The 57,455-nt window shown below is 57.3% G+C and carries 52 protein-coding genes (1 of these 52 running past the window's edge); 31 read left to right on the top strand and 21 right to left on the bottom strand.

Annotated elements, in window-relative coordinates:
* Both QZ517_RS04600 and QZ517_RS04595 read left to right on the top strand, forming a co-directional pair.
* On the top strand, positions 1-2,412 hold the 3' portion of the coding sequence (locus tag QZ517_RS04600; protein WP_294222837.1) for an efflux RND transporter permease subunit. The gene continues 651 nt to the left of window position 1, outside the view; the window shows 2,412 of its 3,063 coding nt (coding positions 652-3,063); the start codon falls outside the window, past its left edge; it ends in the stop codon at positions 2,410-2,412.
* 216 nt (positions 2,413-2,628) lie between these two features.
* Entirely contained in the window at positions 2,629-3,222 is a 594-nt protein-coding gene (locus tag QZ517_RS04595; RefSeq protein WP_294222834.1) for a 3'-5' exonuclease, read from the top strand.
* Positions 3,223-3,234: 12 nt separating this feature from the next.
* Here the strand turns inward: QZ517_RS04595 and QZ517_RS04590 are convergent, their stop codons facing one another.
* The 6 genes from QZ517_RS04590 to pobA are packed head-to-tail and all read right to left on the bottom strand — an operon-like array spanning position 3,235 to position 8,147.
* Complete coding sequence (locus tag QZ517_RS04590; RefSeq protein ID WP_294222831.1) at positions 3,235-4,302, bottom strand: 3-carboxy-cis,cis-muconate cycloisomerase; 1,068 nt, start codon at positions 4,300-4,302, stop codon at positions 3,235-3,237.
* A gap of 12 nt (positions 4,303-4,314) precedes the next feature.
* Complete coding sequence (locus tag QZ517_RS04585; RefSeq protein WP_294222826.1) at positions 4,315-5,148, bottom strand: 3-keto-5-aminohexanoate cleavage protein; 834 nt, start codon at positions 5,146-5,148, stop codon at positions 4,315-4,317.
* Between the two features lie 45 nt (positions 5,149-5,193).
* Complete coding sequence (gene pcaG / locus QZ517_RS04580) at positions 5,194-5,814, bottom strand: protocatechuate 3,4-dioxygenase subunit alpha (RefSeq protein ID WP_294222822.1); 621 nt, start codon at positions 5,812-5,814, stop codon at positions 5,194-5,196.
* 2 nt (positions 5,815-5,816) lie between these two features.
* Positions 5,817-6,545 carry a protocatechuate 3,4-dioxygenase subunit beta gene (gene pcaH / locus QZ517_RS04575; RefSeq protein ID WP_294222819.1) on the bottom strand — a complete coding sequence of 243 codons (729 nt, stop codon included), beginning with the start codon at positions 6,543-6,545 and terminating at the stop codon, positions 5,817-5,819.
* Positions 6,546-6,581: 36 nt separating this feature from the next.
* Positions 6,582-6,953: a 4-carboxymuconolactone decarboxylase gene (gene pcaC / locus QZ517_RS04570; protein WP_294222818.1), complete on the bottom strand. Its 372-nt coding sequence runs from the start codon at positions 6,951-6,953 to the stop codon at positions 6,582-6,584.
* 24 nt (positions 6,954-6,977) lie between these two features.
* Positions 6,978-8,147 carry a 4-hydroxybenzoate 3-monooxygenase gene (pobA, locus tag QZ517_RS04565; protein ID WP_294222815.1) on the bottom strand — a complete coding sequence of 390 codons (1,170 nt, stop codon included), beginning with the start codon at positions 8,145-8,147 and terminating at the stop codon, positions 6,978-6,980.
* A gap of 89 nt (positions 8,148-8,236) precedes the next feature.
* Here pobA and pcaQ point away from each other — a divergent pair, with 89 nt between their 5' ends.
* A complete protein-coding gene (pcaQ, locus tag QZ517_RS04560) occupies positions 8,237-9,148 on the top strand; it encodes a pca operon transcription factor PcaQ (protein WP_294222812.1) in 912 nt (303 codons plus the stop codon).
* Positions 9,149-9,257: 109 nt separating this feature from the next.
* Complete coding sequence (locus tag QZ517_RS04555) at positions 9,258-9,485, top strand: glycine zipper 2TM domain-containing protein (RefSeq protein WP_294222809.1); 228 nt, start codon at positions 9,258-9,260, stop codon at positions 9,483-9,485.
* Positions 9,486-9,567: 82 nt separating this feature from the next.
* Here QZ517_RS04555 and gyrB read toward each other — a convergent pair whose 3' ends face one another.
* The 4 genes from gyrB to dnaA all read right to left on the bottom strand — a co-directional run bounded on the left by gyrB (position 9,568) and on the right by dnaA (position 15,916).
* Positions 9,568-11,985, bottom strand: coding sequence for a DNA topoisomerase (ATP-hydrolyzing) subunit B (gene gyrB, locus QZ517_RS04550; protein ID WP_294222806.1), 2,418 nt, complete (start codon positions 11,983-11,985; stop codon positions 9,568-9,570).
* 94 nt (positions 11,986-12,079) lie between these two features.
* On the bottom strand, positions 12,080-13,210 hold the full coding sequence (gene recF, locus QZ517_RS04545; RefSeq protein WP_294222800.1) for a DNA replication/repair protein RecF: 1,131 nt from the start codon (positions 13,208-13,210) through the stop codon (positions 12,080-12,082).
* Between the two features lie 32 nt (positions 13,211-13,242).
* Entirely contained in the window at positions 13,243-14,361 is a 1,119-nt protein-coding gene (dnaN, locus tag QZ517_RS04540) for a DNA polymerase III subunit beta (protein ID WP_294222797.1), read from the bottom strand.
* Positions 14,362-14,533: 172 nt separating this feature from the next.
* Positions 14,534-15,916, bottom strand: coding sequence for a chromosomal replication initiator protein DnaA (gene dnaA, locus QZ517_RS04535; RefSeq protein ID WP_294222792.1), 1,383 nt, complete (start codon positions 15,914-15,916; stop codon positions 14,534-14,536).
* A gap of 731 nt (positions 15,917-16,647) precedes the next feature.
* Here dnaA and nth point away from each other — a divergent pair.
* Both nth and QZ517_RS04525 read left to right on the top strand, forming a co-directional pair.
* Complete coding sequence (gene nth / locus QZ517_RS04530; protein WP_294222789.1) at positions 16,648-17,292, top strand: endonuclease III; 645 nt, start codon at positions 16,648-16,650, stop codon at positions 17,290-17,292.
* On the top strand, positions 17,289-18,275 hold the full coding sequence (locus tag QZ517_RS04525) for an adenosine kinase (protein ID WP_294222787.1): 987 nt from the start codon (positions 17,289-17,291) through the stop codon (positions 18,273-18,275). Before nth ends, QZ517_RS04525 begins: the two co-directional genes overlap by 4 nt.
* A gap of 282 nt (positions 18,276-18,557) precedes the next feature.
* Here QZ517_RS04525 and QZ517_RS04520 read toward each other — a convergent pair whose 3' ends face one another.
* Entirely contained in the window at positions 18,558-19,154 is a 597-nt protein-coding gene (locus QZ517_RS04520) for a TetR/AcrR family transcriptional regulator (protein WP_294222873.1), read from the bottom strand.
* 165 nt (positions 19,155-19,319) lie between these two features.
* Here QZ517_RS04520 and QZ517_RS04515 point away from each other — a divergent pair, with 165 nt between their 5' ends.
* The 9 genes from QZ517_RS04515 to QZ517_RS04475 all read left to right on the top strand — a co-directional run bounded on the left by QZ517_RS04515 (position 19,320) and on the right by QZ517_RS04475 (position 29,222).
* Positions 19,320-20,498, top strand: a complete 1,179-nt coding sequence (locus QZ517_RS04515) for an acyl-CoA dehydrogenase family protein (RefSeq protein WP_294222784.1) — start codon at positions 19,320-19,322, stop codon at positions 20,496-20,498.
* 7 nt (positions 20,499-20,505) lie between these two features.
* Positions 20,506-21,615, top strand: coding sequence for an acyl-CoA dehydrogenase family protein (locus tag QZ517_RS04510; RefSeq protein WP_294222781.1), 1,110 nt, complete (start codon positions 20,506-20,508; stop codon positions 21,613-21,615).
* Between the two features lie 158 nt (positions 21,616-21,773).
* Positions 21,774-22,649, top strand: a complete 876-nt coding sequence (locus tag QZ517_RS04505) for a branched-chain amino acid ABC transporter permease (RefSeq protein WP_294222778.1) — start codon at positions 21,774-21,776, stop codon at positions 22,647-22,649.
* Positions 22,650-22,653: 4 nt separating this feature from the next.
* Entirely contained in the window at positions 22,654-23,739 is a 1,086-nt protein-coding gene (locus QZ517_RS04500) for a branched-chain amino acid ABC transporter permease (protein ID WP_294222774.1), read from the top strand.
* Positions 23,736-24,506 (top strand): ABC transporter ATP-binding protein, encoded by a 771-nt coding sequence (locus tag QZ517_RS04495; protein WP_294222771.1) that lies wholly within the window; start codon positions 23,736-23,738, stop codon positions 24,504-24,506. Before QZ517_RS04500 ends, QZ517_RS04495 begins: the two co-directional genes overlap by 4 nt.
* Positions 24,506-25,279: an ABC transporter ATP-binding protein gene (locus tag QZ517_RS04490; RefSeq protein WP_294222768.1), complete on the top strand. Its 774-nt coding sequence runs from the start codon at positions 24,506-24,508 to the stop codon at positions 25,277-25,279. Before QZ517_RS04495 ends, QZ517_RS04490 begins: the two co-directional genes overlap by 1 nt.
* Positions 25,280-25,287: 8 nt before the next feature.
* Entirely contained in the window at positions 25,288-27,186 is a 1,899-nt protein-coding gene (locus QZ517_RS04485; protein WP_294222766.1) for a long-chain fatty acid--CoA ligase, read from the top strand.
* Positions 27,187-27,232: 46 nt separating this feature from the next.
* Positions 27,233-28,387, top strand: coding sequence for an ABC transporter substrate-binding protein (locus QZ517_RS04480; protein WP_294222764.1), 1,155 nt, complete (start codon positions 27,233-27,235; stop codon positions 28,385-28,387).
* A 169-nt stretch (positions 28,388-28,556) separates the two neighbouring features.
* Positions 28,557-29,222, top strand: a complete 666-nt coding sequence (locus QZ517_RS04475; protein ID WP_294222762.1) for a DUF1629 domain-containing protein — start codon at positions 28,557-28,559, stop codon at positions 29,220-29,222.
* Positions 29,223-29,553: 331 nt separating this feature from the next.
* Here QZ517_RS04475 and QZ517_RS04470 read toward each other — a convergent pair whose 3' ends face one another.
* Together QZ517_RS04470 and QZ517_RS04465 are read right to left on the bottom strand one after the other, a co-directional pair.
* The gene (locus tag QZ517_RS04470; protein ID WP_294222759.1) at positions 29,554-30,258 is read right to left on the bottom strand and encodes a response regulator transcription factor; all 705 of its coding nucleotides are present in this window, start codon (positions 30,256-30,258) and stop codon (positions 29,554-29,556) included.
* An 8-nt stretch (positions 30,259-30,266) separates the two neighbouring features.
* Positions 30,267-32,180, bottom strand: a complete 1,914-nt coding sequence (locus QZ517_RS04465) for a PAS-domain containing protein (protein ID WP_294222756.1) — start codon at positions 32,178-32,180, stop codon at positions 30,267-30,269.
* A gap of 195 nt (positions 32,181-32,375) precedes the next feature.
* Between QZ517_RS04465 and QZ517_RS04460 the strand changes: the two genes are divergently transcribed.
* The 8 genes from QZ517_RS04460 (at position 32,376) to QZ517_RS04425 (ending at position 41,385) form a co-directional block, all read left to right on the top strand.
* A complete protein-coding gene (locus QZ517_RS04460) occupies positions 32,376-34,532 on the top strand; it encodes an AMP-binding protein (RefSeq protein WP_294222753.1) in 2,157 nt (718 codons plus the stop codon).
* Entirely contained in the window at positions 34,529-35,350 is an 822-nt protein-coding gene (locus QZ517_RS04455) for an ABC transporter ATP-binding protein (protein ID WP_294222750.1), read from the top strand. Before QZ517_RS04460 ends, QZ517_RS04455 begins: the two co-directional genes overlap by 4 nt.
* Before the next feature lie 41 nt (positions 35,351-35,391).
* Positions 35,392-36,420 (top strand): branched-chain amino acid ABC transporter permease, encoded by a 1,029-nt coding sequence (locus QZ517_RS04450; protein ID WP_294222747.1) that lies wholly within the window; start codon positions 35,392-35,394, stop codon positions 36,418-36,420.
* A gap of 3 nt (positions 36,421-36,423) precedes the next feature.
* Positions 36,424-36,681 (top strand): hypothetical protein, encoded by a 258-nt coding sequence (locus QZ517_RS04445; protein WP_294222744.1) that lies wholly within the window; start codon positions 36,424-36,426, stop codon positions 36,679-36,681.
* On the top strand, positions 36,681-37,757 hold the full coding sequence (locus tag QZ517_RS04440; RefSeq protein WP_294222742.1) for a branched-chain amino acid ABC transporter permease: 1,077 nt from the start codon (positions 36,681-36,683) through the stop codon (positions 37,755-37,757). Before QZ517_RS04445 ends, QZ517_RS04440 begins: the two co-directional genes overlap by 1 nt.
* A gap of 80 nt (positions 37,758-37,837) precedes the next feature.
* Complete coding sequence (locus QZ517_RS04435) at positions 37,838-39,121, top strand: ABC transporter substrate-binding protein (protein WP_294222737.1); 1,284 nt, start codon at positions 37,838-37,840, stop codon at positions 39,119-39,121.
* A gap of 75 nt (positions 39,122-39,196) precedes the next feature.
* A complete protein-coding gene (locus QZ517_RS04430; RefSeq protein ID WP_283424719.1) occupies positions 39,197-40,015 on the top strand; it encodes an ABC transporter ATP-binding protein in 819 nt (272 codons plus the stop codon).
* A 149-nt stretch (positions 40,016-40,164) separates the two neighbouring features.
* Positions 40,165-41,385 carry an AMP-binding protein gene (locus QZ517_RS04425; RefSeq protein WP_294222733.1) on the top strand — a complete coding sequence of 407 codons (1,221 nt, stop codon included), beginning with the start codon at positions 40,165-40,167 and terminating at the stop codon, positions 41,383-41,385.
* Positions 41,386-41,559: 174 nt separating this feature from the next.
* On the opposite strand, the gene QZ517_RS04420 is transcribed toward QZ517_RS04425, so the two are convergent.
* Positions 41,560-42,042, bottom strand: coding sequence for a TetR/AcrR family transcriptional regulator (locus QZ517_RS04420; protein ID WP_294222730.1), 483 nt, complete (start codon positions 42,040-42,042; stop codon positions 41,560-41,562).
* A 220-nt stretch (positions 42,043-42,262) separates the two neighbouring features.
* On the opposite strand from QZ517_RS04420, the gene QZ517_RS04415 reads away from it, so the two are divergent.
* Positions 42,263-42,946 carry a DUF1295 domain-containing protein gene (locus QZ517_RS04415; protein WP_294222728.1) on the top strand — a complete coding sequence of 228 codons (684 nt, stop codon included), beginning with the start codon at positions 42,263-42,265 and terminating at the stop codon, positions 42,944-42,946.
* A gap of 62 nt (positions 42,947-43,008) precedes the next feature.
* Positions 43,009-43,953, top strand: coding sequence for a cation transporter (locus QZ517_RS04410; protein ID WP_294222725.1), 945 nt, complete (start codon positions 43,009-43,011; stop codon positions 43,951-43,953).
* Here the strand turns inward: QZ517_RS04410 and QZ517_RS04405 are convergent.
* A complete protein-coding gene (locus QZ517_RS04405; protein WP_294222722.1) occupies positions 43,950-45,203 on the bottom strand; it encodes a DNA polymerase IV in 1,254 nt (417 codons plus the stop codon). The genes QZ517_RS04410 and QZ517_RS04405 overlap by 4 nt on opposite strands.
* Before the next feature lie 25 nt (positions 45,204-45,228).
* Between QZ517_RS04405 and QZ517_RS04400 the strand changes: the two genes are divergently transcribed.
* On the top strand, positions 45,229-45,708 hold the full coding sequence (locus tag QZ517_RS04400; protein WP_294222720.1) for an NUDIX hydrolase: 480 nt from the start codon (positions 45,229-45,231) through the stop codon (positions 45,706-45,708).
* Here the strand turns inward: QZ517_RS04400 and pyrF are convergent.
* The 3 genes from pyrF to QZ517_RS04385 all read right to left on the bottom strand — a co-directional run bounded on the left by pyrF (position 45,705) and on the right by QZ517_RS04385 (position 47,476).
* On the bottom strand, positions 45,705-46,403 hold the full coding sequence (gene pyrF, locus QZ517_RS04395; RefSeq protein WP_294222715.1) for an orotidine-5'-phosphate decarboxylase: 699 nt from the start codon (positions 46,401-46,403) through the stop codon (positions 45,705-45,707). The two genes, QZ517_RS04400 and pyrF, sit on opposite strands and share 4 nt — an antisense overlap.
* A gap of 74 nt (positions 46,404-46,477) precedes the next feature.
* Positions 46,478-47,179: a methyltransferase gene (locus QZ517_RS04390; RefSeq protein WP_294222712.1), complete on the bottom strand. Its 702-nt coding sequence runs from the start codon at positions 47,177-47,179 to the stop codon at positions 46,478-46,480.
* Positions 47,180-47,215: 36 nt separating this feature from the next.
* Positions 47,216-47,476, bottom strand: coding sequence for a hypothetical protein (locus tag QZ517_RS04385; RefSeq protein WP_294222711.1), 261 nt, complete (start codon positions 47,474-47,476; stop codon positions 47,216-47,218).
* 255 nt (positions 47,477-47,731) lie between these two features.
* Between QZ517_RS04385 and clpB the strand changes: the two genes are divergently transcribed.
* Entirely contained in the window at positions 47,732-50,347 is a 2,616-nt protein-coding gene (clpB, locus tag QZ517_RS04380; RefSeq protein WP_294222708.1) for an ATP-dependent chaperone ClpB, read from the top strand.
* Between the two features lie 56 nt (positions 50,348-50,403).
* Here clpB and QZ517_RS04375 read toward each other — a convergent pair whose 3' ends face one another.
* Positions 50,404-51,027, bottom strand: a complete 624-nt coding sequence (locus tag QZ517_RS04375; protein WP_294222706.1) for a sulfotransferase family 2 domain-containing protein — start codon at positions 51,025-51,027, stop codon at positions 50,404-50,406.
* Positions 51,028-51,035: 8 nt separating this feature from the next.
* Positions 51,036-51,965 carry a hypothetical protein gene (locus QZ517_RS04370; protein WP_294222704.1) on the bottom strand — a complete coding sequence of 310 codons (930 nt, stop codon included), beginning with the start codon at positions 51,963-51,965 and terminating at the stop codon, positions 51,036-51,038.
* 325 nt (positions 51,966-52,290) lie between these two features.
* Between QZ517_RS04370 and QZ517_RS04365 the strand changes: the two genes are divergently transcribed.
* The 4 genes from QZ517_RS04365 (at position 52,291) to msrQ (ending at position 55,627) form a co-directional block, all read left to right on the top strand.
* Complete coding sequence (locus tag QZ517_RS04365) at positions 52,291-53,706, top strand: FMN-binding glutamate synthase family protein (protein ID WP_294222870.1); 1,416 nt, start codon at positions 52,291-52,293, stop codon at positions 53,704-53,706.
* Positions 53,707-53,884: 178 nt separating this feature from the next.
* The gene (msrP, locus tag QZ517_RS04360) at positions 53,885-54,787 is read left to right on the top strand and encodes a protein-methionine-sulfoxide reductase catalytic subunit MsrP (RefSeq protein ID WP_294222701.1); all 903 of its coding nucleotides are present in this window, start codon (positions 53,885-53,887) and stop codon (positions 54,785-54,787) included.
* Between the two features lie 4 nt (positions 54,788-54,791).
* Positions 54,792-55,010 carry a GDCCVxC domain-containing (seleno)protein gene (locus QZ517_RS04355; RefSeq protein WP_294222697.1) on the top strand — a complete coding sequence of 73 codons (219 nt, stop codon included), beginning with the start codon at positions 54,792-54,794 and terminating at the stop codon, positions 55,008-55,010.
* Positions 55,007-55,627: a protein-methionine-sulfoxide reductase heme-binding subunit MsrQ gene (gene msrQ, locus QZ517_RS04350; RefSeq protein WP_294222695.1), complete on the top strand. Its 621-nt coding sequence runs from the start codon at positions 55,007-55,009 to the stop codon at positions 55,625-55,627. The genes QZ517_RS04355 and msrQ overlap by 4 nt, the downstream gene beginning before the upstream one ends.
* A gap of 12 nt (positions 55,628-55,639) precedes the next feature.
* Here the strand turns inward: msrQ and QZ517_RS04345 are convergent, their stop codons facing one another.
* Positions 55,640-57,304: an alpha/beta-hydrolase family protein gene (locus QZ517_RS04345; RefSeq protein ID WP_294222692.1), complete on the bottom strand. Its 1,665-nt coding sequence runs from the start codon at positions 57,302-57,304 to the stop codon at positions 55,640-55,642.
* Positions 57,305-57,455 lie beyond the last annotated feature (151 nt).

Below are 57,455 nucleotides of genomic sequence, written 5' to 3'. Positions count from 1 at the left end.
GCCGGGACGGTGACCACCGGCGCGGCGCGGACACGGATCATGCGGCCAGATGGCTCGGACACGGTGTCAGAAATCGCAGGGCTGTCCTTGGGCCAAGACGGCAAGGTGGTGAACCTTGTCGACACGAGCCGTGTGTTCCGCGATCGCGTCGACAATCCGCGCCAGATCATTCGCTACAATGGCGAAGAGGCCTTCACCTTGGGTGTGGCCGGTATTGCTACGGAAAACATCGTGGTGGTTGGCAAGCGCGTGGATGAGAAGCTCGCACAAATGGCCGGGGATATCCCTGCCGGTGTTGAGCTGCATCCAATCTATCAACAGCACATGGTGGTGGAAAAAGCCTCCAACGATTTCCTGGTGAACCTCGCCATGTCGGTGGCCATTGTGGTTGCGGTGTTGGCGATCTTTATGGGCTGGCGCGCGGCTGTGGTGGTGGGGGTGACCCTGTTCCTGACGGTTGTGGGCACTTTCCTGTTTATGGGGTTCTTCTCGATCGAGATGGAACGGATTTCGCTGGGTGCTTTGATCATTGCGATGGGCATGCTGGTGGACAACGCCATTGTGGTCGCCGAGGGCATGCAGATTTCGATGTTGCAGGGCAAGAACAGCCGCGAAGCTGCGGATGAAGCCTCGGGAAAAACCCAGATTCCGCTGCTTGGCGCGACAATCATTGGCATCATGGCTTTTGCTGGCATTGGCCTCAGTCCCGATGCGACCGGGGAGTTCCTATTCTCGCTGTTTGCGGTGATTGGTATTTCGCTGTTGTTAAGCTGGGTTCTGGCGCTGACCGTGACACCCATGCTGGGCCACTACCTGTTCAAACAGGGCAAAGGCGATGAAGGTGATGCATATGGCGGGCTGATTTTCCGCATGTACGGCGCAAGCCTGCGTCTGGCGCTCAAAATGCGGTGGTTGGTGATTGTCGGGCTGATTGCGGTGACGGCGGTGTGCTACGCAGGCTTTGGTCTGATGAAGCAGCAGTTCTTCCCGGACAGCAACACGCCGCTGTTTTTTGTGCACTACAAACTGCCGCAGGGCACGCCAATTGCCACCACGTCTGCGCAGATGGAATTGCTTGAAGACTGGCTTGATGAGCGTGACGATGTTGTGAGCTACGCCACCTTTGTGGGACAGGGCGCGACGCGGTTTATGCTGACCTATGAGTCTGAGAAGGCCAACCCTAGCTACGGCCATATCATTGTGCGGGCGGAGAATTTGGAAGCCATTCCACCGCTGCAAAAGGACCTTGAGGCCTTTGGCGCCGGGGCTTTGCCAGAAGGTGAATTCCGCACCAAACGTCTGGTCTTTGGTCCCGGTGGGGGCGATCCAATTCAGGTGCGCTTCTCGGGCAGTGATCCGGTGGTGTTGCGCCAATTGGCAACACAGGCCGCGCAGGTGCTGACCGAAACCACTGAGAACATCACCAGCGTGCGCACCAACTGGCGGGAGCAGGAATTGGTGATCAAACCAATTTATGCCACCGAGCGGGCGCAAACGGCTGGTGTCGATCGGGAAGACATCGCCGATATGTTCCAGTTCTCCACCGACGGTCTGACCACTGGACAATTCCGCGAAAACGAACGTCTGATTCCGATCATTCTGCGGCGTCAACCGGACGGGGCTTTTGGGCTGGTTGACCAGGTGGTCTATTCGACAACGTCCAACAGCTTTGTGCCAGTGGAGCAGATGGTGGATGGCTTTGTGCATGAGACCCAAAACACCTTGCTGCACCGACGCGACCGCGTGGCGACCATCACGGTTGGGGCGGATATCCGCTCCGGCTTGACCGCCGCGCAGGTGCAGACCGAGGTCACGGCTGCAATCGAAGGCATGCACATCCCGGTTGGCTACAAAATGGAATGGGGCGGCGAGTTGGAGAACAGCTCGGAGGCACAGGAAAGCCTTGGCAAACAGCTGCCTATGAGCTTGCTGATCATGGTTTTGATTTCGGTGCTGTTGTTCAACGCCATCCGCCAGCCGATCATCATTTGGTTGTTGGTGCCGATGTCGGTGAATGGTGTGGTGATTGGCCTTTTGGGTACGGACATGCCGTTTACCTTCACTGCCTTGCTGGGTCTTTTGAGCCTGTCTGGGATGTTGATCAAAAACGGCATTGTGCTGGTCGAGGAGATCGACTTTGTGCGCGCCGAAGGATTGCCGATGCGCGAGGCGATTGTGAAAGCCAGCGTGTCACGTTTGCGGCCGGTGATGCTGGCGGCGGTCACAACTATCCTTGGCATGGCGCCACTTCTGACCGACGCGTTCTTTGTGTCGATGGCGATCACCATCATGGGTGGTCTGGCCTTTGCGACCATTCTGACGCTGATTGCCGCGCCGGTGTTCTATCTGGTGTTCTTTGGCAAAGAAGAACGGCGAGAGAAGAAAGCGGCGGCTCCAGCCGTGCCTGCGTAAGGTGTACTCATGAGACAGACAGAGAGGCCGCTCTACTTGGGCGGCCTTTTGCTTTGGGTGGTTTGCATGGGCAATAATCGTCGCGGGTTTCTTTTGTTTTCCACGATAAGCTGGCATAGGGGCGGTCCCGGCTTGCTTCGGTGGGAAAAGGCAAAGACAAAGATATGTATCGTGACGGTTTGATAGACATACCAACGACCACACTGGAGGCGCACCGTGTTTCTGCCTGATGCTGCTTTGCCTGATGGGGTGTACCGCTTCATTGCGTTGGATGTGGAAACCGCCAACCGCGATGCGGCTTCCATCAGCCAAATTGGTCTGGCCTGCGTGCGCCGTGACGGCGGGATTGAGACGTTTTCGACCTACATCAACCCGGACCAGGATTTTGCCGCGTTCAACACCGAGCTGACAGGCATTGATGCGGGCACTGTTCGGAACGCGCCGACTTTTGCTGAGGCGTGGCCGATGATGTTGCCGCTGTTATCCCGCAATTTGATGGTGCAGCACAGTAACTTTGACCAGACGGCGATCACAGCAGCCTGCCGTGCAGCTGGACTGAACGGGCCAAAGATGGAATGGGCAGACAGCGTGAAGATCGCCCGCAAAGCCTGGCCGGAGTTTCGTGGCAACGGTGGGCATGGGCTTGGGCATCTGAAAAAGGCGCTGGGGCTGGAGTTCCATCACCACGACGCAGGCGAAGACGCGCGGGCGGCAGCGGAGGTTGTGCTTTTGGCCGAAGAGCGGTTGAAGTGCCCTGTTGAGGACATCACCGGCAAGATCAAACACCTACAGCTGACGTTTGAATTTTGAGACAGGAAAGTCTTAGGGCGCAGATTGCCCCATGCTCTCAATGCTTTGGATAAGATTTCCGGCGTGGCGTAAGGCCGTGGCGGTGGCGGTGACCATTGCGGGCAGAACCATCCACTCCAAAGACCACATACTTCCGGACCGTTCTTGTTCGTGCACCAACGCGTGGTGCATCGCGGGAAGCTGTGTTGCGTTGTAGCGGGCAAGCGTGACCAACAATTCGGCCCGAACCGGGTTTTGTTTGTGCGGCATAGCAGAGCTGGTACCGCCGCCGGAGAACCTCGCCTCGTCCACGCCTTGTTGCGCCATCAGCGCGAGATCCTGTCCCATCTTGCCCAAGCTGCCGGTGACCATTGAGAGCCAATTGGTGTAGTCGGCTAGGGTTTCGCGCGTAGCGTGCCAAGCGCGGTCTGGGTTGGAGAGGTTGAGGGTCTTGGCAAGCGCAGTGGCGATGGCATCGCCGTGTGGCGCAAGGCTGGCGCGGTTGCCCACAGGCCCGCCAAATTGCAGCGCCTCAACTTGCGGGCGCAGCGTTTTCAGGCGGTCTGCGTGGGACGCCAGTGGGTTGCGCCATGTTGCGATGCGGTCTGACACGGAGATGGGCAAAGCGGCCTGCATGCGGGTGCGGCCCATGATTGCGGCCTCGCCCCATGTGTCATTGAGAGCTTCGAGCGCTGTCAGCAAGCCCGCAAGCTGCGCCTCAAACCGCATGTTGGCATCGCACAGGATCAGCGAGACGGCTGTATCGATCAGGTCTTGACTGGTGGTGCCGGTGTGGATGGCGGGCCGTGCGGAGGCCCGCGCATGGGCTTTGAGTTGGCGCACAAATTCCGGCACGGGCAGACCGTCCTGCACCACGTTTTCTGCGATCTTTGTAAGGTCGGGTTGGAAGCTGTTGATGTCTTCCACCGCCTCTGCCGCGACCGTGTGCTCGACCACGCCAGCCTCCGCGAGCGCCTTGGCCAAGGCCCGTTCAAATTGGACAAACCCGTCGACAAACCGCGCCGTGTCCCAAAGCGCCTCGCTCTCTGGATCAGAGAACAGTGGGCCAAACAGGTGGGCGGTGTGGGTCAACGGGTTCATGATGCGAGCCGATCAGGTTGCGGCACGCAGGCCAAGGATCTCGCGCGCCTGCACAGGTGTGGCCACGGGACGTTCGTATTTCTCACAGAGCTCTGCTGCACGTGCGATCAGAGCGGCGTTGGACGGTGCCAATGTGTTGCGGTCCAAGCGAATATTGTCTTCAAGCCCGGCGCGGGTGTGACCGCCAGCGGCAATCGCCCATTCGTTTACGGTGGCCTGCGCCGCACCAATGCCTGCGGCACACCATTCGGCGTTGGGCGCGCGCTCCTGCATGATCTTCACGTAGAACTCAAACACCTCGCGATCCACCGGCATGGCGTTTTTCACGCCCATGACAAACTGCACGTAAAGCTGGCCATAAAGCTTGCCTGCCTCATGGTGACGGATGGCTTGCAGGATGTGGCTCAGATCAAAAGCTTCAATTTCCGGCGTGATTTCGTGAGCTTGCATTTCGCTGGACAGCCAGGAGATCAGCTCTGGTGGGTTTTCATAGACCCGCGTCGGGAAATTATTGGACCCCACAGAGAGCGAGGCCATGTCTGGGCGCAGAGGCAGCATACCGCCGCGCGCCTGACCCGCGCCGGAACGTCCACCGGTGGAGAATTGGATGATCACGCCGGGGCAGTGTTTTTCCAGCCCCTCTTTGAGCAACGCAAATTTCTCCGGATCGCTGGACGGGGTTTCATCGTCGTTGCGCACATGGGCGTGGATGATCGACGCGCCCGCCTCCACAGCGGCGTGGCTGCTTTCGATCTGCTCGGTGACCGTGGTGGGTACGGCAGGGTTGTCCGCTTTGGTTGGCACGGACCCGGTGATGGCGCAGCACAGGATGCAGGGTTTGCTCATGGTGATCTCGTTTGCTTGGCCCCGTCCAAAAGACGAGGGCGGTCGTTAGATGTCAAAGAAAACGGTTTCATTTTCGCCCTGAAGCGTGATGTCGAACCGGTAGACGGGTGTGCTGTCGCGCATCTCCCGTTTGGCAATCAATGTGGCGCGGCGGTTTTCCCATTCGATGACGTTCAGCACCGGATCAGAGGCATTGGCCTCAGCTTCATCGTCGAAATACACGCGGGTATTCAGACCTAGGTTGATGCCACGTGCCACGATCCAAAGCGAGATATGTGGCGCCATCAGTTGGCCATTTCGGCCCATAACTTGCCCCGGTTTGATGGTGTCAAAGCCCCACTCGCCGGTGTCAAAATCGGTGATCACGCGACCCCAACCTTTAAAACCCTCTTCGGTCTCTCCGGCATGTTCTGGATGCGGGTAAATGCCCTCTGCATTGGCTTGCCAGGCTTCCAGCATCACGTCTTTCACTGGGCTGCCGGTGCCGTCGATCACCAGACCTTCAACCCGAATGCGCTCGCCTTTGGCGTTGGGCCCGGCGATGTCCCAGCCCAATTCACGCTCATAGATGTCAAATCCCGCCGCACCGGGGGCCAGCCCGATGTGCACATAGGGGCCAGCTGTCTGGGAGGGGGTTTCTTTGAGGTAGTTGAGTTTCTGCACCATGCTCAATTGCCCTCCATGCGGTTTTCAAACAGGGTAGAGCGCCGCCCGCGCAGCACGATGTCAAACTTATAGGCGATGCTGTCTAGTGGCACCGAGGCGTTCATATCGAGCGCGGCAATCAACTGCCCGCGTGCGGCCTGATCCGGGATGGTGTTCACAATTGGGCATTTGGCAATCAGCGGGTCGCCTTCAAAGTAGAGCTGCGTGATCAGGCGTTGGGCAAAAGCGGTGCCAAAGACGGACACGTGGATATGCGCTGGCCGCCAGTTGTTGACCCAGTTGCGCCACGGGTAGGCGCCGGGTTTTACGGTGCGGAAATAGTAGTAGCCGTTTTCGTCGGTGATGGTGCGGCCACAGCCGCCGAAGTTTGGGTCAATTGGCGCCAGATAGGCGTCTTTCTTATGGCGATAGCGGCCTCCTGCGTTGGCTTGCCAGATCTCCACCAAAGTGTTGGGCACAGGGCGGGCGTTTTCATCCAGCACACGGCCATGCACAATGATGCGCTCGCCAATCGCGCTTTCGCCCGGCTTGGCGTAGTTGTGCAGCAGGTCGCGGTCCATCTCACTCACGTCATCATGGCCAAAACGCGGGCCGGTGATCTCGCTGGTGGTTTGCTCCAGACTGATCAACGCGTTTTGCGGGGACCGCGCCACGGAGGTTTTGTAGTCCTGCGAGAAGGCAGGTGCGTGCCATTCCCGATCCCGTTGATAAAATTCGGCGGGTTTGCTCATAAAGTTGCTCCTCCCCTGCGCGCATAGAATGCGCGATCAGCTCATCTCTGCAAAGGTCTGTTTTGCCAGTTTGATGGCGTGGTTGGCCTTGGGCACACCACAGTAGATCGCCACGTGCTGAAACACCTCCATCACGTCTTCCTGGCTGGCCCCGGTGTTAGCGGTGGCACGGATGTGCATGGGAATTTCCTCAAAGTTGCCGGTGGCGGCCAACAAGGCCAGGGTCAGCATGGAGCGTTCGCGCAGGCTAATCGCGTCGCTGGCCCAAACTGTGCCCCAAGCACCTTCGGTGATCAGGGTTTGGAACGGTGTATCGAGCTCGGTTTTACCGGCCTCGGCGCGATCCACATGGGCATCACCCAGCACCTTGCGGCGGACCTCCATACCGGTGGCATATTTGTCAGACATAGCGTGTCTCCTTTGTCTGGCCCATCAGTAGGGCAGGCCCACGTAGTTTTGGGCAAACACGTTTTGCGCGGCGTCATTGCTGCGCAGGAAATCGATCTCGGCGCGTTGCATCTTCAGATCAAACTCAGTTTGATCCGGGTACCGGTGCAATAGGTTGGTGGTGGACCAGCTGAAGCGCTCTGCCTTCCAGACGCGGGCCAGCGCTTTTTGTGAATAGGCATCAAGGCCGGTAGTGACCTTGTCCCGATAGAATTGCACCAAGCCATGATAGAGGTAGTGGATGTCGGAGGCGGCAGTGTTCAAGCCTTTGGCCCCGGTGGGTGGCACGATATGGGCCGCATCGCCACAAAGGAACAAGCGGCCCCAGCGCATCGGTTCGGTCACAAAGCTGCGCAGCGGCGCGATGGATTTCTCGATTGAGGGGCCTGTGACCAGCGCCCCCGCATGGCGGCTGGGAATGCGGCGTTTGAGTTCGTCCCAAAAGGCGGCATCGGTCCAATCGTCAGGCGAGTCGCTGAGCGAACATTGGATGTAATAGCGGCTGAGGTTGGCGTTGCGCATCGAGCAGAGCGCAAAGCCGCGTTCTGACCAGCTGTAGATCAATTCGTCATGCACGGGGGGCGTTTCGGATAACACCCCGAGCCAGCCAAAGGGGTAGACCTTCTCATATTCGCGGCGCACCGAGGTTGGGATGGTCTGGCGGCTAACGCCATGGAAGCCATCACAGCCGGCGATGTAATCACAGTCGATCCGGTGCTCGGTGCCGTCCACATGGTAGGTGACATAGGGCGAGTCACTTTTGGCGTCATGGATCACCACGTCCTCGACATTGAACACCAGGTTGCCGCCTTCAGCCTCGCGCGCGTCATAGAGGTCGCGGGTCAGCTCGGTTTGGCCGTAAACCATGACATCTTTGCCGGTGTGATCATGGAAGGAGACGCCAAACTCTTCTTCGCCATAAGCAATTACTGTGCCGTTGTGGGTGAAGCCCTCTGCGTCCATGCGCGCGCCAACACCGGCCTCGCGCATCAGGTCAACAAAGCCGGTTTCCAGAATGCCCGCGCGGATGCGGCCCAACACGTAGTCGCGCGTCTTACGCTCCAACACGATGCTGTCGATGCCTTTGCGGTGCAGCAGCTGTGATAGCAAAAGCCCGGAGGGCCCGCCGCCAATGATGCAAACCTGTGTACGCATAACGATCCTCCTGATTGCAGTTTGACTTCGCAAAACTGAAAAGTAAAATGAGGTTTTGTGGCTTTTAGTTTCCAAAATGGATAATAGTTATGATCGACCGGCGCATCAAATTCCGCCATATCCAGTGTTTTGCCGAAATAGTGCGTCACAACAGTCTCAAGACGGCAGCACTGCACTTGCATCTGACGCAGCCAGCGATTTCCAAAACGCTCAAGGAGTTGGAGGAAATTGTGGGGTCCGACCTGCTCGTTCGTAATCGCGGCGGGGTCAGCCTGACCAAACCGGGGGAGGTGTTTTTGCACTTTGCCCAGATGAGTTTGGCGGCGTTGCAGCAGGGATTAAACGGCGTGGCGCAGCTGGAGACGGCAGGCAAAGTTAGCTTCTCGGTCGGCGCATTACCCAGCGTGGCAGCACGGTTGATGCCAGAGGTGGTGCAAGCCTTTGCAAAGCTGGCCCCAGATGTGACGCTGCACATTCATGATGGGCCGCACAGGTACTTGATTGATGAGCTGCGACAAGGGCGTCTGGATGTGGTGATCGGGCGCATGGGCGCGCCGGAGGTGATGAAGGGCATCGCCTTTACGCAGCTCTATGATGAACATGTCGAGTTTGTTGTGCGCAAAGGGCACCCTTTGCTGGCGCATCCGGACATTCACAGGCTCAGCGATTGGCCGGTGATCTTCCCGCCCAAAGCCTCGGCTATCCGTCCCTTGGTAGAACGGGCGCTGGTGGCGCAAGGCGTGGGCGAGATCGGGACAGTGGTGGAAAGCGTGTCCGGCGCCTTTGGTCGGAACTATGCGCTCTCTCATGACGCGATCTGGATCATTTCAAACGGCGTGGTGGCCAAAGAGTTGGAAAGCGGCGCGCTGGTGTCTCTGCAGTTTGACACGTCCCTGACAAAAGGTCCGGTGGGGTTGATGGCGCTCACAGAGGGGCAGGTGTCAGCCGCCGAGTCTCTGTTCCGGCACACCTTGGTTGATGTTGCAGAACGCTTGACCTAGCAGATGACTGTTGCTGTTGAGCAAGCGCTTTTTCGCCTGTGCTCCTTTGAAATTGGCGAAAAAAACCTCCATATTAACGGTGAAAACAAAAAACGAATGAGGTGCTTTCATGAAACTTATTTTGATCCCGGCCATGGTTGGTAGTCTTGCTGTTCTGTCCGCTTGTGCGGGTGGTATAACCGAGAAAGACGTTGGCTGTGCAGGGGCAACCGTGGTTGGTGCCGTGGTTGGCGGCGCGTTGGGCAACCAGCTTGGTGGCGGCACGGGCAAAGACATTCTGACAGCCGGTGGCGCTGTTGCTGGTGGTGCAGTCGCAAACAACGCGGCTGGCTGTTAAGTACGTCTGAAGCTGACAAGAGATACAAAAAAGGCTGGCGCTCATTGCAGAGGGCCAGCCTTTTCTTGTTTTATGGTTCGACTTAGAAGTCGAGGTTTTCCACGCTCAGCGCGTTTTTCTGAATGAACTCGCGGCGCGGTTCCACCACGTCACCCATCAGCTTGGTGAACAGATCATCCGCTTCGGCGATGTCCTCGACCTTGACCTGCAACAATGTGCGGGCATCCGGATCCAGCGTGGTTTCCCAAAGCTGATCCGGGTTCATTTCACCCAGTCCTTTGTAACGCTGGAGTGTCAGGCCTTTTTCGCCTTCCGCCAGAATGGCGTCCATCAAATCCAGCGGGCCGTTGATGATTTGGCTGCGGTCTTTGCGCACCAAAGATGCGGAGGTGTTGTAGACCTCTTGCAGGCTTTCGGTGAAGGTGCCTGATTTACGCGCTTCGCCAGAGCGCAGCATCGGTCCATCCAACGTGCGCACTTCTTCCACGCCCCGCAGGATACGCGCCAGTTTGATGCCGTGATCTTGCGTGATGCGCCCGGTCCAACCGCGCTCATATTCCAGTGCAATCAGGTCCAGACGCGCCGCAACCTTGTCCGCCACGCCTTGCAAATCGGCTTCCACCGCGCCGGGGACAAAGGCACCTGCAATCGCAGCTTGCTCCAGAATGTGGCGTGGGTAATGGGTTGGGAAGGCGTCCAGAACTTGCTTCAGCTGACGCGCTTCGGTCACAACACGGGCCAGATCGTGCCCGGACATTTCCGCCCCTGACCCCAGGCGCAACACAGCGCCGTCAATGCCCTGGTTCACAAGGTAGTCGTCAAGCGCGGCTTGGTCTTTTAGATAGACCTCAGACTTGCCACGCGCCACTTTGAACAGCGGTGGCTGAGCAATGTACAGGTGGCCCTTTTCAATCAGATCCGGCATTTGACGATAGAAGAAGGTCAACAGCAGCGTCCGAATGTGCGCCCCGTCGACGTCCGCATCGGTCATGATCACCACTTTGTGGTAGCGCAGCTTGTCGACATTAAACTCATCGCGGCCAATGCCGGTGCCAAGCGCCATCACCAGGTTGCCAATCTCCTGGCTGCCCAGCATCCGGTCAAAGCGCGCGCGCTCGACATTGAGGATTTTACCACGCAGCGGTAGGATCGCCTGTGTCTTCCGGTCACGGCCTGTTTGGGCAGACCCCCCAGCGGAGTCACCCTCCACCAGGAAGACTTCGGTTTTAGAGGGGTCTTTCTCGGAGCAATCTTTGAGTTTGCCAGCCAAGAAGTTCACATCCATCGCGGTCTTGCGGCGGGTCAGTTCGCGGGCCTTGCGGGCAGCCTCGCGGGCATGCGCCGCCTCGACGATTTTGGAGACAATCATCTTTGCGGTTTGCGGGTTTTCCCCAAACCACTCCGCCAGCTTCTCATTCATCAACCCTTCAACCGCTGGGCGGACTTCAGAGCTCACCAGCTTGTCTTTGGTTTGGGAGCTGAATTTTGGATCAGGCACTTTCACAGACAACACACAGGTCAGGCCTTCGCGGGCATCATCGCCGGTGAAGCTGACCTTCTCTCGCTTCGCGATGCCGCTTTCCTGGGCATATTTCTGCAACGTGCGGGTTAGCGCACCCCGGAAACCAGCAATGTGGGCACCGCCATCGCGCTGCGGGATGTTGTTGGTAAAGGGCAGCACGTTTTCGTGGTAGCTGTCGTTCCACCACATCGCAACTTCAACACCAATGTCGTCTTTCTCGCCTTTCACATAGATCGGCGCCTCCATCAGAGGTGTCTTGTGACGGTCAATGTACTTCACAAACTCGTTCACGCCGCCGTCGTAGTAAAGCTCGGTCTTGAGTGGCTCAACCGGACGCTCATCCTCCAGAAGGATGCGCACGCCAGAGTTCAAAAATGCCAGCTCTCGCAGACGTTTTTCCAGCGTGTCAAAGGAGTATTCGAGGTTGGAAAACGTGTCGGTGGATGCCATGAAGCGCACCTCGGTGCCTGTCTGGTCCCCACAGTCCGCCACTTCGCGCAGGTGCTCGGTACAGTCGCCGTGCTCAAACTTGGCGTAGTGCTCTTTGCCGTTGCGCCAGATGCGCAGTTCCAGCCAGACCGACAGCGCATTCACAACCGACACGCCAACGCCGTGCAGACCGCCGGAGACTTTGTAGGAGTTGCTGTCAAACTTACCGCCAGCGTGCAATTGGGTCATGATGACCTCGGCTGCGGACACGCCTTCTTCGGGGTGAATATCCACCGGAATCCCACGGCCGTTGTCAAATACGGAGACAGAGCTATCAGCGTGAATTTTCACCTTCACGATGTCGGCGTGGTTGGCCAGCGCTTCATCAATGCCGTTGTCCACAACCTCATACACCATGTGGTGCAGGCCGGAGCCGTCGTCGGTATCCCCAATATACATGCCTGGGCGTTTGCGTACCGCCTCCAAGCCTTTGAGAACTTTGATGGAATCCGCGCCATATTGCTCGGTATTTTGCGCGTTGTCAGACATACATGTCGCCCTTTTTCATTTCCGAAATTTATATCGGGTTTGGGCAGGGATGTCACGTAAATGACGTGTATTTTTGTGATCGCGTAAAGGGCCGTCAGCGCGCGCTCGACAGGCTGGAAATTCCCGCCTCATCGGTGACTTCCACATATTGCGCGCGGTCACCCAACGCCTCAAAAAGACCGGCTTCTGTGCCGGTCATCCAGGCCTGTGCCCCAAGCGCGCAGATCTCGTCATACAGCGCAGCGCGGCGGTCCGGATCAAGGTGCGCGGCAACCTCATCCAGCAGCAGGATGGGCGCTGCGCCGATATCCTCTTTGAGGGCCCGAGCGTTGGCTAGGATGAGTGAAACCAACAGCGCTTTTTGCTCGCCGGTGGAGCAGTCTTTGGCAGGCACAGCTTTTTCGCGGTAGGTGCCAATCATGTCGGTACGATGCGGACCCACGAGAGTGCGCCCGGCCGCAATGTCTCGGAACCGGCTCTCGGCGAGCGCGTCGCGCAGGTCAGCTTCCGTGTGAGGCATCGACCCTTCGGATTGGATCAATTCCAGCTCGGCCACGGGAAAGGCAGTCTGCGCCGCCGCCTGTGCATCCAACAGCCGCTCCACGCTGGCCTCGCGTGCTTGGTGCAGTCGCGCGCCCGCTTCGGCCATTTGACGTTCCAAGGCGACATACCAATGCGCATCGCTGATTTGGTCTTTGAGCAGGCGGTTGCGCTCTCGCATGGCCTTCTCATAGGCCAGCGAGGCATCGGCGTGTTCGGGGTAAAAACTGAGTGTCATACGGTCGAGAAACCGCCGACGCCCTTCGGCACCTTCGATCCACAGCCGGTCCATTGCGGGGATCAGCCAAAGAACTCGCGCCACGCGGCCCAGCTGCACCTGCGGCGCGGCTTTGCTGTCGATCTGTACTTGTCGTGCGCCGCCGTTTTCGGAGCGGACCTCAATTTCGTAGGTCTGGGTGCTGGCTTGCAACAGGCCGGAGAGCTTCCAGCCAATGGCCTCTGGTCGTCGCGTCATCTCTTCTGCGCTGGCGCGGCGAATGCCACGCCCGGGCGAAAACAGCGACACCGCTTCAAGAATGTTGGTTTTGCCCGCGCCATTGGGGCCAAACAACGCCACAGGACGCGCATCACAGCTCAGCGCGCCCTTTTTGTGGGATCGAAAATGAGACAGGCTCAGGGATTTTAGAAACAGCTCAGACACAGGCCCGGCTTTCTCTTTCTTCAAATACCTGCGCCGCAGGCATCCGCGTCAGCGGATTAAACCCGCATCGGCATCACAACGTAGACGGCAGAGGTGTCGCCACCTTCGCGCATCAGGGTTGGGTCGCCTGCGGAGTTGAACATGAACACGGCGTTTTCGCGGTCCACCTGGCTGGCGATCTCCAGCAGGTATTTGGCGTTAAAGCCAATTTCCAGACGCTCATCATTGTAAGCCACAACCAGCTCTTCTTCGGCTGCGCCACTGTCTGGGGAGTTCACCGAAAGCACCAGGCGATCTTCATCCAGCTGAAGTTTGACCGCGCGGGAGCGTTCAGAAGAAACGGTGGCCACACGGTCCACAGCTTTGGCAAACTCAGAGGCGTCCACTTCCAGCTTGCGGGTGTTGCCCTGAGGGATCACGCGTGTGTAGTCGGGGAAGGTGCCGTCAATCACTTTGGAGGTCAGGGTGATGCTGGGGGTGGCAAAGCGCACTTTGGTTTCTGACACAGATACGGCAATTTCCATATCGTCGTCGTCCAGAAGTTTGCGCAATTCACCCACTGTTTTGCGGGGCACAATCACACCAGGCATGTCCGCCGCGCTTTCCGGCAGATCGGTGTCGATGCGGGCCAGGCGGTGTCCGTCGGTGGCAACCGCACGCAGCACTTTGCCGTCTTCGCCATCTGATACGTGCAGGTAGACACCGTTCAGGTAGTAGCGGGTCTCTTCGGTGGAGATCGCAAACTTGGCTTTGTCAAACAGACGCCGCAGAGCTGGCGCCGGCGCGGAGAAGTTGGACGAATACTCAGAAGAGGCCATCACCGGGAAATCTTCACGCGGCAAGGTTGCCAGCGAGAAATTTGAGCGGCCCGCTTCTACCGTCAGACGGCCAGTGGCGCTGTCATCGGTGAGGGTCACAAGGGCACCATCGGGCAGTTTGCGGACAATTTCGTGCAGCGTGGTGGCGGCCACAGTGGTGGCGCCGGCGCGTTCCACCATCGCATTGGCCTTATCAACCACTTCAATGTCCAAATCCGTGGCGCGGAACTGTACGGTGTCACCTTCGGCTTCGATCAGCACGTTGGCGAGGATTGGAATGGTGTTGCGGCGCTCCACAACCGATTGCGCTTGGCTCACTGCTTTGAGCAGCACGGCGCGTTCAATACTGATTTTCATCCCATCACCCTCCGATAGCCGGGACAGGCACCTTAACGAGGTGGTCTCACGGCACAAGTCTTTTCATAGGTTTGTCTGTGAAGTCGCAAGGAGCGTCAAGCGCCAAGCGACCAAAAGAAAACACCGCACCCAGAGGGCGCGGTGTTTTGGTCAAATGTGTGACCGGAAACACTCAGGCTTCAAGCGTGCGGCGCAGCAATTCCAGATCTTCGGCGATTTGCCCATCGGAGGTGCGCAGCTCTTCGATGCGGCGCACGCCGTGCATCACTGTGGTGTGGTCACGCCCGCCAAAGCGGCGGCCAATTTCCGGCAGTGAGCGCGAAGTCAACTTCTTGCAAAGATACATCGCCACCTGACGCGGGCGGGCAAAAGTGCGCACACGTTTTGGGCCAATCATGTCGGACAGGCGGATGTTGTAATGCTCAGCCACTTTGCGCTGGATCTCTTCGACGGAGACCTTGCGCTCGGAGGCGCGCAGCACGTCGGACAGACAGTCTTGGGTGAGCTCCATGGTGATCTCACGCCCCACCAGCGAAGCGAAGGCAAACAGACGGGTCAGCGCGCCTTCCAGCACACGAACGTTGGTGGAGATCCGGTGGGCTAGGAATTCCAACACGCCATCCTGCAACTGCAGCTCCGGGTACTGCGCGCGGTAAGTGTCTACTTTGGTCTGCAGAATGCCGAGGCGCAGCTCATAGTCGGTTGGGTGCAGGTCAACAACCAAACCACACTGTAGGCGGCTCTTGATGCGGTCTTCGAGGTCTTTGATCTCACCTGGCGCGCGGTCGGCCGAAATGATGATCTGTTTGTTCTGATCCACCAGCGCGTTGAAGGTGTGGAAGAATTCCTCCTGCGTACTGTCTTTGCCAGCAATGAACTGCACATCGTCGACCATGAGCACATCCACGGAGCGGAACAGCTCTTTGAAATCCATCATCTTGCGATCGCGCAGGGCTTGCACAAAGCGGTACATGAATTGTTCGGCAGAGAGGTACAGCACGTTGAGATCTGGGCGCTGCGCCTGAAGCTCCCACGCAATTGCGTGCATCAGGTGTGTTTTGCCAAGGCCAACACCACCATAGAGGAACAGCGGGTTGAACGTGACCGGGCCACCTTCGCCGACACGGCGCGCGGCGGCATTGGCCAACTCGTTGGGTTTGCCCACAACAAAGCTGTCAAACGTGAACCGCGCATCCAAAGGCGCGCCGGTCATGCCCATGTCCGCGCCGTCGGAGGCGGCGGCAACAGCTGGGGATGCGGCTGTGGTGGTCTTTTTCGTTGAGGCTGTTGCGGCCGGACGCATGGCAGGCGCCTTGGCCGCAACTTTGAACTGCATACGCTGCACGTCGGCGCCATTCTGGGTCATCTGATGCAAAATCAGATCGCCATAGTTTTGCGACACGTAGTTGCCGATAAAATTGGTCGGCACATGAAAGGTGGCCACGCCATCTTTCAGCTCTGAAAAATTGACGGGCTCAATCCAGGTTTTGAAATTATTCTGACCCACTGTTTTGAGTAGGTCTTGTCGGATGGTGCCCCAAGTGTCGTCAGTCATCTGTCCCCGTTTTCCTTCACACGTCTTTTGCGCCGAGCTGGGCCCGGTCTCTGCCTTTGTTGTGTGACCCAGTTGTGCCTTGAGGGCTGGTAAAAGCCCAAGCAGCTTCCGGCAAAACACAACCATGCCGGAGGTCCCTATTCTCCGGTTGCGTCTTGTCATCGGCGCGCAGATGCGCTGCTTTGTGGAACAGGTGAACATCCCGGAAACCATGGCAACCGCACCCCCAAAAGCGCGGCTGTCTCAGTCACCCAGTATGGCAAAGCCACCGTGTGTCGGTGTCTGTCCCCCCCAAGGCGAAATGAATCGCTGAGAGAACCTAGCAAGCTGGTGCCAAATCCGGCAACTGAACTTCGAACTTGACTCAGGCATTCGTCAAAAAGAATCTATCCACAGGCTGCTAAGTTCATGTATTAAAACAATCTTACCAAAAAATTTGATCCATTCTAAGCTGAGCCGTGCACAGCGATATCCCCGGCCGATCTTGAGGCGAAAACCGCCCGGAGTCGTCCCTAAAACCCCGATTTTGTCTGCCTTTTGCGCGGGGTGGCAACATCTGGTTGTTGCGCCGCGGCCACATCTTCGCTGCTGTTGGGCTGGGTGGCCAAAAGGAATCGCTGATGATTCTGGCGCGACTCACTTGTGGAACACTAAGCGCCACGTTGAGTTGACGCGGAATGGCCCACATCGGCCCCTTGCCTGCGACACCCGCTCCGTGCATTAACAGCGCGATGGCAAAGCAACTTGATTATCATACCATCCGGGAGATCTTCACCCGGTTTGAGGCAGCCGAAGCCGAGCCCGTGGGCGAACTCGATCACGTCAACGTCTATACGTTGGTGGTGGCGGTGGCTCTGTCGGCTCAGGCGACAGACGTCGGCGTGAACCGCGCCACCAAAGAACTGTTCAAAATAGCTGACACGCCGCAAAAGATGCTCGACCTTGGTGAAGAGACGGTGATTGAGCACATCAAGACCATTGGCCTCTATCGCAACAAGGCCAAAAACGTGATCAAGCTCAGCCGCATCCTGGTGGAGGACTTCAACGGTGAGGTGCCCAACTCGCGTGCGGCGCTGGAAAGCCTGCCCGGCGTGGGGCGTAAAACCGCCAATGTGGTGCTCAACATGTGGTGGCGCTATCCGGCACAGGCCGTGGACACGCATATCTTCCGCTTTGGTAACCGCTCTGGCGTCTGCCCCGGCAAAGATGTCGTGGCGGTTGAACGCGCCATCGAAGACCAAATTCCTGTGGATTTTCAACTCCACGCCCATCACTGGATGATCCTGCACGGCCGCTATGTCTGTAAGGCGCGCAAGCCGCTGTGTGGCACCTGCCTCATCCGCGATCTCTGCCTATTTGAGGATAAAAACCTATGACCCAATACCAAGTGGTTGGCATCGGCAACGCCGTTGTGGATGTGATCAGCCAATCTGATGACAGCTTTCTGGACCTGATGGGCATTCAGAAAGGCATCATGCAACTGGTCGAAAAAGAACGTGGTGAAATGCTTTACGCCGGTATGACCAATCGCAAACAGGCGCCGGGTGGCTCGGTCGCCAACACCGTTGCAGGGCTTGGCGCGCTGGGCTTGTCGACCGGATTTATCGGGCGCGTAAGCAACGATGCGCTGGGGCAGTTTTATGCCAGTGAAATGCAGGCAGACGGCACCGACTTTGTGAATCCGCTGGTTGAAGGCGATGAGTTGCCAACCTCACGCTCAATGATTTTTGTCTCCCCGGATGGCGAGCGCTCGATGAACACCTATTTGGGCATTTCTTCGGAGCTTGGCCCCGATGACGTCTCCGACGATGTCGCAGGACAGGCGCAGCTTTTGTTCCTCGAAGGGTATCTCTATGACAAACCTAAGGGCAAAAAGGCGTTTGAACGCGCCGCCAAACTTTGCCGCGACGGTGGCGGTAAGGCTGGCATTGCGCTGTCCGATCCGTTCTGTGTCGAACGCCATCGCGATGATTTCCGCCGCTTGGTGAAAGAACTCGATTTTGTGATTGGCAATCAACACGAATGGGAGTCGCTGTATCAAACCGACTTGAGTGCCGCGTTGGAGCAAGCTGCGCAGGATGCGGGCATGGTGGTCTGCACCCGCTCCGGACATGACGTGGTGCTGCTCAGCGGCGACGAGCAAGCCACTGTGGCTGTGAACGAAATTGTGCCCGTAGATGCCACCGGTGCGGGCGATCAGTTTGCCTGCGGGTTCCTCTATGGTGTGGCCACTGGCCAGTCTCTGGAAGTGGCGGGCAAAATGGGCTGCATCGCGGCGGCAGAAGTGATCAGTCACTACGGCGCGCGGCCCGAGGCAGACATCAAATCGTTGTTTCAGAAAGCTGGGCTGATCGGCTGATGCGCTGCCGCTAACACCCGCGCTGGTGGCACCATTTTGTGCCTCCGGCGGAGGTATTTGCAGAAAGAGAAAGCGAAAGTGCCTTGCCAGACACGCCGGTCGACTCTGCGCGATGCTTACGTCTCTGAGAAGGCAGCTTTCTCCTTCACGATCATCGGCTCCGCAGCCTCTACCGCAAGAACACAGTAAGAACTTTTGGTGAAAAAAGCCTTAACGGGCCTTCTCATTCTCCAAATACCTCAGGGTGAATTGGGCCTTTTGCCCAAGAGGGGCTGGCCCCTGCTACTGCAAAGACGCCACTGCCATATCTGCCAGCTGTACGCTGAGCTCGGTCACAAAAGTCTCAGGCGCATTGTCGCGCGGGCGATACCAAAACACTGGTGCATTGATCAGCAATAGCAGCGATTGCAGCGCAACAGAGATGTTTTGCACCCGAAAACTGCCGTCTTCCATACCGGCTTGAAGCACGTCCCGAAACAGGGTTTCATAGGCTTTGCGTTCCAACTGGATCTGCGCAAACAGCGCTCGCTCCTGTGCCGTGGTCGATTTCTGTTGCACGCCAACGTAAGATTGAATGATCACCTTGTGATAGGGCAGCGTGCGCAGGACTTCGGGAATATGCGTCTGGACCATGGTGCGCAGATTATTAATTGGCGTGGCATTTGGGTCCACCACCGGCGGCACCTTTTGCAGCACAAAATCCGCCGCGCGCAAACACACCTCCGCCAGCAATGCGCCTTTGGAGGGGAAGTGATGGTAGATGCGCCCTTTGGTGGCGCCCAGATGACGGGCCACATCATCAATTGACGCCGCTTCTGCACCGAGGGTCATAAACACCTCCGCCGCAGCATCCAGAATCTCTTCCCTCGAAGAACTCATCTTGGGTTTTGTGGGGTTTGACATGACGTCTACTACCTCATGATGCGCCGACGGATGACGTTACGTCGTGCGGGGCCGCCGCGTTGACAGCATACTCAGTAGTATGTTTGCCTGAGAGGTGCAATCTCCGACCCAAAGGGCGGAGGCCTTGGGAGGGGCGTTTGCATGGACATCGACACATTCCGCAGCGAGACCCGCGCGTGGCTGGAGGCCAACTGCCCGGCTGAGATGCGCACGCCGATGGGCGAAGATGACATTTGTTGGGGTGGGCGGACCTTTGAGTTTCGCTCTCCTGCCCAAAAGCAGTGGCTGAAGGTTATGGCCGCCAAAGGTTGGACCGTGCCGGCCTGGCCCAAAGCATACGGCGGCGGCGGTCTGACTGGTGATGAACAAAAGGTGCTTACCGAAGAGATGCACCGCATCAACGCGCGGCCGCCCTTACAAAGCTTTGGCATCTGGATGCTGGGGCCCGCCTTATTGCAGTTTGGCACTGAGGCGCAAAAGCGCCACTACCTGCCTCAGATTGCACGTGGCGAAATCCGCTGGTGTCAGGGTTACTCTGAGCCCTGCGCAGGGTCTGATTTGGCGGGGCTGCAAACCAAAGGTGTGGACACAGGTGTGCATTTCGAGGTGACGGGTCAGAAAATCTGGACTTCTTATGCCGACCAAGCGGATTGGATTTTCTGTCTTGTGCGCACCGAGCCGGATGAAAGGAAACACACCGGCATTTCTTTCCTGCTGTTTGACATGCAGAGCGACGGCGTCTCGACCAAACCCATTAAGCTGATCTCTGGTGCGTCGCCGTTTTGTGAGACCTTCTTTGACGCGGTGAAAGTGCCCAAGGACCAGATTGTTGGCGAACGTGGGCAGGGTTGGACGATTGCCAAATATCTGCTGACCCACGAACGCGAGATGATTGGCGCATCTGACTCCGCGCTGTTTGCCAAATCCGACTTGGCGGAAGATGCAGTGTCTGCAATTGGTTTGGATGAAACTGGGCGGTTGGATGACCCTATGCTGCGGGCGGATCTGGGGCAGTTCTTGATCGATGAGATATGTTTTGACGCCCATTTGGAGATGACCGGGGCGTACATGCGGGCAGGGCATGAGCTTGGCGCGCGCTCGGCAGAACTCAAATATCTCGGCACAGAACTCAACAAACGCCGTCAAAGCCTGAGGGTGGCGGCTGGGGGCAGCGATGATTTGGTCTGGGAAGGCACGGCCAATGATGCGGGTCAGGTGGCCAAAGATTGGCTGCGCTCCAAAGCCAACACCATCGAAGGCGGCACGTCGGAAGTCATGCTGTCGATCCTCTCCAAAGCTGTTTTGAAATTACCGGGATAAGCGCGCCATGGAACTCTTGAGTGAAGACCAACAGTTGATTGCCGACTCCGCCACTGGTTTTTTGCGCGCCGGCCATTCGATCGCCGCCTTCCGTGCCCTGCGGGAAACCGGGGACACGGCAAACATCGCGATCCTTCCCGAGTTGGCCAAGATGGGCTGGATGGGCATTGTTGTGCCGGAAGAGTTGGGCGGCATTGGGCTAGGCTATCGCGCAGCCGGGCTTATTGCCGAGGAGCTGGGGCGGAACCTGACTGTCAGTCCTTTTGTGTCCTCAGCGATCCTTGCGGGCACTGCGCTGTCCACCTCAAACAGCCAAGCCCAGAAAATTTGGGCGCCAAAGGTGGCCGCTGGAGAGGCTGTATTGGCGCTGGCCTTGGATGAAACGGCCAAACACCGCCCAGATCGGGTCGTCACCAAAGTCACTGGCGAGGCTGATGGACTAAAGCTGAACGGCCGCAAGACATACGTTGTGGATGGCGGCTTTGCGGATCGTTTGGTTGTGACAGCCAAGCGGGGCGACGACTTGTGTTTGCTTCTGGTCGATCCGCTTGCAGCGGGTGTGACCCTCACATCTCAAGTGATGTTGGATTCTCGCAATGCCGCCACTGTGGTGTTGGAGGATGTGGCCGTTAGAGATGCCGACATTCTGGCGCAAGGACAGGCCGCAGAGAGGGCGTTGGCCAAAACCCTTGCAGCAGGCCGGGCGGTCGCGGCGACAGAGCAGCTTGGCATCGCCAAAGCGGCGGCGGATCAAACTTATGACTACCTGCGCACCCGCAAACAGTTTGGTGTTCACATTGGACAGCTTCAGGCGCTGCAACACCGCGCGGCAGAGCTTTATTGCGAGTTGGCACAGGTTTCCTCGCTGATCGCGGCGGCCCTAAATGCGTTGGATTCCGACAGCGCAGATGTGGAAACCCTGACCCGTGCTGCCAAAGCCAAAATGGCGCGGGTGGGGCAACAAGCGACCGAAGAAGGCGTGCAGATGCATGGTGGCATTGGCATGACCGATGAGATGGATCTTGGATTGTTTATGAAACGCGACCGCGCCTTGGCGGAGTTCTTGGGTGATGCAGGGCATCACACTGAGTGGCTTTTGCGGCAGCGCGGCATTTAGTGTGCGCCAAAGGGATTTAACATACGAGGCCGTATGGAGTGGCGATGTGACGTAACGGAGCTTTGTAAAAGCGGGGGAATGGGAGACTTGACGCAAAAGGGTTCGCTCCGAACACTGAGTGCACAAAAAGCCGGTCAAAACCGGCACGGGAGGAAAATTTGGAAGTTGTGCAACTGCTTGTCAGCGGGCTTGCGAACGGCTGTGTCTACGGTCTGATCGCGCTGGGCTTCGTGCTGATTTACAAGGCGACCGAACAGGTGAATTTCGCTCAAGGCGACTTTATGATGCTTGGCGCGTTTGTGTGTTTGGGGCTCACCAATGCGCATTATGTGGGGCTGCCGTTCTGGATCGCGGCGCCTCTAACGATCGCCATTATGGCGGTGCTTGGATATCTGCTCGACTTCTTTGTTTTGCGTCATCTGTTTGGTCAAAGCCAAACGGCGGTGGTGATCCTGACCATCGCGCTGGGCTTTGTCATTCGCTTTGTCGCAGGCGCGATCTGGAGCCATGAACCACAGACTTTGGAAAGCCCATTGGCAGTTGGTGACTTCAACGTGGGTGGTGTGGTGTTGGGCATGGCCGACATAGCCGTGATCGTGGTAACGGTGCTGCTCACCTATTTCCTCTACCAATTCTTCCAACGCACCAAGCTGGGCCTTGCCATGCAGGCGGCCAGCCAGAACCAGATGGCGGCCTACTTTATGGGCATCCCGGTCAAGCGAGTGCAAGGCATGATCTGGGGCTTGTCTGGCGCGGTGGCTGCCGTGGCGGGCATCCTGTTTGCCTCCAAAGGTGCGATTGATCCCAATGCGGGCCTTTTGGGCATCAAAGCATTTGCGGCTGCTGTGATTGGCGGTTTTGGATCGCTACCGGGCGCGTTGATGGGTGGGCTGATCGTGGGGGTTATTGAGCCTTTCGCAAGCCGCTATTTCCCTGCCGGGTACAGCCAGATCGCGCCCTATACGTTGCTATTGTTTGTGCTGGTGTTCCGTCCCAATGGCCTGTTTTCGCAGGTCCGGATCAAGAAGGTCTGAGGTCATGCGGATACATTTCAAAACCTCTTACAACCATGACATCCGGCTCTTCCCGGATTGGTGGAGCTTTCTGGTCTATGCGACGCTGATTGTGATTGCTGTAGTGCTGCCTTGGGTGCTGGACGACTTCTTCCTCGGAGAAGTCACCAACGTGCTGATTTGGGCCATCGCGGGTCTTGGTCTTATGCTGCTGACCGGTCAAACTGGTCAAGCCAGCCTCGGCCACGCGGCTTTTCTGGCGCTGGGCTGCTACTCCTGCATCATTTTCATGGAGCAAGGCTGGCCCTTCCTGATTGCCTTTCCGGCGGCAGGTATCCTGACCGGCGTGGTGGGCACCATCATCGCCATCCCGGCGATCCGCCTGCACGGGATTTATCTGGCGATTGCCACCATCGCGCTCTCCATTCTGGCGGACGACATCATTGTGTTGATGGAGCCGATCACCGATGGCGTGTCGGGCAAGTTTGCTCCGATGATCACCATCTTTGGCATCGAAATTGAACGGTGGACCACGCCGGATCGGTTCTACTGGCTGGTGCTGGCTGTCACAATTCTCTGCACTTTGGGGTATCGCAATCTATTGCGCTCACCTTTGGGTCGCGCCTTTGCCGCGGTGCGAGACAGCGAAGTCTCCGCCAGCGCTATGGGTGTGCACATCGCGCGCGCCAAAGCGGTGGCTTTTGGAATTTCCTGTGCGATCACTGGTCTGGCGGGCGCGCTGATGGGCTTCTACGCAGGGGCGTTTAACAACGAGACCTTCTCCATCGTGATCTCCATCACGCTGTTGATGATGATTGTGATCGGCGGGCTTGGCTCCATCCACGGGGCGTTTTTTGGCGCGGTTGTGGTGGCGTTTTTGCCGCAGTTTCTGTCGATGACCAAAGATTTTGTGGGGGGTGGCTCGGTTGCTATTCCGGGATTGGAAACCGGGGTTTTTGGCATGATCCTGATCCTCTTTATCCTGTTTGAACCCATGGGCATCTATGGCCGTTGGATGAAGATCCGCATCTGGTTTGAACTGTTCCCGTTTGCACGCAAAGACATGTTCAAGCGCCAGAAAAGCTACCTGAAAACGGAGCGTTTGAGATGAGCACTTTGCTGGAAATCAACAATGCAACGCTCAAGTTTGGCGGCGTGGTCGCTGTGAACGATCTCACGTTTAGCGTGGAAGAAGGCGAGGTCTACGCCATTGTAGGCCCCAATGGGGCGGGCAAATCCACGGTCTTCAATCTGATCTCACGCTTCTACGATCCCTACGCCGGGTCACTGACCTTTGATGGGCACAACTTGCTCGATCGCAACGCGGATGCGGTTGCCGACCTTGGCATCGCGCGGACCTTTCAAAACATCGAACTGTTTGACCATGCCACGGTGTTGCAAAACCTGCTGGTGGGACGTCACCGGCATCGCAACACCAATTTGGTGCAGGAAATGCTGTTCACACCCAAGGTGCGGCGTGAGGAGAAGCGCCATCGTGAGGCGGTCGAAGAGGTCATCGATTTCCTCGACTTGCAACCCTATCGCGACAAGATGATCGCCGGTCTGCCGTATGGTGTGCGCAAAGTGGTGGAATTGGGCCGCGCTCTGGCCTCTGGGCCACGGCTTTTGCTGCTGGATGAACCCGCCTCGGGGCTCTCGGTCGAAGAAACTCAGGACATGCGCTGGTGGATTGACGACATTCGCAAACAGATGGGCATCACCGTCTTGATGGTGGAGCACGACATGGGATTGGTCTCCGGAGTCTCTGACCGTGTGCTGGCACTGGCCGACGGGGCCAAGTTGGCTGAGGGCACGCCACAACAGGTGCAATCTGACCCGGCTGTGATAGAGGCCTATCTTGGCGCGGGGGCGGCGTGATGGGTGAAGCGGTGCTAGATATCAAGAACATCGAGAGCTTCTATGGCCCAATCATGGCCATCCGTGGTGTGTCGCTAAAAGTGGAAAAAGGCCAGGTGGTGACCGTGCTGGGCGCCAACGGTGCCGGAAAATCGACTTTGCTCAAAACCATCTCTGGCATCATGGACCCTGAAAAGGGGCAAGTGGTGTTTGAAGGCCGCGAAATCCAAGGCATGGAACCCCATAAAGTGGTGGGCCAAGGCATCGTGCATGTGCCCGAAGGGCGCGAGGTTTTCCCGCTTCTGACGGTGGATGAAAACCTCTCGCTTGGGGCGTATACGCGCTCGGATAAGGCGGAGATCGAAAAAGACCGCCAGATGGTCTTTGACTATTTTCCCATTCTGGCAGAGCGCCGCCACCAAGAGGCCGGCACACTCTCCGGTGGCCAGCAACAGATGTTGGCAATTGGGCGCGGCTTGATGTTGCGGCCCAAGATCATGCTGCTGGATGAGCCAAGTCTCGGCCTGTCGCCGCTGTTGGTGCAGGAGATCTTTGCCATTCTCAAACGTCTGAACAAAGATGAAGGTGTGACCATGATGCTGGTCGAGCAAAACGCCAAAGTGGCGCTTGAGCTGGCGGATGTTGGCTACGTCATGGAGGTGGGGCGCATTGTGATGGACGACACAGCGGATCGCCTGATGGAAAGTGAAGACATCAAAGCCTTCTATCTGGGCCATCAAGAGACCGGCGCACGCGGCGAGCGCCGTTGGAAACGTAAGAAAACGTGGCGCTGAGGGGAGGCATGAACATGAACATTCAAACCACATCCCAGCCACCGGAGCAGATTGAAATCAATGGCGTCATTGTCTCGGCCACACCAGGGCAAAAGCCTGCGCTGGTGGATGGCTGCGACACGGTTGTCGGTCTGTTTCAAAAACGCTGCGAACAGCTGCGCGATCGCACCGCACATCGCGAAAAAGACCTCGGAATTTGGCAAGCCTACTCTTGGAAAGACTATTGGACCCATGCCAAATGGATTGGCCTTGGCCTGCGGGCGCTGGGTCTGGAACGCGGCGAAGTTGTCTCGATTCTGTCCGAGGACCGCAAGGAATGGCTCTACGCTGACATGGGCATCCAATGTGTGGGCGGCATTGCTTCGGGCGTCTACACCACGGATTCGGCCAGCCAGCTTGAATACCTGCTGCGCGACAGCGGCAGCCGCTTTTTGTTTGTCGAAAACGACGAACAGCTCGACAAGTTTCTGGAGATAGAAGAGCAAGCCAGCCACGTCACAAAAGTCATCATTCTGGACCAGGACGGCCTGCATGATTTGCGCCATGACAAATGTGTTTTCCTGGACGAACTGTATGAAACCGGTCGCGCCTATGAAGCGGACAACCATGGCGTCTTTGAAGAGGAAATCAAAAAGGCCAAGCCCGAAGACACAGGCTTGCTGATCTATACCTCTGGCACCACCGGCATGCCAAAAGGCGCGATGCTGTCTCAGGAAAACGTGATTTCTGCTTGTGTGTCTGGTGCCCATGCGCTGCCGACAATGGCCAGTGATGAGCAGCTTTGCTTCTTACCGCTGTGCCATATTCTGGAGCGCAATGTGTCGGCCTATTTCCCGATTGCTGGCAAGGCCACAGTGAATTTTGCCGAAAGCACAGAGACCGTTTTTGACAACCTGCAAGAGGTCTCGCCTGCGCATTTCACCGCCGTACCGCGCGTGTGGGAAAAGATCTACTCTCGCGTTCTGGTGCTGGCGCAAGAGGCCACGCCGATTGGTCGGCTGTGCTTCAATCTTGCGGTCAAGGCGGGCCTGAAACGTGCCGACTACTTGCTGGACCGAAAACCGGTGCCAAGTGGTGTTCAGCTCAACTATGCGATCTGGGATTTTCTTGTGCTGCGCAATCTGCGTCGGATGTTGGGCATGGACAAAATGCGCCGTGGTGGCACCGGTGCGGCCCCGATCAGCCCGGAATTAATCCGCTGGTATTGGGCCATTGGGGTGCAGCTTCTGGAAGGCTACGGCATGACCGAAAACGCCGGGCTGGCCTCGATCAATGTGCCAGATGACAACAAGCTGGGCAGTGTTGGTAAAGCTGTGCCGGGCTTTGATATTCGCATTGCCGAAGACGGCGAAATCCAAACTTATGGCCTGAACAACTTCCAAGGCTATTGGCGCAACAACGAGAAAACTGTGGAGACCTTCACCGATGATGGCTGGCTGCGTACGGGGGATGTCGGCAAGCTTGATGACGACGGGTTCCTGACGATCACGGGCCGCTTGAAAGACATCATCATCACCGCTGGCGGCAAGAACATCACCCCAGCAGAGATCGAAAGCCGCCTGAAATTCAGTCACTACATCTCGGACGCTGTGGTGATTGGCGATGCGCGCAAATACCTGTCTTGTCTGATCATGATCGATCAGGAAAACGTTGAGAAATTCGCGCAAGACCGCAAGGTGCCGTTTTCGGATTTTGCCTCGCTCTGTGCGGCGCAGGATGTGGTGGAATTGATCCAAGCGGAGGTGGATACGGTCAACAAGGAATTTGCCCGCGTCGAACAGATTAAGGATTTCCGGCTGATCAATGTGTTGCTGACGGCGGAAGATGAAGAACTGACCGCAACCATGAAACTCAAGCGCAGTTTTGTGGAGAAGAAACACGCGGGACTCATAGAGGAAATGTACTAGGCTGCATGTATGTGGCCCCAGACCACACTTTAAACGGGAGGAAATTATGAAAAAACTGACGACTGTACTGGCGGTTGGCGCAGCAGCGCTGGCAAGCCAGGTCGCCGCCGACACGCAAGGCGTGAGCGATGGCGAAGTGGTGATTGGGTCCGTGAACGACCTCAGCGGAATCTTTGCTGCCGTAGGTGTTCCGGCGGTCAATGGCGCCAACATGCGCTTTGACGAGGTCAATGCCGCCGGTGGCGTGCACGGGCGTCAGATCCGGTTTGTTGTGGAGGACAACGGGTATCAGATCCCGCGCGCGATGCAGGGCTACAACAAGCTACTGAACCGGGACAAAGCCTTTGCCATGTTGCTGTCGTTGGGCACGCCGATGAACGTCGCGGGTTTCAAACTGCTCGATCCCAAAGGCATTCCCAATGTTGGCCCGCTTTCTGCGGCACGGCAGATGTTGCAAGAGCCGATGGACAATAAATTCATTGGCTTCTCAAGCTACTACGACCAGGTTCAGGTTGGTGCAACTTACCTAGCCGAAGAGTTTGGCGCCAAAGAGCTGTGCACAATGTACATCCCGTCTGACTTTGGCAAAGAGATTGCTGAGTCCACCGCAGATGTTGCGAAAAGCATGGGTCTGACCATGGGCAGCGAAACCACACACAAGCCGGATGAGTTGGATTTTGTCGGCTCGCTTGGCAAACACAAAGCCGCTGGATGTGATGTGATCACCATGGCGCTGGGCGTGCGTCAGGGCATCACCGTTGTGGGCACCGCCAAGAAGCTGGGCTGGACCGACGTAAAATTCCTCAACACCTCCGCAGGCTTCCTGGAGCCAGTGGCGATGGTGCCGGGTGGCGTGACCGATGGATTGTATGCCGCATCGGGCTGGCAGGATCTTTATGCACGCGCAGCGGATCCGGTGCCGGGTAAATTTATTGCCGATTACAAAGCCAAGTTTGATCAGCCTGCGTCAGGATTTGCCATGCTGGGTTATTCCGCAGCGGACACGCTTGTGCGCGCCTTGGAGGCAGCTGGTCCTGAGTTGACCCATGAGGGCTTCATCGCCGCCATGGAGACGTTGGACTACATGGACGAATTGACCGGCTCGCAGACCACCTATGGCCCAGACGACCACCGCGGTGCGGACGAGGTTGTGATTTCCGTGGTGGAAAACGGCGGCTGGAAGACGGTTGCTGTGAAGTAAGGCGTTCGTCTGATGGATTAGGAGGCTCCCGGATATTTTCGGGAGCCTTTTTTGTAAGGCAGCTTTTGTCCTACACGCGGATTTACTTTCCCTACGTTACTCGCACCCTCATGGCAGTTTTATTGAAGTCCTCAAAAAGATCATTTTCAAACGAAAAGGGTATGCCGAAATGGCTCATGAAAAAGTCTGGGACTCGTGTTTTCTTTCAGACCCTGAGGCTGGGGTTTACGTGAGCTTCCACTTACCTGGCTTTGATGGGGAAGCATGTTCCCTCGAGCAAACAGTTGATCTTGCCCAAAGGTACGGCTTCGTTCTGCCTGGAGACATACCAAATTCACCGCAAGACATTCGCGTCGAAGAATACCCAGAATACATGTATCCCACCTATCAAGAAGGCGTTTCCCCTGATCAGATGCGGGATGTTTTTAAGGGAAAGAACGGTTTGGTTGTCATATCCGGCGCCATGTTTGATTTGCTTCAAAAGTTCAACCTTGGGGCCACACGACTAAAGGCCATTCCTTTAAGAGAAACCGATCAAGCGACGCCTGTTGATGGGCGCTGGTATTTTTTACATTTCCGGGAAAACCGAAATTGTTTGGTGCCGGAAAAATCAATCGGCGTCGAGCCAACCCCTAACGGCCATCGCTGGCGAATTAAGAATGACGACACATACCGGCTGTGTGTTGATCCAAGCGCGGCTGGCGATTTGGACCTGTGGCGCGATAGCCGTGCGACCAAAGTGGTGTTCCTCTCCGACAGATTAAAGCAGGCCATCGAAGAAGCGGGCCTTGTGATCAAGGCCGACAGCACATTTCGCCAGTGTCTTGTAGATTGAATGCGCCACTAGCCATCCCAAGTCGCCTGACAAGTCAGCTTGGAGAGGCGTCCAGTTTTCAAAGCCACACAGAAAAATTCCCCGCAGCCGATGGTCTGGTCTGCGGGGAAGGCGGGAGTGAACTTGTTCTTGCAAGGTCCCCATGTTTACCGCGCGCCTGTCCCTGAAACGCCTGCGGCCGTCCCGTCAGCGGATGTGCCATCGCCACACAGATTGGAAGGAGGAAAATCCGGGGCGCTCTGGCTATCCACTGTCCGCAGATATACCATATTTTGCGGTGTTTGGCTATATGTTGTGTGGATTTAGTATGTGGGGCGCAAATGCAGAGGAGTTATTGCCAGCTCACATCGCCCAAAAAGATATAGCCCGCACCATAGATGGTTTTGATAAGACGTGGGTTTTTGGGATCTTCCTTGAGCTTGGTGCGCAGACGTGAAATCCGCACATCCATGGCCCGATCAAAGCTTTCACCAGCGGCCCCGCCCAAAGATTCCTGCATCTGAGCGCGGCTGATCAGGCGTTTGGGACTGTCCAAAAACAGCCGCAGAACTTCGCCTTCCGCATGGCTGAACGTGGTCTCTGTGCCAATGTCATCCACCAGAACGTAGCGGTCAAAATAAGCGGTCCAGCCGTTGAACACCGCTGTGTTGGCGGCCACAGGTGCCGCTGGTTTCTCTTTGCGAAGCCGGGCGCGCACCCGTGCCACCACCTCGGTGGGGTCAAACGGCTTGATGATGTAATCATCAGCCCCCAGCTCCAACCCAGTGATCCGGTCCTGCACCTGCGCACGTCCGGAGATGATGATCACCGCCGCGCCCAGTTCCAAAGCCAGCCGATGCACCAAAGTCAGGCCATCTTTGTCTGGCAGTCCCAAATCCACCAAACACACATCTGGTGTGGTGGATTTGAGCGCGGCTTCAAACTCCGTGGCCCGGGAAAACGCCATGGTGCGAAAGCCTGCATCTTCCAAGGCGTCCGCCAGGATCATGCGGATTTCCGGTTCGTCGTCGAGGATGGTGACAAGCGGGGCGGTCATGGTGGGGCTCACTTCGGATGTAAGAATTGGTCAAGCTGCGCAGCGGTAAAAGGCTTGGGCAATACCGGCGCGCGCGCGGCGCCTTCGATATAGAGATCGTGGCTCTGGGGCAAGCTGGTCATCAGATAGGTTGGCACCCGCTCGCGTCCCAATTCGCGGATCAGATCCACACCGGTGGCGTCGCCTTCAAGTGAAATATCGGACAACACCAACGTGATGTCCGGCACTTGGTCCAGCAACACACGGGCTTCGTCCACACTGGCGGCCTCGATCACCGTGTGCTTCATGTCGGTCAGCATGTCGCGGATCAACCCGCGCAAGTCCGGGTTGTCCTCCACCAACAGCGCCAGCCCAGGGGTCGAATCCTGCACCGCACGGCGCAGCGGCAAGCGCAACACCACCTGACCGCCGGTTTCCGTGTTGGCCACTTTGATGTCGCCGCCCACCAGCTTGGTCATGTCGTACACCATTGCCAGCCCAAGACCGGAGCCATCCGCACCTTTGGTGGTGAAAAATGGGTCCAGTGCATGATCCAGAGCCGCGTCTGAGAACCCCGGTCCGGTATCACGTACGGTAAATTGCACCCAGGTGTTCTGCATCAGCTCGGCAATCAACAAGATGGTGCCGCCCTGACCGCAGGCATGGGCGGCATTCAACAGCAGGTTCACCAGCGAGTCATGCAACATCGCCGGATCCAACAGCACCGCGCCTTCGGGGATGCTGTTCTCAATGATCAGCGAGACCTCTTCTCCCACCGTCGGCTGTGCAAGGGTTTCCAGCTCAGACAGGAAACTGACCATATTTGTTGGCGCCAGCTTTGGCACCCGTGGGCCGGTCACATTGGCCAGGTTGTCCAGCAGCGTGCCGCCCCGCCGTGCTGCGCCCAGGGTTGCCTCAATCAACGACCGCGCATCGTCTGGCAAATCCATTTTGCGCAACTTGCTTTGCGTGCCCAAAATGATCGTCAGCAGATTGGAAAAATCATGTGCGAGGCCACTGGTCATCTGCGCCGCAATCTCGCGCCGCCGGGTTTGTTGCAAGGCCACCCGTGCCTGAGTTTCTTCGGTTACATCCATCGACAGTACATAGACGCCACGGGCGGCGCCGTCGTTGTCATCCGGCGTAAAGGCGGCGCGAATACGCCGCGTGCTGGGATGTTCGTTGAACTCAAATACCGAAGGCTGGCCTCGGAACGCCTTGTCCATATGCGGTTTGATATGGCTGTAGGCGCTGTCCCCCAACGCCTCGCTGGCGTGGACGCCCACGATGTCAGACGGCCGCCCGGGGATCACCGTGCTCAACCGGCGGTTGGAATAGGTGTACAGTCGGTCCGGCCCCACGTGGGCAATATGCGCGGGCATCATTTCCGCGGTCAGTCGCATCCGGGCCTCGCTGTCCATCAGCTGACGCTTTACTTCCTCAAGGGTTTGGACCGTGGCTTCCAATTCCCGGTTGGTGGCAGACAGCTCCTCGGCATATTGCAACAATTGGTCAGAAAGCTCTTCAGAGCGCGACCGCAGCAAAGCCTCCTGGCGTTTGGTTGATGTGATGTCGGTATAGACCGCCACCCAGCCGCCTTCGGGCAGAGGTGAGCCTTCGACCGAGACCCACCGCCCATCCGCGCGTTGGCGTTCAAAGTAATGGGCTTCAAAGTTCAACGCACGATCAACGCGCTCTTTGATGAAAGCTTCTTTGTCCTCATCACGGATGTCGCCGTATTCGCCATTTTCGATCAGAAAACGAATGGTTTCTGGAAACGGTGCACCTGGCTGTGACAGCACACGCGGGATTGAGAACATCTCCCGAAACCGTGCATTGGCCACCACCAGCTTCAGATCGCTGTCATAAATCGACATCGCCTGTTTGATTAGGTTCAGACCAGCAACGGTCATGGCCTGTGTCGCTGCGGCTCGCTCCATCATGGCTCTCCTTCTCCTCTACCGCTAACACCCAATTTGGGGGCGCGAAAAGGAAGAAATGCGACCTGTTACAATTCGTAAGGATTGGGAAAACTTTAAGAAAAAGTTGACCGACAGGGTGAAACACGCACCACTAGAGGTGGAGAATCGCTTGCGCGATTTTGGCCTGTTTCGACAGGCTTAAGGGAGGAAGATAATTTGGCACAGTCGTCACAGGCGACCGGGGGACTTGCGTCCATTCCGGCGCTGTTGCAGCGGAACGCCGCCCAGTTTGCAGACAAAGATGCATACCGGGAGAAAGAGTTCGGGATCTGGCAGACCTGGACTTGGGCAATGACCGAGAAAGAGATCGAAGCGCTGGCGCTTGGTCTGATCAATCTGGGTGTAAAAGAGGGTGACTTTGTCGCCATCATCGGGCGCAACCGCCCGTCTTTCTATTGGTCAATGGTTGCCGCCCAATCCGTGGGTGCGGTGCCGGTGCCGGTCTATAACGACAGTGCCGCCGAAGAGATGGAATACATTCTGGGTCACTGTGGCGCGAAATACGCCATTGTTGAGGATCAGGAGCAGGTCGACAAGATCATCGAGATCCAAGACAAGCTGCACCAGTTTGAGCATATGGTCTACGTCGACCCACGTGGGTTGCGGAAGTATGACCATCGCCAGCTGCATGAGTTTGGCAACATTCAAGCGCAGGGCCGCGCGGCCCATGACGAGCTGATTGGTGAGCTGAAATCCCGCCGCGAGAAGCTCGATTATGACAGCACCTGCGTGATGCTCTACACCTCCGGCACCACCGGCAAACCCAAAGGTGTGGTGCTCTCCAACCGCAATGTCATCGAAAGTGCCAAGAACTCCTCCGATTTTGACAGTCTGACAGGGGACGAAGAAATTCTGTCCTACCTGCCGATGGCTTGGGTCGGCGATTTTATCTTCTCTGTGGGTCAGGCTTACTGGTGCGGGTTCTGTGTGAACTGCCCGGAATCAGCGGAAACCATGATGACCGACCTGCGCGAAATTGGTCCTACGTACTATTTCGCGCCGCCGCGGATTTTTGAAACCTCACTGACCAGCGTAATGATCCGCATGGAAGACAGTGGTGATCTGAAATACGCCCTGTTCCATCACTTTATGGACTTCGCCAAAACCACCGGTGAGAAATACGGCATGCCCAAGCGCAGCTTGGCCAAGCCGGATATGAAGCGCCGCGTGAAAAATGCTTTCCGCTATGCGATGGGTATTGGCTTTGCGATGGAAACGCTGCTGGAAAACGGCATTCGCATGGCTTTCGCCAAGCTGCGCCATGGCAGCAAAGCGCGTGAGCATTTCAAAGCGAAAGATCCAATTCTATTGAATCTCTATCGCGGCAATCTGCGGGACTACTTCAAGTATCGCATGGGCAACGTGCTGGTCTACGGTCCCCTGAAAGACACGTTGGGCTTTGGCCGCGTGCGTGTGGGGTACACCGCCGGGGAAGCGATTGGTCCGGAAATCTTCGAATTTTACCGCTCCTTGGGCATCAACCTGAAGCAGCTCTACGGTCAGACCGAAGCCACCGTCTTCATCACCGCCCAACCGGATGGCGAAGTGCGCGCCGACACTGTGGGTGTGCCAAGCCCTGACGTGGAAATCAAAATTGCCGACAATGGCGAGATCTTCTACCGCAGCCCCGGCACGTTTGTGGAGTATTACAACAACCCGGAAAGCACCGCGTCCACCAAGGACGCCGAAGGCTGGGTTGCCACAGGTGACGCGGGCTTCTTTGAAGAAGACAGCGGCCACTTGCGCATCATCGACCGGGCCAAAGACGTTGGCAAAATGGCTGATGGCTCCATGTTTGCGCCAAAGTATGTTGAGAACAAACTGAAGTTCTACCCCGACATCCTTGAGGCCGTGCTGTTTGGCAATGGCAAGGACCGTTGTGTGGCCTTTATCAACATCGACCTGACAGCGGTGGGCAACTGGGCGGAACGCAACAACATTGCTTACGCCTCCTATCAGGAACTGGCTGGCCACCCAAAAGTGCTCGACAGCATTCAAGGGCACGTCGAAGCGGTGAACCGCTCTGTGGCGGATGACCCAATGTTGGCGGGTTGTCAGATCCACCGCTTCTTGGTTCTGCATAAAGAGCTGGATGCGGATGACGGCGAAATGACCCGAACCCGCAAGGTGCGCCGCGTGATTGTGGCGGATAAATTTAAAGACCTGGTGGATGGTCTTTATGACGGCTCAGCCAGTGTCTCCACCAACACCGAAGTGACCTATGAAGATGGCCGCAAAGGCTCGATCAGTGCAACGCTTGAGCTGCGCGACGCCCAAGTTGCGCCAACGGCCAGTAAGATAGCAGCGGAATGAATGACATGAGCAACGATAGCTACGTCACGGACGACGGCCGCACCATTGGCCCAACCGTGATGGAAATGAAAAACATCACGCTGCGTTTTGGGGGTGTGAAAGCGATCACCGACATCAGCTTTGACATCCGCGAAGGCGAGATCCGCGCGATCATCGGCCCGAACGGCGCTGGCAAATCTTCGATGTTGAACGTGATCTCCGGCTTCTACGTGCCGCAAGAAGGTGAGGTTTGGTACAAAGGTGCAAAGCGCCCGCCCATGAAGCCGTATCAGGTGGCGGGGCAGGGCATTGCCCGGACCTTCCAGAACATCGCACTGTTTGAAGGCATGACCGTTTTGGACAACGTTATGACCGGCCGCTTGCGCCAGATGAAAGCCAACCTCTTTGAGCAGGCCATCTGGAAAGGCAAAGCGGAACGCGAAGAAGTTGAGAACCGCGAGAAAGTTGAGAGAATCATCGACTTCCTTGAGATTCAGGCGATCCGCAAAACCCCGGTTGGGCGTCTGCCGTATGGTCTGAAAAAACGTGTGGAACTGGCGCGCGCGCTTGCCGCAGAACCTTCCATTCTGCTGCTGGACGAGCCGATGGCTGGCATGAACGTTGAGGAAAAAGAGGACATGTCCCGCTTTATTCTCGACATGAACGACGAGTTTGGCACCACCATCGCGCTGATTGAGCACGACATGGGGGTGGTTATGGACCTGTCAGACCGGGTTGTCGTGATGGATTACGGCAAAAAAATTGGCGACGGCACACCCAGCGAAGTGCGCAACAACCAAGACGTCATCGACGCGTATTTGGGGGTGGCACATGACTAAGCATCTCTTTGATCTCAAAGTTAAAATCGGAGGCGTAGGCGATGTCTGAACAACTCGTATTTGCGATGGAGGTCTTTGCCAACGGCCTCATGTCTGGGGTGCTTTATGCGCTTGTCGCGCTGGGCTTCGTGCTGATCTACAAAGCGTCCGGTATCTTCAACTTTGCCCAGGGTGTGATGGCGCTGTTTGCCGCGATGACCCTTGTGGGCATTCAGAACGGTCAAGTGCCGTTTGCCCATTTGATCAACGCGATCTTTGGCACACACGTACACAGCTTTGGCTGGAACATTTCCTCGGCGTTTGCGCTGATCCTCACCGTGGGTGTGATGATCCTGCTGGCCTGGGCGGTGCAACGCTTTGTGTTCCGCCATCTGGTGGGCCAAGAGCCAATCATTCTCTTCATGGCCACCATCGGTCTGGCGTATTTCCTCGAAGGTTTTGCTGACCTGATGTGGAACTCGGAAATCAAAACCCTGACCTTCTGTCTGCCCGGCGAGCTGTGCTTGCCCCAAGGCATGAACTTGGCGATTGACGATGCCGCCTATAACGCCTGGGGCGTGGGCTTCTTCATCGACAACCTCGACATCACGGCGACACTTGTGGCCATCGTGCTGGTGATCGCCTTGGTGGCATTCAGCCAATACACCAAGCAAGGCCGCGCCATGCGGGCGGTGGCGGATGATCACCAGGCCGCGTTGTCTGTGGGCATCTCCTTGAACTTCATCTGGGTTCTGGTCTGGTCTCTTGCAGGGTTTGTGGCCCTGGTCGCAGGCATCATGTGGGGCGCCAAATCTGGCGTGCAGTTCTCGCTGTCGCTGATCGCGCTGAAAGCTCTGCCGGTGCTGATGTTGGGTGGCTTTACTTCGATCCCGGGCGCCATTGTGGGTGGTCTGATCATCGGTGTGGGCGAGAAGATGTTCGAATACTGCTTCGGCATCGGTCAGTGTTTTGGCGGCGTGATCAACCTTGGTGGCGCAACCGAGAACTGGTTTGCCTATGTGCTCGCCCTCGTATTCCTCGTCTTCCGGCCCCAAGGCCTGTTTGGCGAAAAGATCATCGAGAGGGTCTGACACATGTCCAAGTCGCTCGCTGTCATGAACGTTATTGCTTGGTCCGGTTTTTGGGTCTTTGGCTACCTCGCCTTCACTGGTGACGTGTCCCGGCCCGAAGAAATGACCACAGCCGCCCTAGTGGCGGCGTTTGGCGGGCTGTTTGGCACCTGGACTTTCTTCCGGCTGGTCCGCGACGCGGAAACCTCCGGCTATGCAAAACCTCGGAACCGGGCGGACCGGTCCCACCTTGAAAAAGAATACAACGAGGAGACCGCCTGATGTTCTATCGTGAAGCTGGCGATTTCAAAAAGACCTACTCGGCGGACAACCAAACGTTCCCGATCAAGATCGACCGCGTGGGGTACTACCTTGCCCTGGTTGTGGCCTTTCTGGTGATCCCGTTTGTGATCAACGATTACTGGGCCAACGCCATTCTGCTGCCGTTCCTGATCTACTCGATTGCGGCCATCGGCCTGAACATTCTTGTGGGCTACTGTGGGCAGGTGTCTTTGGGCACCGGTGGATTCATGGCGGTGGGGGCCTACGCTTGTTACAAGCTAATGACCTCCTTCCCGGACGTGAACATCTTCTTCCACGTGCTCCTGTCTGGCGGGATCACCGGCTTTGTCTGCGTGATTTTTGGTTTGCCGTCTCTGCGCATCAAAGGTTTCTACCTAGCGGTGGCAACACTTGCGGCGCAGTTCTTCCTGGTGTGGCTCTTTAACCGGGTGCCGTGGTTCTACAACAATTCCGCATCTGGTCAGATCAACGCACCAGAGCGGATGGTCTTTGGCGTGCCGGTCACCGGGCCAAACACTGAAGCTTGGGCGACATATCTGTTCTGTCTCGTGTTCCTTGTGCTCAGCGCCCTCATCGCGCGCAATCTGACACGCGGCATGGCAGGCCGGAAATGGATGGCCATTCGTGACATGGACATCGCCGCTGAAATCATCGGTGTGAACCCACTGAAAGCAAAAATCAGCGCCTTTGGGGTCTCCGGCTTCTTTGTTGGCATCTCCGGCGCATTGTTCTTTGCGCTGTATCTTGGCGCGGTGGAAGTTGGCGAGGCCTTCGGCATCACCAAATCGTTCCTCGTGCTGTTCATGATCATCATTGGTGGTCTGGGGTCGATCTTTGGCTCCTTTGCTGGCGCAGCCTTCTTGGTGCTGCTGCCGGTGGTGCTGAAAGTGGTTGGCGTGGACATGCTTGGCTGGCCCACCGACATCGTGGCGCATTTGCAGCTTGTGATTGTTGGCGGCCTGATCATCATGTTCCTGATCTTGGAACCACATGGCCTTGCCCAACTCTGGCGCGTGGCCAAACAGAAACTGCGGTTGTGGCCCTTCCCGCACTAAGGCGGGGCCAGAACCAACCATTCCGGGGCGGGGAGGCCTCGGCAATCCACATCGGAAATAACCATGGGAGGAATAACCCGATGAAAACTAAATTTGCAACGATGGCCGTAGCGGCCGTAATGGCAGCAGCTCCAGCAATGGCGGACCTTGTGTTCCCGTCGCTCAGCTACCGCACCGGCCCATACGCAGCAGGCGGCATCCCGTTTGCAGACGGCTATGCCGACTATTTCACCCTGCTCAACGAGCGTGATGGCGGCATCGGCGGCGTTCCAACCCGCCTGCTGGAATGTGAAACCGGCTACAACACCGAAAAAGGTGTGGAATGCTACGAATCCACCAAAGGCGAAGGCGCTCTGGTGTATCAACCGCTGTCCACCGGCATCACCTACCAGCTGATCCCAAAAACCACAGCTGACAACATCCCGATGCACACCATGGGCTACGGCCGGACTTCTGCTGCAAACGGCAAAGTGTTCAGCCACACCTTCAACTACCCAGGCAGCTACTGGAATGGTGCTTCTGGCGCCGTGAACTATCTGCTGGCTGAAAATGGCGGCGATTTGAACGGCCACAAAATTGCGCTGGTCTATCACAACTCCGCCTACGGCAAAGAGCCGATCCGCACGCTCGAAGAGCTGCAGAAGAAGCACGGTTTTGAACTGAGCCTGATGCCTGTTGACCACCCTGGTCAGGAGCAGAAGTCCCAGTGGCTGCAGATCCGTCGTGAGAAGCCAGACACTGTTCTGATGTGGGGCTGGGGCGTGATGAACCAGGTTGCCATTCAGGAAGCGGCCAACATCCGTTTCCCAATGGAAAACTTCATCGGTATCTGGTGGTCTGGTGCTGAGCATGACGTTCTGTCCGCAGGTGCAAAAGCCAATGGCTACAAAGCGCTGACCTTCCACAATGTGGGTCGTGACTTCCCTGTCTTTGACGACATCCAGAAACATGTTGTGGATACCGGCAAAGCAGCGGGCGCAGGCGATCAAATCGGCAACGTTCTCTATAACCGTGGCATGTACGCAGCGATGCTCGCAGCCGAAGCGGCAAAAACCGCTCAGGAAATCCACGGCACCGCAGACATCAACGCGGGTCAAATGCGCGACGGTATGGAAGCTCTGTCCATCACCGAAGAGAAGATGACCGCGCTGGGTATGCCAAACTTTGGTCCGTCCTTTGACGTGTCCTGCGAAAACCACGGTGGCCCAGGCCTCGTTGGTGTGACGCAGTGGGATGCGGACAGCCAGACGTGGTCCCTGATCTCTGAGTTTGCAGAAACCGACCAGGACGTGATCGGTGGGCTGATCGCAGAAGATTCCAACGCCTATGCTGCTGAAAACAACATCGAAATGGGCTGTAAGTAAGCCTGTTTGAAACCTTTGTCTCGGCCGGGCACACCGGCCGGGACACCCTAGAACGTGAGATGAAAGACAACGCACATGCTTGACGCTGGTCGCACCCAAGAGACCCTTTTGGAGGTCAACAACATCGAGGTGATCTACAACCACGTGATCCTCGTGCTCAAAGGCGTGAGCCTTGCGGTTCCCAAAGGCGGCATCACCGCACTGCTGGGCGGCAACGGCGCAGGCAAAACCACAACGCTGAAGGCCATCTCCAACCTGCTGCACTCTGAGCGTGGCGAGGTGACCAAAGGCTCGATCCACTATCGGGGCGAACCCATCGCCGATCAGGACCCCGCGTCTCTGGTGAAAAAAGGCGTGATCCAAGTGATGGAAGGCCGTCACTGTTTTGAACACCTGACCGTTGAGGAAAACCTGCTGACCGGGGCCTATACCCGCAGCGGTGGTGACGTCGCCGCCGACCTCGAAATGGTCTACAACTACTTTCCGCGCCTTAAAGAACGTCGCAAATCTCAGGCGGGCTACACCTCTGGTGGTGAGCAACAAATGGTTGCGATTGGCCGCGCGCTGATGAGTAAGCCGGAATGCATTCTGCTGGACGAGCCCTCCATGGGTCTGGCACCACAGCTGGTCGAAGAGATCTTCAACATCGTGAAAGATCTCAACGAGAAAGAGGGCAACACCTTCTTGCTTGCGGAACAGAACACCAACGTGGCGCTGCGCTTTGCGCATTACGGCTACATTCTGGAAAGCGGACGTGTGGTGATGGACGGCCCTGCCGCTGAGCTGCGCGAAAACCCAGACGTAAAAGAATTCTACCTCGGCATGAGCGATGACGGACGGAAATCCTTCCGCGACGTGCGCTCTTATCGCCGTCGTAAGCGTTGGCTGAGCTAAGGCGCAGCCCAACGCCGGCGCACGTATTTGTGCGCCACCCCGCCCAAACTAATCGGGCAGACTTACCCCACCGCGCCCCCAGTCTTGGCGGGCGCATAGGAAGACTTTGGCCGCTTGTTGCGGCACCGAACCACAAAGGATGGCATCACATGAGCCGCTTTTTTGACGAGTTGGAAACCCGCAGCGCTGATCAACGCGCCGCTGATCTGGCCGCTGTTTTGCCAGCACAGATCGCACGAGCCAAACAATTGCCGGGTTTTGCAACCTCCTTGGCGGATGCTGCCCCTGCCAAAGTGACCTCAGTTGAAGATCTCGCCAGCCTGCCGGTGCTGCGCAAATCTGAATTGGGCGCGGCGCAGAAATCCAATGGTCCTTTGGGGGGCTTTGCCGACCTGACCAATCCCAATATCGCCCATGTATTCCAATCCCCCGGCCCGATTTATGAACCCGGTGGCAACACCTCTGACTGGTTCCGCTTTGGCCGTGTACTGCACGCAGTGGGCATCGGTGCAAATGACATCGTGCAGAACTGCTTTAGCTACCATCTGACCCCGGCCGGTATGATGTTTGAAAGCGGCGCGCGCGCCGTGGGTGCCAAAGTGCTGCCGGCAGGTGTGGGCCAGACCGAAATGCAGGTCCGAGCAGCTGCAGATATTGGCACCACCGCTTATGCAGGCACGCCAGATTACCTCAAAATCATCCTCGATAAGGCCGAGGAGATGGGTGAGAAACTCAAGATCACCAAAGCCACTGTTGGCGGCGGCGCGCTGTTCCCAAGCTTGCGTCAGGAATACGCCGATCGCGGCATCACCTGCCTGCAAGGCTACGGCACCGCAGATCTTGGCTCCATCGCTTACGAATCTGAATCGATGGAGGGTATGATCATCGACGAAGGTGTGATTGTGGAAATTGTCACCCCCGGCACCAGCACCCCAGTGGCGCCAGGTGAGGTGGGCGAAGTGGTGGTGACCACACTCAACCCTGATTACCCGCTGATCCGTTTTGCCACTGGCGACCTCTCCGCCATCCTCCCCGGGCAAAGCCCTTGTGGGCGGACCAACATGCGCATCAAAGGTTGGATGGGCCGTGCCGATCAAACCGCTAAGATCAAAGGCATGTTTGTCCGCCCCGAGCAGGTTGCGGCCCTTGTGGCGAAACACGACGAGGTCACCAAGGCCCGCGTGATTGCGACCCGATCTGGCGAGATGGATGTGATGACCGTACAAATCGAAAGCGCCGGCGGTGACGAGGCCGCATACGGAGCCTCCGTGGCGGACGCGCTGAAACTCAAAGGCAAGATCGAGATTGTGGCGCCGGGCAGCCTGCCCAAAGACGGCATCGTGATCGAAGATCAGCGCAAATACGACTAATCCCTCTTCCCCTGAGCCCGGTGCCCTTTTGGGTGCTTCGGCTATGCCCGTCGCTTGCGGCGGGCTTTTCTTTTTAAACCCTTTTGCCCGGCATCGCCGGGCTGCACCTGCCTGCCCCCCCGGCAGGTGCATTCGCACCTACCCAGGCAGGCGCACCCCTATGTTGGTTTGCGTCTAGAGCTCGACTTGGCCCCGAAAATACCCGATCAACAGCTTCCCCATCATCCGCTCCAGCGTCTCCTGCGCGGCGTCTTCGCCGACAATCTCCGCCACCGCCGCATGGTGCGCCGCCATTGACACCTGCATCGCCTCGTCTTGGGCTATCTCTTCTGCCGATTTTCCACGCAGATAATCAAACAACAGCGCCATTTCGCTGCCAAATCCCGGTGCCATTGCTTGGGTCAGCGCCTGTATCTGGGCCTTGTGTGTGGTCCCGCTAACTTGTGGCACTGCAATAGATTTCATCACCTCCTTAGTGCTGGCCAGAAACAGCGCCTCCTTGGTGGGGAAGTAGTGGTAGAGCGCCGATTTGGACACGCCCAGATGTGTGGCCACCTTGCGCATGCTCACGCCCCCATAGCCATGTTCGGAAATAAAGGAGGCTGCGCGTAGCGCCAAATCGGCGCGGTGGGCTTCATGGTCAACAATCTTTGGCATCTATTTCGTCCACTTGGTCTAAAATCATTTGACACGACTCGCTGCGAAGGTCTAGGAGGAAATTGTTTTCGTCCAAGCGGTCCAAAAAGATGTTTCCAACGCGTAATCTTCCTCTCTTACGTCTCGAAGTCGTGCTGACCTGTGCCGTGTTGGCCGGCATCCTCTACAAGATCGCGGACGGGTGTCGCGCGTTTGGTTGTCTGTTTTGAAAGGTCTCTCCATGTCGTCTTCTGCATCCACCGGCGGGGTTGACCGCGCTCATGATCGCTCCTTCGCACCTAAGCTGATCTTTGCAGCCTTGCACGGCGGCATTGTCGGCCTCTGCCTTTGGCTCGCCTTTACGCTGGAGTGGGCAGGCCCCGCCCGCGCCAAACTGTTGACAGGCTGCGCTGTGCTCTATTTCCTGAGGCACCTGATCACGCTGTTTGTCCTGCTCAAACGCAAGGTGGAGATGTCGGAAGCTCTGGGATTGTCGGTCTTTATGGCCCTGTTCGAGATTGGCTTTCTGCTGCTTGGTGCAGGTATTTTGCGTGGCACAGCCCTGCCATTTGGCGGCATGGACATGCTGGCGCTGGGGCTGATCGCCTTTGGCTCTTACCTCAACACCGGTTCAGAGCTGCAACGTATGATCTGGAAGAAACGCCCCGAGAGCAAAGGCCGCTGCTACACCGGCGGTTTGTTCAAGCACGCCATGCACATCAACTACTTTGGCGACATGGTGTTGTTCACCGGCTGGGCCCTTCTCACAACCTCCTGGCTTGCTCTCGTGGTCCCGCTGTTCATGACCGTGGGCTTCATCTTCTTCCACATCCCGGGCTTGGATGCCTATTTGTCCAAGCGGTATGGCGCCGAGTTTGATGCCTACGCCGCAAAGACAGCCAAATTGATCCCGTTTGTCTACTAATCCCCTCGCAAAGTTAGACACGGGCACTATCTTGGCGGGAACACGACGTGCGAGGATCCGACATGGACACCCAAACCATCAAAGCCCGCGAAATGCGGGCGCTCTCCATCGCTATGGCGGGCAGCTTGTTTATGGGCGGGGCAGGGGTCTTGGCCGCGATCTTGTCCAACTCCACCGCGATCATGATGGACGGCATGTTCTCTCTGATTGGGTTCACCTCTGCCTTTATTGGTCGGAAGATCAGCAAAAACATCGACGCCGCGCCGGACCGCTTTCGGCCTCTGGGCTACGCTGCGGATGAGGCGGTGTTTGTCACCTTCCGGTCTTTGTCTCTGATCGGTTTGATCCTTTTTGCCTGCGGATCGGCAGTGATGAACATTCTCAACTACATCCGGGGCGAGGCTATCCCGACGCTCAACTACGAACCCATGCTGATTTACTTCATCGTGATCAGCGCCACCTGTTTTGGCCTTTGGGGCGTGCATCGCCACACCTGGAAGAAAACCGGCGGGGTCAGCGATATCCTCAAGCTGGAGAGCAAAGCCGCCGCCATCGACGGCTTCATGACGGTCGCCACCGCGCTGGGTCTGGGCATGATTTACGCCTTTGGTGACAGCTTCCTTGCGCCGATTGCCCCCATCGGTGACAGCATCGTGGTGTTCTTCCTCTGTCTGGTGGCCGTGCGCCAGGTGCTGCGCGATCTTGGTGGCGGGTTGGGCGAATTGCTTGGCGTCACCGCACAGCCTGAGATCATCGCCAAAGCCCGCCGCGCCTTACGCGCCTCGGTGGCAGATCTGTCGGGCGAGGTCACAGACATGTCCGTGGTGAAACTGGGCCGCACCTACACCGTCAGCGTTTACTACAACCCAAAACAAGCGATCACACCGCAAGAGGTCGACACGCTTAATCTCTCCATGATTGCGGATGTGCGCAAAGTGGTGCCCGGCGCGGATGTGCTGCTCTGCATCTCGCAATACCCACGCCGCTGGCCCGAGGGCATGGGCTAACGCATTGCCCGCCCCTTGAGGATGGCATCAGAGCCAAACCGCTCGCGAATGGCATCTGTGGCGCGCTCTGCCTTTGCGCGCTGCGTCGCATCCGGGTCGAGTAAGTCGCCAGACAAATCCGCTTGTGTCGCCGGTACCAAATCCGCGAGTCCCACGCCGATTAACCGATACGGCCCCTCGTCCCCCACCTGATCAAACAACCCGCGTGCGGTGCGATAAAGGGCGTCCGCCATCTGGGTCGCATCCCGCAGACTGACGCGCCGGCTAATGCTAGAGAAGTTGGCGCGTTTGAGCTTTAACGTCACCACACGCCCGGCCAAATCCTTGGCCTTGGCGCGATCGCTGACCTTCTCTGAGAGTCGCCACAAATGCCCGTCCAGAATGTCCGTGTTGGCGGTGTCCTCAAAAAACGTTGTCTCGTTACTGATACTTTTCATCGGCGCATGGGCCGAAATCTTGCGCTTGTCCAATCCCCGCGCCAGATGCCAGAGCCGATAGCCGGTGTTGCCAAACCGCGCGATCAGGTCCTGCTGATCCCAACGCAATAGGTCGGTGAACGTGCGAATGCCCGCCCGCTCCAAATTCTCCTGTGCCACCGGCCCAATGCCCCAGATCATCCGCACCGGCTTGTCGCGCAGAAAATCATTGGTCTCGACTTTGCCAATCACCGAAAACCCGCGTGGCTTGTCCAGATCACTGGCGACTTTGGCCAGAAACTTGTTGTGGCTCAGCCCCACCGAGCCGGTCACGCCCAGCTCGTCTTTCATACGTTTTGTGAGCCGCGCCAACATCACCGCAGGCGGCGCGCCATGCAGCTTGGCGGTGCCGGTCATGTCCAGAAACGCTTCATCCAGCGACAGTGGTTCAATCACCGGCGTCATCTCGTCCATCATCGCCCGGATGGCGCGGCTGACCTCAACATAAGCCTCCATTCGTGGTTTGATCACCACCGCGTCGGGGCATAGCTTCAGCGCTTGAAACATCGGCATCGCAGAGCGCACTCCGCGAATGCGGGCCACATAACAGGCAGTGGACACCACCCCCCGTTTGCCCCCGCCAATAATAACCGGTTTGTCGACCAACTCCGGGTTATCGCGCTTCTCGACACTTGCATAAAACGCATCGCAATCCATATGCGCAATAGACAGCTCAAACAGCTCCGGATGAGAGGTCACACGCAGGCTGCCACACTCTGGACACCTTTTTGTGGTTTCCAATTCGTTAAGACAATCGCGGCATACTGCTGGCATTGGACCACTTCGTTTGGATGAGACAATGACTATAGCATTCCCAAACTTCCCTGACAGGGCCTATCGCGGCTCCAAGCTGATTGTGTTTGTCGGGGATAAGCTGGTGTCGGTGCTGCGCGATGACATTCCTACCATTCCTTGGCCAGACTATTGGGATTTCCCCGGGGGCGGTCGTGAAGGCGACGAGGCTGCGCTGACTTGCGCGTTGCGTGAAACCGAAGAAGAAATTGGCCTGACCCTGTCAGAACACGACGTGATCTGGGCGCGTCGTTACCAGCGACAGAATCACTTTACCTGGTTCTTTGCGGCGCAACTGCCAGCGGAGATGGAACAGCACATTGTGCTTGGCGATGAAGGTCAGCGTATCAAGCTGATGTCGCCCCGTGAGTATCTCACCCACGCCAAAGGCATCCCGCATTTCCAGACCCGTCTCGCCGATTTCCTCGCCGACACGCATCCGGAAAACCCGAATAACTTCACGCTGCCAATGGCTGCCTGCGCTTAAAGCACGGCCAACTCACTCACAATGGCCTGTGCGGCTGCCCGTGGATCGTCTGCGGTCCAGACCGGACGGCCCACCACAATGTGGTCTGCTCCGTCTTTGATCGCACTGGCCGGAGTGGCAACGCGTTTTTGATCCCCCAAGGCGGCGCCCGTGGGGCGCACACCTGGCGTCACAATCAAACGGCCCTCAGCTTCCGGCAACGCCCGGATCATGGCCGCTTCTTGTGGGGAGGCAATCACGCCGTCCGCACCGGCCTCAAACGCCTTGCCCGCGCGCTCGACCACCAGATCCGGAATGGCACCGTCTTTGATCAGACAGTTGTCCAGATCACCGCGATCGAGTGAGGTCAGCACGGTCACGCCGAGGATCTTAAGGTTGCTACCCGCCGCGCCTTGTTTCGCTGCTGCCACCACATGGGGATCGCCATGAACGGTCAGGAAGTCGAGATCAAACTGCGCCAAGCCACGCACAGCTGCTTCCACGGTTGCGCCAATATCAAACAGTTTCATATCGAGAAAAATGCGCTTGCCATATTCTTGCTTCAGCTCATTGGCCAACGCCAGACCACCACCGGTCAACATACCCAAGCCAATTTTGTAGAAGCTCACCGCATCACCAATTTGGTCAACAAGCTCTTGGCCGTGCAACATGTTTGGGACGTCGAGGGCAACAATCAGACGGTCATCAGCGGTCATGGCGGTATCTCCGGGCTATCTAGGGGCAAAGCAAACGTCTGCCTTCTAACGCCGTGCGCCCTGTGCCGCAAGGCTTAGCGGTTGCCGTAGATCCACTCCATGTCGGGCTTTTCGGTGCAGTAGTAATGCACCCAAATGTAAACATGCTGAAACGCGGCAACGACCAAGGCGTTCCAGCTGTCACACAACAGCGCGATGCCCCAAAGGCCCAGAAAGATCGGTCCGTACATGGCGTTGGAGGTGTATTTGAAGATGCCGTCTTTGACCAAGGGCAAGGCGGCGATCTCTTCGCGGAAATGATCCCCACCCACGGCACGACGGATGGTGAAATATGTCAGCACCGAATGCATGCCGTAGATCGCAATTGCGACAAAGAGGAGCCCTAACCCAATGTTGAGCCAGTGCGGAGTTCCAATGGGCACATCATCCGCCAGCCCTGTGATCAGGATGGTGATCGGTCGCGCCGCTAAAAGAGGCAAAAACATCCGTGTCCAGATGGACAGATCCGCGTCGCCATGTAGGCGGGTGACCAGATTGCGGTGTAGTTCTGCGCGAAAGATAAACGCCACAATCACTTGATGCAGGATTGCCAGGCCGATGCTGGTAACCGCCCAGGTCTGCGCCGTGAGGCCCAGAAACCGATGTCCGCCAGGCGAGGCCACCAACAGAGCTGTTGCGCCAAGCCACAAAAACACAATCAGCCCCAAATGCTGGGGCTGACCTTCAAGCATGTCGCGCCACGTGGAGCGCATGCGGATATCTTCTAATTTTGCCATGGGACCAGTCTGTCCAAAGACAGCTGGCCCGTCCAGTTAGCCTTCGCTTGGATAGACACCCGGTGCAAAAGACAGCTCTTCGCGACCGGCGCGGATTTCTGGCATGCGGCTCAGCTGACGCAGCGCTTCTTTGATCAACGCCAAACGGCCCGCGCCTTTGGGGCGCTCGTTCTCAGCGGGGACAGCGCAATGCAGGCGAACATCTCGGGAGTCATCGCTTAAACTGACCACAGCGGACAGCTCGCCCAATGTCTGGCGGTAGGTTGGGTTGGAAATCTGAATCTCGGTCACATGCATGGTGCGGCCCTTTCTTGTCTGCTCTTTCAAGCATTGTGATTCTGAAATAGGGCGAAATTTGTCTCAAATTAGGGGAATTTTCGCACCATTTTCGCACTGACTTGTGCAACCCTCCCAAAGCACTCGTTTTTCCTGGTGTGACATCTTGATTCATTTCACGCTGTTGCCCACATCATGCTTGAGGCCCACAATCGGGGCGTGCCGCAAAGCGGGCGCCACATCTGAACCGGGCGCTTATAAGAAGGAGAGATAGCCATGGACTTGAGCAAGTTCACGGAACGGTCCCGCGGTTTTATTCAGGCTGCGCAGACCATTGCGATGCGGGAAAACCACCAGCGGCTGGTGCCCGAGCACATTCTAAAAGCATTGATGGACGATGATCAGGGGCTGGCGGCCAACTTGATCACCCGTGCTGGCGGCGCGCCACAAATGGTGCGTGAGGCTGTGGACACGGCGGTTGATAAGCTGCCGCAAGTGTCCGGCGACACCGGTCAGCCGTATATGGACAACAAGACCGCCAAAGTGCTGGCGGAGGCCGAAGCACTTGCCAAAAAGGCAGGTGACAGCTTTGTCCCGGTCGAGCGCATTCTGATGGCGCTGGTCATGGTGAAATCCAAAGCCAAAGACGCGCTGGACGGGGGCAATGTCTCTGCCCAAACGCTCAACACAGCAATCAATGACATCCGCAAAGGCCGCACCGCAGACAGCGCCTCTGCCGAAGATGGTTATGACGCGCTGAAAAAATACGCCCAGGACCTGACCGAACGTGCCAGTGAAGGCAAAATTGATCCAATCATTGGCCGGGACGACGAAATCCGTCGCGCCATGCAGGTGCTGAGCCGTCGCACCAAAAACAACCCCGTGCTGATTGGCGAACCGGGCGTGGGTAAAACCGCGATTGCCGAGGGCATGGCCCTGCGCATCGTAAACGGTGACGTGCCTGAATCCTTGCGCAACAAGAAACTGCTGGCGCTTGACATGGGCGCACTGATTGCTGGCGCAAAATACCGGGGTGAGTTTGAGGAACGCCTCAAAGCCGTTCTGACCGAAGTCACCGAAGCAGCGGGTGAAATCCTGCTTTTCATTGACGAGATGCACACGCTGGTTGGCGCAGGCAAATCTGAGGGCGCGATGGATGCGGCCAACCTGATCAAACCGGCCCTTGCACGCGGTGAGCTGCACTGCATCGGCGCAACAACGCTGGACGAATATCGCAAATACGTGGAGAAAGACGCGGCCCTGGCCCGTCGGTTCCAGCCGGTTGTGGTGGAAGAACCCACCGTGGAGGACACCATCTCCATCTTGCGCGGCATCAAAGAAAAGTACGAGCTGCACCATGGTGTGCGCATTTCGGATGCCGCATTGGTAGCCGCCTCCACTTTGAGCCACCGCTACATCACCGACCGCTTCTTGCCGGACAAAGCCATCGACCTTGTGGACGAAGCCGCCTCCCGCCTGCGCATGGAAGTGGACAGCAAACCTGAAGAGCTCGACGCGCTGGACCGTCAGATATTGCAATTGCAGATCGAGGAAGAGGCACTCAAGCGTGAGGATGATGCGGCCTCTAAGGACCGTTTGGAAACCTTGCAAAAGGACCTCGCGGATTTGCAGGATCGCTCTTCTGAGATGACCGCCAAATGGCAGGCTGGTCGGGACAAAATGGCCGGTGCGCGCGACATCAAAGAAGCGCTCGATCAAGCACGCGCTGATCTCGACATCGCCAAACGTGAAGGCAACCTCGCGCGCGCGGGGGAGCTCAGCTATGGCGTGATCCCGGATCTGGAGAAAAAGCTCGACGCGGCGGAAAACGCTGAAGGCGAGATGACCATTGAGGAAGCCGTGCGCCCAGAACAGATCGCGCAAGTGGTTGAGCGTTGGACCGGTATCCCAACCTCAAAAATGCTCGAAGGCGACCGCGAAAAACTCCTGCGCATGGAGGATGATCTACACCGTCGCGTGATTGGCCAGCACTCCGCCGTGACTGCACTGTCCAACGCGGTTCGCCGCGCCCGCGCGGGTCTGAATGATGAGAGCCGCCCACTGGGCAGTTTCCTCTTCTTGGGGCCAACCGGCGTGGGCAAAACCGAGCTCACCAAAGCCGTGGCTGAGTTCCTGTTTGATGATGACAATGCGATGGTGCGCATCGACATGTCTGAGTTCATGGAGAAACACGCGGTGGCCCGTCTGATTGGCGCGCCTCCCGGCTATGTCGGCTATGACGAAGGTGGTGTGCTCACCGAAGCCGTGCGCCGTCGCCCCTACCAGGTGGTGCTGTTTGATGAGGTCGAAAAGGCGCACCCGGATGTGTTCAACGTGCTGCTGCAGGTGCTTGACGATGGCGTACTAACCGACGGCCAAGGCCGCACCGTGGACTTCAAACAAACGCTGATCATCCTGACGTCCAACCTTGGGGCCCAAGCGTTGAGCCAATTGCCCGAAGGTGCGGATGCTGCGGATGCCCGTCGGGATGTGATGGACGCCGTGCGCGCGCATTTCCGGCCAGAGTTCCTCAACCGTCTGGATGAGACCATCATCTTTGACCGACTGGCACGTCGCGACATGGACGGCATTGTCGACATCCAACTTGCCCTGCTGAAAAAGCGCCTTGTCGGTCGCAAAATCGGCCTGGAGCTGGATGACGGTGCCAAAAAGTGGCTGGCTGATGAGGGCTATGATCCGGTCTTTGGTGCCCGGCCACTGAAACGCGTGATGCAACGTGCGTTGCAGAACCCGCTGGCCGAGGCTTTGCTGGCCGGGGACATCAAGGATGGCGACACCGTGCCTGTCAGTGCTGGAGCCGAAGGTCTTCTGATAGGCGATCGGGTCGGCAGCAGCGACAATCCAAAACCGGATGACGCCGTCGTGCATTAGGAAAAGACTTTAGAGAGGCGGGGGTGTTCCCGCCTCTCCTTCTTATGGGCTAGCTTTTAGCTTTGGAACTTAAAGCCAAACTGTTCAATTTCCTCCGCATAGAGGTCTTCGACCAGTTTCCGGGCTTCCGGGTCGTAGTATTGCGCGTAGGCCGCATGGACGCTTTGGTTTAGGTGTGGCAGCGTGGCCTGGATGCCCAATTGCGCACACAACTCCCCAAAATCCTCCGCCAAATGCTCAAACCTAAGAAAACGATCAATACCCAGCCGACTATCAACCATCACAAAGGCTGATTGGCTCATACTGGCGGTGTCCTCGATGAAGCGGTGGAAGTCCTGCGCGTCAAACTTCGTGCGCCCAAAGTGTGGCGAAAAGTATAAAGAGACCAACCGATCCCAAGTATTGCGCACACATGTGAACTTCAAATATTGGTTCCAGTCTCCCAGCGCCTCAGTATTCCAGTGCTGGTGGATCTGCGACAGCTTTGCATGTTTGCCAACATTGATATAGGCTCCTTTGATCCCAAAGCGGTTGATGGCCCCGAGTTCTGCATTGTGCTTTCGCTGTTTCGGGTTTTCCACGATGGCGTCTTCACCAAAGGGTTCCAGCGCCCGCTGAATGGAATTTCCAGCGGTCTTTTGAATGTGAACAAAGACAAACTTCTTCTGTTTCGAAATCATGGGTGAGATCACTCAGCGCTGGTGCCAAGCACCAATCGTTCAAGAGGTGACATTGATGCACGGGCCAAATGATGGAAAGGTGCGATATCATCATGTTTTCTAGCCAGTTTCAGTGCTCCTGGCCGGAGGTATTGAAGCACTCCCAGCAGGCGTGGATTTCCGGTTTCAATGTTGCGGCCGCCATAATGAAAACACCGAGAAGTGTCAGCCAAAAAGACTGTGCCAGATTCACCGACTAGGCTATGGGTTTCGATCTCGGGAGCGGCGTTAGACTGAACAAAACTGTCGCTCACGTAAATCCCATTGGTTGTCTTGGGATCGTCGCTGGTGTTGCGTCGCCGAGGGAACCGGTAGTCGATAGAGGTGAGTATTTGTTGAGACGCCGTGGCGTCGATTAAATTCAGCGGACCGTTTTTTTGTGTGATATCGGAGCAATGCACAAACACCTTTAGAATGCGATTGTCAGCCCAATCTAGATGGTAAAGCGAGGTTGGGTATCCTTGCTGTTTACCATCAGTGGTTTTTGAGTTGGGATTGTACCAATAATCGGCAGTTGCCAGTATTGGCACAAACCCAAGATAACGTGACACCGAGGCAAGTAGGATGGGGTTTAGGGCCAGTTGAAACAAAGGGCTTTCAACGATTCCAGGGTCTGCGTACGCTTTGTTCGGGATTAGTCTGTTTTTTAATCCGTTGGTCTCGCTGCTGTTTTTTAATGCATCGTGCCCCTGAGCAACGACATCAGCTATCCCTTCAATCTCAGATGAAAACGGTCCCGCGATACCCAAGGTTTCAGGCACAATCAATTCCGGTGCCATGTCTTGAGCCATTTGGCGTCTTAAGTGGGCATCAAACACATTGTCGGCGTGGCGACGGTCGACTTCCGATTGTCGGACATCATGATCGGATTCGATAATTGTAGTGATATCTTGGTTCACGGAGAAGTCCTCACAAAACAATAAGCAAAAAAATACGCCCCAGCGCTCTGCGAGTTGTTATATCACGGCTTGATTTTCAGATAAATGCCGGACGCTTGAGGTCTCGGCTGCTTGGGTGCATTTCAGGCAACAAGTGGTCCGGGGAGGCGTGTTTCGAGCTGTACAATTTTACGTGGTATTCGTGACTTGCCCTTCTGACTTGGACGCTCCACTTTAAGTCGAACGCGCCACAAGGGAGCCAGTCATGGAAAGCACAATGGAAACAGCCTTTGATGTGGTCAATTTTCTAGGCCTGACATTTGTGGTGATCTTTGCGCTCCTGGTGATGGTCGCGCTCATACTCTTTGTCATCGACCGCAGACAGACCGAAGATGCCATCCGGCGCAATTACCCGGTCATCGGGCGCTTCCGGCATTTGTTTTCTGAGTTGGGCGAATTCTTCCGTCAATATTTCTTTGCCATGGACCGCGAGGAATTACCGTTCAACCGCGCCCAACGCGAATGGGTAGGGCGGGCCGGGGAGGGCAAGTCCAACACCATTGCCTTTGGCTCCACCCGTAATCTCAACGTGCCGGGCACGCCGATCTTTGTGAACGACCCGTTCCCGCCGTTGGACGATGAATATGCCAAGTCCGAGCCGCTGTTGATTGGCCCCACCACGCGTACGCCGTATCTGGCACCGTCGTTTTTCAATATCTCCGGCATGAGCTACGGCGCCTTGTCCAAACCCGCCATTCAGGCGCTGAGCCATGGCGCGGCGCAGGCGGGTGTGTGGCTCAACACCGGCGAAGGTGGCGTCAGCCCGTTTCACTACGAAGGTGGCTGCGATCTGGTCTACCAAATTGGCACCGCCAAATTTGGCGTGCGCAATGCCGAAGGCGGGCTGGACGACGACAAACTGCGCGAGATTTCCGGTCACGACAAAATCCGCATGTTTGAGGTGAAAATGGCCCAGGGCGCCAAACCCGGCAAAGGTGGCATCCTGCCGGGCGAAAAGGTCACCGAGGAGATTGCCAAAATCCGCGGCCTGCAGGTTGGCCAGGACGGCATCTCCCCCAACCGCCACCGCGAGATCGACAACTTTGACCACCTCTTGGACTTCCTCGCACATATCCGCGAGGTCACTGGCAAACCCGTTGGCATCAAAACTGTGGTGGGCGCAGAAAGCAGCATGCGGGAGCTGTTTGAAACCATTGTCCGGCGTGGTGCTGACATGGCGCCGGATTTCATCACCATTGACGGTGGCGAAGGTGGAACAGGCGCGGCCCCGATGCCGCTGATGGATCTGGTGGGCATGCCCGTGCGCGAGGCGCTGCCTTTGGTGGCTGACCTGCGCGAAGAATTCCAGCTGCAAGACCGCATCCGTCTGATTGCGTCCGGAAAACTGGTTAATCCCGGCGACATCGCCTGGGCGCTGGCGGCTGGCGCAGATTTTGTCACCTCTGCCCGCGGTTTCATGTTTGCGCTGGGCTGCATTCAGGCACTGAAGTGCAACAAAAACACCTGTCCCACCGGCATCACCACCCACGACCCGCGCTTTCAAAAAGGTTTGGTGGTCGACCGCAAGGCCCCCCGCGTGGCCCGTTATGCCCAGGCCTTGGTGAAAGAGGTCGAGGTCATTGCCCATTCCGTGGGCGTGAGCGAACCTCGCAAACTGCGCCGCCGCCACGTGCGTCTGGTGCAACCCAATGGCCGCTCGGTACCGATGAACGAAGTCTTCCCTCGCCCCGGCGCAATGTAGCTTCCTGGGCTTTCTCTTTCTGTAAATACCTCGGGGGTGTGGGGGCTGGCCCCCATGGTTTGCCCCGGACAGGCACGTCAAACGTTACAATTGCCCCACACCATCGTGACCCCCTGTGTGTGGCGTCACGCCCCAGACCTGCGCTATCACGATCTCAACGCAATAGGAGAGACCCCGCATGGCGCACCGCTGGACCAATGACCTCACCCATGACGACGTGACCCCGAAGTCCGCCTACTTGAACCGCCGCCAACTGATGACCGGCATGGCCGGTCTTGGCCTCGCTGCCCTCGCGCCCAAAGCACGCGCTGCCACCGATCTCACGCCCACCGATTTTGATGTCATCACGCAGTATAATAACTTCTATGAGTTCGGCACCGGCAAGGAAGATCCCGCCAAACACGCCCACCGCCTGACCACCCAGCCATGGTCGATCAAGATCGATGGCATGGTGGATCGTCCGGGCGACTACGCGCTTGGCGACATCCTCTCCAAAATGACCATCGAAGAGCGCCTCTACCGCTTCCGCTGTGTCGAGGCCTGGTCGATGGTGGTGCCGTGGAACGGCTTTGAACTGAAAGATCTGCTGGACCTCGCCGGTGTGCAGTCCTCCGCCAAATATGTGGCGTTTGAAACGCTGTACCGCCCTGACGAAATGATTGGGCAGAAGTCGCCGTTCCTGGAGTGGCCTTATGTCGAAGGCCTGCGCCTGGACGAGGCCAACCATCCGCTGACCCTGATGGCCACCGGCATCTACGGCAAAGACATGCCCAAACAAAACGGCGCACCGATCCGTTTGGTGGTGCCGTGGAAGTATGGCTTCAAATCGATCAAATCCATCGTGCGCATCACGCTCACAGACAAAGAGCCGCCCACCAGCTGGAACAAATCCATCCCGGGCGAATACGGCTTTTACTCAAACGTGAACCCAGAGGTCGATCATCCCCGCTGGTCACAAGCCTCAGAACGCCCCATCGGCGGCGGCTTCTTTGCCAAACGCATCCCAACTCTGAAATTCAATGGCTATGAGAAAGAGGTCGCAAGCCTCTATGATGGCATGGACCTGCGCAAGAACTATTGATCTGATGACTGAAACACGCCTCACCTCCACGCTGACCTGCCCGCACTGCGCCCACACGCAGATGTTTGAGATGCCCACGGACTCCTGCCAGTTTTTTCTGGAGTGCCCGGGCTGCGCCAAAGTGCTGCGTCCCAAAGCTGGGGATTGCTGTGTGTTCTGTTCTTATGGCGACGTGCCATGCCCTCCGATCCAAGCGGGTGACAGCTGCTGCAAAGGCGGATGATGATCAACACGCTCAATACTCTGGTTCGCAAAGTGCCCAACTGGCTGCTCTACTTGATCGGCGCAGCCTATCCCGCATGGCTGCTCTATGCGGGCTTCACCGGCGGCTTGGGTGTTGATCCCGTGAAAGCCATGGAGCACGCGCTGGGCAAGGCGGGCCTGCAGGTGCTGATTGCCGTCCTTCTGATCACCCCGCTGCGCCGGTTCACCAAGCTCAACGTTCTCAGCTGGCGCCGCGCGCTGGGCGTGATCGCCTTCTTCTACATCTTGCTGCACTTTCTGGTGTGGATGGTTCTGGACGTGCAGATCATCAGCCAGGTCAAAGCTGACCTGATCAAACGCCCCTACATCATTGTCGGCATGATCTCTCTGCTGATCCTGCTGCCGTTGGCGATCACCTCAAATAACCTGTCGATCCGCAACCTTGGCCCACGCTGGCGAAAGTTACACAAGCTGACCTATCTCGCCGTGGCGCTGGGGGGCGTGCACTACATCATGCAGACCAAAGGCTTTGAATATGAGCCTTACATCTACCTCGCGGTGGTGCTTGGCCTGATTGCGATCCGCAAACTGCCAAAGAAGCGCGCCGCACATCCCGCGAAACGCCAAGCGGCGTAAGCCTCCTTGCCCTCACTTGTTGCGACAGCCAAGCTCCACTCCCAGATCACAATGTGCGCGCAGCCGCTGTGTGTCTTGCCGTGTCCACCCTTTTGGGGCCGTCACCTCTGCCCAAGGCGAAATGTAATCCCGCGCATAATAGGCATGGCCATGGCCGGGAGGCGCCCCAAACGACAACGCCATATCCAGCGCCAGTTGGAACTGGGTCACAATCGGAATGAACACCAGGTGGCGGGAGACATCCTCAGCCGGGGGATCGTTCATCCACGGCGGCGCACGCCAAAGCGATCGGGGGTCATAAAACACAATCGGGTCGCTGGAATATTGCAAAAACGCAATCCGCATCCCACCCCAGGGGCGCGGAGCCTCTGAGGCATCGTGAACATGATTGGCGTAGCGCACCAGTGTGCCGCGCCCAATTTCTGGCAACACCCAAGGGCTGTCGGTGTTGCGCGCGATCTGAATGCTCTGCCAGAACCGCGACGGGAACGGCGGCCCGGCCCAAAACGCCCCATTGATTGGGTCGTCCAGCAGACGGAACAGATTGGTGGCATACATCGACGACCACGCTCCAAGGCTGAGCCCGTGGGCGTAGAGACGAGGGCGGCTGTCTTTTGGCAACCCGGACCAATACTCATGCACCACTTCGAGCAGGGCCGTGGCTTGATCCAATCCCGTGCGGGTTTCCAGGATCAGCGCCAGCGGTGACTGTAGATAAGAATACTGCACACTGACCGTCGCGATATCGCCCCCATGCATATATTCCACCGGGTCATGGGAGCCCGGATCCATCCAGCCGGTGCCGGTGGGGCTGGTGACAATCAGCACCTCCCGCTCAAAGGCATTGACGCGGATCAGTTCCGCCAAGGCCAGTTCCGCGCGCTCCCGCGGGGTCTCGCCATTGGCCCGCCCCACATAAACACGCAACGGCTCTTGTGCGGGTTTGCCGGTGAAAGCTGAAATCGCCTTGGCATCCGGCCCACTTAACACAAAGTCCCGTCCGGGCTGTCCCATCGCGGCCCAATCGATCAGTGAGGTTGTTGACCCGGACTGAAAATCCAAGTGGGGCAGGGGCGGAGCCACATCAAACAATTCTTGCGCCGTCTCGTAACTCTGATCCAGCGACGCCACGACCCGATCAAAAATCCCATCCCGCGTCACCACAAACAAAATGGCCGCCACCGTGAGCACGCCAAGCACATTGGCCCGTCTTGGTGGCATCACGCGATAGAACCTGCCCCGCACCCAGTGAAACAGCGCCGCTATCAACGCGCCAAGCCCATAGAGTATCAGAAACGTCAGCGTGGTCAGCCCTGAAAGCTGAATAAGATGCCGCCCCTCTACGGGCACCATAGACATTTTCTGTCGCAGCTCGTTCTGCCATTCCAGACTATAGACCAATATCCATCCCGTCAGAGCCACCACGCCGAGCGCCAACAGCAGATCAAACGTCTTTCCGACTCGCCCTTGCAGCCGCGGTAGGTCTGCCGCCTGCCAGATTAGGCTGAGGGTTTGCCCCAACAGATAGCCTATTGCGATCACCACCCCGCCAAGGATGCCTTGCTCGGTGGCCCCCCGTGGGATGAGCGAGGGCGTCAGTGACGCGGCAAAGAATGAAAGCCCGAGCAGAAAGCTGCGGGTGGAAAAGCTCAGGATCACTTTGCGCAACCGATGCATGGTTGTACCTTTTGGGTCAGATGGGGTGTGTGCAGACTATCGGCTCTCAGGCCAAACAGAAGTCTTGCAGACGTGTCGCCTTGAGAACAACCCGCACCTGTACCCAAAGTGCCGCGCGTTGCCGCATTGATGATCGTCCTCTGTCTTCACC

Origin of the sequence: uncultured Shimia sp. (assembly GCF_913054185.1) — a bacterium.
Classification (GTDB): Bacteria; Pseudomonadota; Alphaproteobacteria; order Rhodobacterales; family Rhodobacteraceae; genus Shimia.
This window is presented reverse-complemented; position numbering and strand designations above follow the sequence as displayed.

What these genes read in the sequence shown, in the direction of transcription:
- QZ517_RS04590 (WP_294222831.1), bottom strand. Translation starts at nt 4,302, where the DNA reads ATGAACCCGTTGACCCACACCGCCCACCTGTTTGGCCCACTGTTCTCT.
- QZ517_RS04585 (WP_294222826.1), bottom strand. Translation starts at nt 5,148, where the DNA reads ATGAGCAAACCCTGCATCCTGTGCTGCGCCATCACCGGGTCCGTGCCA.
- pcaG (WP_294222822.1), bottom strand. Translation starts at nt 5,814, where the DNA reads ATGGTGCAGAAACTCAACTACCTCAAAGAAACCCCCTCCCAGACAGCT.
- pcaH (WP_294222819.1), bottom strand. Translation starts at nt 6,545, where the DNA reads ATGAGCAAACCCGCCGAATTTTATCAACGGGATCGGGAATGGCACGCA.
- pcaC (WP_294222818.1), bottom strand. Translation starts at nt 6,953, where the DNA reads ATGTCTGACAAATATGCCACCGGTATGGAGGTCCGCCGCAAGGTGCTG.
- pobA (WP_294222815.1), bottom strand. Translation starts at nt 8,147, where the DNA reads ATGCGTACACAGGTTTGCATCATTGGCGGCGGGCCCTCCGGGCTTTTG.
- pcaQ (WP_294222812.1), top strand. Translation starts at nt 8,237, where the DNA reads ATGATCGACCGGCGCATCAAATTCCGCCATATCCAGTGTTTTGCCGAA.
- QZ517_RS04555 (WP_294222809.1), top strand. Translation starts at nt 9,258, where the DNA reads ATGAAACTTATTTTGATCCCGGCCATGGTTGGTAGTCTTGCTGTTCTG.
- gyrB (WP_294222806.1), bottom strand. Translation starts at nt 11,985, where the DNA reads ATGTCTGACAACGCGCAAAATACCGAGCAATATGGCGCGGATTCCATC.
- dnaN (WP_294222797.1), bottom strand. Translation starts at nt 14,361, where the DNA reads ATGAAAATCAGTATTGAACGCGCCGTGCTGCTCAAAGCAGTGAGCCAA.
- dnaA (WP_294222792.1), bottom strand. Translation starts at nt 15,916, where the DNA reads ATGACTGACGACACTTGGGGCACCATCCGACAAGACCTACTCAAAACA.
- nth (WP_294222789.1), top strand. Translation starts at nt 16,648, where the DNA reads ATGGCAAAGCAACTTGATTATCATACCATCCGGGAGATCTTCACCCGG.
- QZ517_RS04525 (WP_294222787.1), top strand. Translation starts at nt 17,289, where the DNA reads ATGACCCAATACCAAGTGGTTGGCATCGGCAACGCCGTTGTGGATGTG.
- QZ517_RS04520 (WP_294222873.1), bottom strand. Translation starts at nt 19,154, where the DNA reads ATGAGTTCTTCGAGGGAAGAGATTCTGGATGCTGCGGCGGAGGTGTTT.
- QZ517_RS04515 (WP_294222784.1), top strand. Translation starts at nt 19,320, where the DNA reads ATGGACATCGACACATTCCGCAGCGAGACCCGCGCGTGGCTGGAGGCC.
- QZ517_RS04510 (WP_294222781.1), top strand. Translation starts at nt 20,506, where the DNA reads ATGGAACTCTTGAGTGAAGACCAACAGTTGATTGCCGACTCCGCCACT.
- QZ517_RS04500 (WP_294222774.1), top strand. Translation starts at nt 22,654, where the DNA reads ATGCGGATACATTTCAAAACCTCTTACAACCATGACATCCGGCTCTTC.
- QZ517_RS04495 (WP_294222771.1), top strand. Translation starts at nt 23,736, where the DNA reads ATGAGCACTTTGCTGGAAATCAACAATGCAACGCTCAAGTTTGGCGGC.
- QZ517_RS04490 (WP_294222768.1), top strand. Translation starts at nt 24,506, where the DNA reads ATGGGTGAAGCGGTGCTAGATATCAAGAACATCGAGAGCTTCTATGGC.
- QZ517_RS04485 (WP_294222766.1), top strand. Translation starts at nt 25,288, where the DNA reads ATGAACATGAACATTCAAACCACATCCCAGCCACCGGAGCAGATTGAA.
- QZ517_RS04480 (WP_294222764.1), top strand. Translation starts at nt 27,233, where the DNA reads ATGAAAAAACTGACGACTGTACTGGCGGTTGGCGCAGCAGCGCTGGCA.
- QZ517_RS04475 (WP_294222762.1), top strand. Translation starts at nt 28,557, where the DNA reads ATGGCTCATGAAAAAGTCTGGGACTCGTGTTTTCTTTCAGACCCTGAG.
- QZ517_RS04470 (WP_294222759.1), bottom strand. Translation starts at nt 30,258, where the DNA reads ATGACCGCCCCGCTTGTCACCATCCTCGACGACGAACCGGAAATCCGC.
- QZ517_RS04465 (WP_294222756.1), bottom strand. Translation starts at nt 32,180, where the DNA reads ATGATGGAGCGAGCCGCAGCGACACAGGCCATGACCGTTGCTGGTCTG.
- QZ517_RS04455 (WP_294222750.1), top strand. Translation starts at nt 34,529, where the DNA reads ATGAATGACATGAGCAACGATAGCTACGTCACGGACGACGGCCGCACC.
- QZ517_RS04450 (WP_294222747.1), top strand. Translation starts at nt 35,392, where the DNA reads ATGTCTGAACAACTCGTATTTGCGATGGAGGTCTTTGCCAACGGCCTC.
- QZ517_RS04445 (WP_294222744.1), top strand. Translation starts at nt 36,424, where the DNA reads ATGTCCAAGTCGCTCGCTGTCATGAACGTTATTGCTTGGTCCGGTTTT.
- QZ517_RS04440 (WP_294222742.1), top strand. Translation starts at nt 36,681, where the DNA reads ATGTTCTATCGTGAAGCTGGCGATTTCAAAAAGACCTACTCGGCGGAC.
- QZ517_RS04435 (WP_294222737.1), top strand. Translation starts at nt 37,838, where the DNA reads ATGAAAACTAAATTTGCAACGATGGCCGTAGCGGCCGTAATGGCAGCA.
- QZ517_RS04430 (WP_283424719.1), top strand. Translation starts at nt 39,197, where the DNA reads ATGCTTGACGCTGGTCGCACCCAAGAGACCCTTTTGGAGGTCAACAAC.
- QZ517_RS04425 (WP_294222733.1), top strand. Translation starts at nt 40,165, where the DNA reads ATGAGCCGCTTTTTTGACGAGTTGGAAACCCGCAGCGCTGATCAACGC.
- QZ517_RS04420 (WP_294222730.1), bottom strand. Translation starts at nt 42,042, where the DNA reads ATGCCAAAGATTGTTGACCATGAAGCCCACCGCGCCGATTTGGCGCTA.
- QZ517_RS04415 (WP_294222728.1), top strand. Translation starts at nt 42,263, where the DNA reads ATGTCGTCTTCTGCATCCACCGGCGGGGTTGACCGCGCTCATGATCGC.
- QZ517_RS04410 (WP_294222725.1), top strand. Translation starts at nt 43,009, where the DNA reads ATGGACACCCAAACCATCAAAGCCCGCGAAATGCGGGCGCTCTCCATC.
- QZ517_RS04405 (WP_294222722.1), bottom strand. Translation starts at nt 45,203, where the DNA reads ATGCCAGCAGTATGCCGCGATTGTCTTAACGAATTGGAAACCACAAAA.
- QZ517_RS04400 (WP_294222720.1), top strand. Translation starts at nt 45,229, where the DNA reads ATGACTATAGCATTCCCAAACTTCCCTGACAGGGCCTATCGCGGCTCC.
- pyrF (WP_294222715.1), bottom strand. Translation starts at nt 46,403, where the DNA reads ATGACCGCTGATGACCGTCTGATTGTTGCCCTCGACGTCCCAAACATG.
- QZ517_RS04390 (WP_294222712.1), bottom strand. Translation starts at nt 47,179, where the DNA reads ATGGCAAAATTAGAAGATATCCGCATGCGCTCCACGTGGCGCGACATG.
- QZ517_RS04385 (WP_294222711.1), bottom strand. Translation starts at nt 47,476, where the DNA reads ATGCATGTGACCGAGATTCAGATTTCCAACCCAACCTACCGCCAGACA.
- clpB (WP_294222708.1), top strand. Translation starts at nt 47,732, where the DNA reads ATGGACTTGAGCAAGTTCACGGAACGGTCCCGCGGTTTTATTCAGGCT.
- QZ517_RS04375 (WP_294222706.1), bottom strand. Translation starts at nt 51,027, where the DNA reads ATGATTTCGAAACAGAAGAAGTTTGTCTTTGTTCACATTCAAAAGACC.
- QZ517_RS04365 (WP_294222870.1), top strand. Translation starts at nt 52,291, where the DNA reads ATGGTCGCGCTCATACTCTTTGTCATCGACCGCAGACAGACCGAAGAT.
- msrP (WP_294222701.1), top strand. Translation starts at nt 53,885, where the DNA reads ATGGCGCACCGCTGGACCAATGACCTCACCCATGACGACGTGACCCCG.
- QZ517_RS04355 (WP_294222697.1), top strand. Translation starts at nt 54,792, where the DNA reads ATGACTGAAACACGCCTCACCTCCACGCTGACCTGCCCGCACTGCGCC.
- msrQ (WP_294222695.1), top strand. Translation starts at nt 55,007, where the DNA reads ATGATGATCAACACGCTCAATACTCTGGTTCGCAAAGTGCCCAACTGG.
- QZ517_RS04345 (WP_294222692.1), bottom strand. Translation starts at nt 57,304, where the DNA reads ATGCATCGGTTGCGCAAAGTGATCCTGAGCTTTTCCACCCGCAGCTTT.